Here is a 57,671-nt window from a genome sequence, read left to right on the forward strand (position 1 = left end):
ACGGCACGTCCAAAGATGTTCAAATTCAATAGTAATCAGGTGAATGAAAATGACAGTAAAATGACACATGTGCAAAAGGGCTCTAACACTCGTGGCTAGTGAGCATGTGCAGGAGAGGGCCTGCACTTGGCCTGGAGAAGAAGGAAGCTTTTGGAGGGAAGCATTCTAGAAATATCTATTAACACTTGATTTTTTTTTTTTAAAGATTTTATTTGAGATAGAGTGAGTGCGAACTGGGGGAGGGGCAGAGGGTAGATTTAAGACGTGAATTAGCAAAGACTTCTTCTTCAATGAAAATATGTAAAAACTCTTTAGTTGATATTGCTTTAAAAGAGTTAGGCAGAGAAGTAAAAGATGAGATGTTCATTAATCCTACAGCTGTAGTATTTGCTAAGGAAGATGTACCTAGTGCAGCTAAAATAATAAGCGAAGCAGCTAAGAAAAATGACAAAATCAAAATCAAAGGCGGTTATATGGGTGAGGATTTACTTAACCCAGCAGATGTTCAGGTAGTAGCAAATATTCCGCCAAGAGAAGTTCTTCTTTCTCATCTTGTTACAGCACTCGAGTCCCCTATATCAAGTTTGGCAAACAGTTTGCAAAGTGTTATATCAGAACTTGCTTATGTGCTTGATAGTGTTGAAGAAGAAAAGAAAAAATCAGCTTAATATGCTGGTAAATTATTAAATTAAAGAAAATTATTAAACAAATTTTTAAGGAGATAAAAAATGGCTTTAAGTAAAGAAGAAATATTACAAGCAATAGAAGAAATGAAAGTTATAGAGCTTCATGAATTAGTAGAAGCTATTAAAGAAAGATTCAATGTAACAGCAGCTATGCCAATTGCAGCAGTAGCAGCAGCTCCAGCAGCAGGCGGTGCAGCTCCAGCTGAAGAAGAGAAAAATGAATTTGATATCATTCTTACAGGTTTTGATGCAGCTCAGAAAATTGCTCTTATTAAAGAAGTTAGAGCAGTTAGTGGTTTAGGCTTAAAAGAAGCTAAAGACGCTGTTGAAAAAGGTGGAGAAACTATCAAATCAGGTGTTTCTAAAGAAGAAGCTGCAGCTATTAAGAAACAATTAGAAGCAGCAGGCGGTAAAGTTGAAGTTAAATAATTATTTTTGTAAATATATCATTAATTTATAATGATTCATATATTAAGGAGGGTATAAATATTTTGTACCCTTCTTATTAGTGTATTTAATCAAGTCAAAAAATAAAAGCGTAAATGCGGAGATCTTTTAATATGGTCAATAATATTCAGATAGATAATAAAGTATATCCTGAACGAGGGGTAGAGTTCGCTAAAAAATATAGGATAGAAAATGGACGCGTGAATTTTTCGCGTGCTGTTTCTGTAATAGAACCTCCTGATCTCCTCGCTATACAGAAAGAATCTTATGAAAGTTTTCTTCAGAAGGATATACCTGAAAATAAAAGAAAAAATGAAGGATTACAGGAAGTATTAACTTCTATATTTCCTATAGTAGCATCTAATGAAAAAATGCAAATAGAGTTTATATCCTATTCTATAGGAGAGCCTAAAATTACAGAGAAAGAGGCTAGAAGAAGAGATAAAACTTATGCTTATCCTTTCAAAATAAAGGTACAATTAACAGTAAGAGATCCTGAAAGAATCATAGAACAAGAAATATTCGTAGGTGATATACCAGCTATGACAGATAGAGGTACATTTATTGTTAATGGTGCTGAAAGAGTTATAGTTTCACAGATTCATAGATCTCCTGGTGTTGTTTTCAATCGCAGCGACAGAGATGCCATGTTCGTAGCTAAAATAATCCCAGACAGAGGTACTTGGCTGGAATTTGAGCTTGATACTAAAAAAGATATAATGTATGTTAGAATAGATAGAAAGAAAAAACTTCCTGTTACTGTATTTTTAAGAGCTATAGGCATCACTACTAATGAAGAAATTTTAAAATTATTTTATGAAGTAGATAATATTTCATTAGAGAAACTTTCAGATGAAGAGAAGAAAGATGCTTTAATAGGAAGACGTTCTTACTCTACTGTATTTGATACAGAAAACCCTGATGAAATTATATTAAATCCTGGGGAACTTATCAATACAAACCTTGCTGAAAGACTTTTAATGAGCGGAATTAAAGAAATATCCGTATTAAATATGGAAGCTATAAAAGATAATGTTACCATAATTAATACTTTAGATAAAGATAGTACTAAAAATCAAGAAGAAGCATGTACAAAAATTTACAATGTTATAAGACCAGGAGAACCTGCTTTAATAGAAAATGTTGTGAGAACTTGTAATGATTTAGTATTTGATCCTAAATCTTATGCTTTGGGTGATGTAGGACGTTATAAATTAAATAAGAGATTGAATTTCCCTGAAAGTGAACAGGATAAAGTTTTAAGACATAAAGATATAATCGAAACTATTCGTTTTTTAATAAAAGTATTCATTAATGAAGAGCAATTAGATGATATTGACCATTTAGGAAACAGACGCGTAAGAAGTGTAGGTGAATTATTATCTATACAAATAAAAACTGGTTTCACTAGAATGGAGCGTATAGCAAAAGAAAGAATGCAGATGCAGGATATGGAGGCTGTAACTCCTCAATCACTTGTAAGCATTAAACTTATACAGGCGGTAATAAAAGAATTCTTCGGTACAAATCAATTATCTCAGTTTATGGATCAGAATAATCCATTATCAGAGATTACACATAAAAGAAGGTTGAATGCTTTAGGTCAGGGTGGTCTTACAAGAGATAGAGCAGGTTTTGAGGTTCGTGATGTACACCATACCCACTATGGTAAGATTTGTCCTATTGAAACTCCTGAAGGTCCAAATATAGGACTTATAGTTTCTCTTGCTACTTATGCTAAAATAAATAAACATGGTTTCTTAGAAACTCCATATAGAAAAGTTGTTGATGGAAAGGTAACAGGTGAAATAGAATATCTAACAGCTCATGATGAGGAGAAATATCATATAGCAGATGCTAATGCTCCTTTAAATGAAGATGGTACTTTCAAAGATAATCTCATATCAACAAGATTCAGAAGTGAATTCCCATATTCTTCACCAGATCAAGTGCAGTATATGGATGTTTCACCTCAGCAGATAGTATCACTTTCAAGTTCATTGATACCATTCTTAGAGCATGACGATGCTAACAGAGCTTTAATGGGTTCAAACATGCAACGCCAAAGTGTACCTCTTTTATATCCAGAAGCTCCTATAGTAGGTACTGGAGTAGAGGCTAAAATTTGTCAGCCAGGTACAGGTATTGCTGTTCATGCTAAAAGAGCTGGTAAAGTTATTAAAGTTGTTCATAATGAAATAATTGTAAAACCTACTAAACAAAATAGTGATGATGATTTAGATGTTTATGAATTAGTAAAATATCAGAGAACTAACCAAGATACCAATTATCATCAAAGACCTGTTGTTAATGTTGGAGATGTTGTTAAGGCTGGAGGGCTTTTAGCTGATGGACCTGCTACAGATCATGGTGAGTTAGCTTTGGGAAGAAATGTACTAGCAGCATTCATGATTTTTGAAGGGTACAACTTCGAGGACGCTATACTTTTAAGCAGAAGATTAGTACAAGAAGATGTATTTACTTCTATTCATATAGAAGAGTTTTCAACAGAAGCTAGGGAAACTAAACTAGATAGAGAAAATATTACTAGAGATATACCTAATGTATCAGATGCTGCATTCAAAAATTTAGATGAAAGAGGTATTGTAAGAATAGGTGCTAAGGTAAAGGCTGGAGATATATTAGTAGGTAAAGTAACCCCTAAAGGTGAAACAGAAATTACTCCAGAATATAGACTTCTTCATTCTATATTCGGTGAAAAGGCTAGAGATGTAAAAGATTCTTCTTTAAGAGTACCACATGGTAAAGACGGTACTGTTATAGATGTAAGAGTTTACAGCAGAGAAAATGGTGATGAATTAAAGCCTGGTGTAGAGGAAGTTGTAAAAGTTTTTGTTGCTAAAAAGCGTATTATACAGGAAGGCGATAAAATGGCAGGAAGACATGGTAACAAAGGGGTAGTTGCTAGAATTATGCCTATAGAGGACATGCCTTTCTTGGAAGACGGTACTCCTGTAGATATATGTCTTAACCCATTAGGTGTACCTTCTCGTATGAATATTGGTCAGGTAATTGAGATGCTTTTAGGCTGGTCTGGTCATAAAATGGGACTTAAATATGCATGTCCTGTATTTGAAGGTCCTAAAGAGGAGGCTTTAAGAGAAGCTTTTGTTGCAAGCGGTATGAATGCTAATGGTAAAGTTAGACTTTATGATGGAAGAACAGGCGAGCCTTTCAAAAATGATGTAGCTGTGGGATATATGTATATGCTTAAGCTTAATCACTTAGTTGAAGATAAGGTGCATGCAAGAAGTACAGGTCCTTACTCTCTTGTTACTCAGCAGCCTCTTGGAGGTAAATCTCAATTCGGAGGTCAGAGATTAGGAGAGATGGAAGTATGGGCATTAGAGGCTTATGGAGCTGCTAATATGCTTCAGGAATTCTTAACTGTTAAATCAGATGATATGACAGGACGTGCTAGAATATATGAATCTATAGTTAAAGGCGATGTTATATCCTCTCCTGGTATACCAGAGAGCTTTAATGTATTAGTTCAGGAACTTAGAGGTTTAGGTCTTAATATTACTATTCATGATGAAGATGGCAATCAGCTTCCTTCTACTGAAAAAGAGCTTAGACAAAAAACTAAGAAACAAACCAAGATTTTTAAATAATTAGGAGAAGTTTAAGTATATGCAATTTTCAAACTTTGACCAAATAAAAATTAGTATAGCAAGTCCTCAGGTTATGAGAGAATGGAGTTATGGTGAAGTAAAAAAACCAGAAACTATTAACTATAGAACTCTAAGACCTGAAAGAGATGGACTTTTTTGTGAGAAGATATTCGGAACTACAAAAGAATATGAATGTTACTGCGGTAAGTTTAAAAGCATTCGTTATAAAGGTGTAGTTTGTGATAAATGTGGAGTTGAAGTTACTCATTTCAAAGTTAGAAGAGAGAGAATGGGGCATATAGAATTGGCTGCTCCTGTTGCTCATATTTGGTATTATAGAAACACTCCTTCAAGAATAGGACTTCTTTTAAATATGAATATTGCTCATTTAAGAAGTGTACTTTATTTTGAAAGATATGTTGTTATTGATGCTGGAGATAGTACATATTCTAAAGGAGATCTTTTAACTGAAGAAGAGTATAATGAGGCTTTAGATAGATATGGTGATAATATTCGTATAGGTATAGGTGCTGAGGGCATAAGAGATATGCTTAAAGACCTTGATATGGATGAAGAAATCAGAAAACTTAGAGAGGAAATGATTAAAAAAGGTGAAAAGAGTGATAGGCGTCTTAGAAAGCGTCTTGAAATATTTGAAGACTTCAAAGCAAGCGGAAATGATCCTACTTGGATGATACTTGATGTAGTTCCAGTAATTCCTCCTGATTTAAGACCTATGGTTCAGCTTGATGGTGGAAGATTTGCTACTTCAGACTTGAATGACCTATACAGAAGAGTAATAAATAGAAATATTCGTTTAAGAAGATTATTGGTATTAAGAGCACCTGATATTATCATAAGAAATGAAAAAAGAATGCTTCAGGAGGCTGTTGATGCTTTATTTGATAATAGCAGAAGAAAGAAAGTTGTTAAAGGACCTGGAAACAGACCTTTAAAATCTCTTTCCGATATGCTTAAAGGTAAACAGGGACGTTTCAGACAGAATCTTTTAGGTAAACGTGTTGACTACTCAGGACGTTCGGTTATTGTTGCAGGTCCTAGATTAAAAATGCATCAATGCGGACTTCCTAAAAAAATGGCTGTTGAATTATTCAAGCCTTTCATTATGAAAAAATTAGTTGAAATTAATTCAGCTCATAATATAAAATCTGCTAAGAGATTCGTAGAAGAGGGCAGAGAAGAAGTTTGGGGTGTATTAGAGGATATTGCTAAAGAACATCCTGTACTTTTAAATAGAGCCCCTACACTTCACAGATTGGGTATTCAGGCATTTGAACCTGTACTCGTTGAAGGAAAGGCTATTCAACTTCACCCATTAGTTTGTCATGCTTATAATGCTGACTTTGACGGAGACCAGATGGCTGTTCATACTCCTCTTTCTGCTGAAGCTCAGATTGAGGCTTGGACTTTGATGCTTGCTCCTCATAATATATTAAACCCTGCTAATGGTGAGCCTATTGTAAACCCTACTCAGGATATAGTTTTGGGTATAAGTTATTTAACTAAATTGAGAACTGGTATTAAAGGTGAGGGAAAAATATTCTCATCTCCTAAAGATGCTTTGCTTGCTTATGATAATAATTTGGTTGAGCTTGAATCAAGAATTAAAGTTTTAATGAAAAATAAGGACGGAGAGGAAGAATTCATTGAAACTTCTGTTGGAAGAATAAAATTCAATGAAGTTATTCCTGAAGATTTCAGATATCAGAATAGAGATTTTAACAGTAAAGATTTAGCTAAATTTATTCATGAAGTATATTTGAAACATGGCACAGCGGTAACAGTTAATATGCTTGATGATATTAAAGAATTAGGATACCAAAGTGCTACAGTATTCGGTTCTACTATTTCTATTGCTGATATTCTTATACCTCCAATGAAGAAACAGGAGATAGAAGAGGCTACTAAACAGGTAGAGTTCATAGAAAATCAGTATATGAACGGTATTATCACTACAGATGAGAAAAAGCAGAAGGTTATGGACCTTTGGACAACTGTTGAAGGTAAAATAACTGAAGCTATGATGGATAATTTAAGACAAGATCAAGATGGATTTAATCCTGTATATATAATGGCAGATTCAGGAGCTAGAGGTTCTAAACAGCAGATAAGACAGCTTGCTAGTATGAGAGGACTTATGGCTAAACCTTCTGGAGAGATTATTGAACTTCCTATTATTTCAAACTTTAAAGAAGGTCTTACCGTACAGGAATACTTTATTTCTACTCACGGTGCTAGAAAAGGTCTTGCCGATACTGCATTAAAAACTTCAAGTGCTGGTTATCTTACTAGAAAATTGGTAGATGTTGCTATAGGAGTTGTTGTTTCAGAGCATGACTGTGGTACTGTTAAAGGTATTTCTATAGAAGCTATTAAAAATGGAGATGAAATCAAAAAATCTCTTAAAGAACGTGTTGTAGGATTCTTCACAAGCGAACATATATATAATCCTGTTACGAAAGAACTTATATGTTCTGCAAATACAGAAATTACAGAAGAAATAGGCGATTTAATTGAAAAAGCTGGTATAGAAAAAATATATATAAGACATCCTCTTACTTGTGAAAGCAGAATGGGTGTATGTCAGAAATGTTATGGAAGAAGTTTATCTACTAATAATCTTGCTTCTATTGGTGAAGCTGTAGGAGTAGTTGCTGCTCAAAGTATAGGTCAGCCCGGTACGCAGCTTACAATGAGAACTTTCCACATCGGAGGAGTTGCTACTCAGATGGTAGAGGAAAATGAGATAAAAGTTACATATCCTATATATATAGAACAGTTATCTAATTATGTTATTCAGCCTAATGGTATTAAGATAACAGCTAGAAAGGGTGATTTAATTATTAGAAGAGTTTTAGATAAATGGGAAAAATCTTCATTAAAAGATATTTCTGCTGAAAATAATTCTAAAGTACTTATTGGTGATGTTATAGCTGTTCTTAAAGATGGTACAGAAATTAAAGCTACTCATAATGGTACTTTCAAAATCACTGATGATGAGAAATATATAATGATTACAGGTAATAAGCATACAATCGTTATTAAAGTAGGTAGTGAATATAAAGTAGATGAACATGTATTTATAGAAGCTAATACTGTTATAGCTAGTTTTGATACTTATAATGAACCTATCATTTCAGAAAAAGCTGGTATTGTGAGATATCAGGATATAATACCTGGAAGAACATTAATTGAAGAGATAGACGATCAAACAGGTAATAAAACTAATATTATTCAAGAGTTTAAAGATGCAAGTATGCAGCCTAAAATATTAATTGTAGGCGATGATGATACTTTTGAAACTGATATACCTAATGGTGCTCAACTTATGGTTGAAAACAATCAAAAAGTTGAAATCGGAGAGGTTATCGCTAAAACTACTCGTATACAGCAGAAGAGTAGAGATATTACTGGAGGTCTTCCAAGAGTACAGGAATTGCTTGAAGCCCAGAAGCCTAAAGATACTGCTATTATTGCTGGTATTGATGGAGAGGTTGAAATAGGTGGTTCTCATAAGGGTAAAAAAATAGTTAAAATCAGAAATGAATTTGATGAAACTAAACATTTAGTCCCTAATGCTAAAATGCTTCTTGTAAGAAATGGGGACCAAGTAAAAACAGGTACTCAATTATGTGCTGGTAAAATTAACCCTCATGATATATTGGAAACTCAGGGAGATTTGGCTTTACAGACTTATTTACTTGAGGAGATTCAGACTGTATATAATCAGCAGGGTGTAGGGATTAATGATAAGCACTTCGCTCTTATAATTAGACAGATGCTTAGAAGACTTGAAATAACTGATCCTGGCGATACTAAATATATTGTTGGACAGTATGTTGACAAATATGAATTTGAAGAGGAAAATAAACGTTATGAAGAAGCAGGTGGTTCTCCTGCAAGTGGTAAGCCAGTGCTTTTAGGATTAACTAAAGCTGCTCTTAATACAGAAAGCTTTATATCTTCTGCTTCATTCCAAGAAACTACTAAAGTTCTAACTAATGCAGCTATTAAGGGTAAAGTTGATAAATTACTTGGACTTAAAGAAAATGTTATCATAGGTCATTTGATTCCTGCTGGTACTGGTGTGAAACTTTATAATAAACTTCATGTTTATAATAAAGAAAGCGGGGACTTGGATAAAAAAGATAGCATAGATAATAGTTCTAAAGAAGAAGAAGTTATACAAATGACTGTATAAATAAATTTTAATGGTAAAAGAGGTTTTCATTTATATGAGAGCGTCTTTTATTATGTATGATAAAAAATAATAGAACAAAATAAATATAAAAAGTATTATAAAATGATAAGAAAAATTAATAAAATGCCTTTGGCTCTTACAGGTTTAGCACTTGGTGTAGGTGGTATATTTAATGCTTGGACTATATTTACAGGTATTAAATATTTTGCATATACTGGTGCTGTGATTTCATCTATTTTAATATTAACAATTATAACTAAAATATTTTCTTCATTCGGAGATTTTATTAATGATTTAAAGCATCCTGTGGCAGGAAGTACTATTCCTACACTTGATATGGCTTTTATGGTAATATCATCTTCTGTGGTGCAGTTTATAAGACCTTTGGGTGTTGCTATGTGGTTTACCGCTATAGCTATACATGTAATATTTTCTTTTACATTTTTAGCTCATAGGATAAATTTAAAAGATTTGCATCATATGGTACCAAGCTGGTTTGTTCCGCCTGTGGGTATAGTGGTGGCTGCTGTTACGGGTTCTAATATGGGTTTTCCTCAGGTTTCTCAGGCTATAGTTTATATAGGAACTGCGATTTATATTATAATATTTCCATTTATATTTTATAGAATTATTTTTCATGAACCTTTGCCTGATGACAAATTTCCCGCATTTGCTGTAATGGGAGCTCCTGCTAATCTTTGTTTATGCGGATATTTAACGGCCTTTCCAACTTATAATACTGCTGTACTTAATTTCCTTTTGGGATTGGGGTTATTTACTACATTTAAAGTTTATTTATCTCTTATAAGGGCTTTCAGAATAAAATTCATTCCCTTATTTGCAGCATATACTTTCCCTTTGGCTATTGGTGCTCAGGCCTTACTTAAATATGCTAATTATTCACAAAGTATTGGAGGAGAGTATTTTTATATATGGAATACTATTGCTATACTTGAGCTTATAATTGCAAGTATGATGATAGCTTATGTTTTCATTAATATGATATTCTTTGTTCATAATAATGTGATAAAAGATAGTAAGTGATATTAATATTATGAGGTTGATATATCTAAACAAAAACAAGTTATAGAAAAATTATATAAATATTGTGTTAATAACAATCAATTTGTATTTGATAATGAATTAATTAAAAAATTTTCTAATGTATTTAGTGAAGCTTTTTATAGAATCATCTACTAAAAAAATGATACTATTTTTTATTTTGTTTGGAGGAAGCGGATCTGAAATATCTCTTTGTAAAAAGTTAGAGAGAACTTTTATATCATGTGAATTAAATAAACAATACTATGATATGATAATAGATAGAATAAATAATAACGGCAAAATAAAAGATTGTTATGCTGTCTATGATGCAAAATAAATTATTCCAAAAACAATTGTTTTAATTAAATTATTTTTTATAAATACAAATTAAAATCTTACCTTTACAGAATTAGCATGTGCTTCTAAACTTTCATTTTCAGCAAAATTGATTACATTATTTTTCACTTTGCTTAATGCATCTTTAGTGTAGTATGTGATGTATGATTTTTTTATAAAGTCATCTACAGATAAAGGAGAAGCGAATTTAGCAGTTCCGCTTGTAGGTATAACATGATTAGCACCAGATAAATAATCTCCTAATGCTTCAGGTGTATAATCTCCCAAAAATATTGAACCTGCATTTTTTATTTTGCTTAAAACAGAGAAAGGATCTTTTATACTTATCTCCAAATGTTCTGGAGCTATTTCATTGCTTATATATATTGCTTCGTCTATAGTTTCTGTTATTATTATTCTTCCGTTATTTTCTATAGATTCTATAGCTATATCTTTGCGGCTTAATTTCTCTAATTGTTTATATAATTCATCTTTAGTTTTTTCTGCTATAGATTTTGAAGTTGTTATTAATATACTTGAAGCTAATTTATCATGTTCAGCCTGTGCGAGCATATCTGAAGCTATATGTATATGATTTGCTGTTTCATCTGCTATTATCAATACTTCGCTTGGTCCTGCCACCATATCAATAGATACTTCTCCGTACACTAATCTTTTAGCCATAGCAACATATATATTTCCTGGTCCAACTATTTTATATACTTTAGGTATAGATTCAGTACCATAACTTAAAGCTGCTATTACCTGAGCACCGCCTATTTTAAATATTTTATTTACTCCAGCTATCTTTGCTGCTGCTAATATATTATCATTTATTTTACCTTCTTTGTTTGGAGGAGATACTAATATTATTTCACTTACTCCTGCCACTTTAGCAGGTATAACATTCATAAGCACGGTTGAAGGGTAAACAGCTGTGCCTCCGGGTATATATACTCCTACTTTCTCTATTGGATTTATTATCTGACCCATTACAATGCCGTCTTCTTCATTCGTTATGAAACTGTTTCTTAATTGTTTTTTATGGAATTTTTCTATATTGTTATAAGCTAATTTTAATGTTTCTTTAAACTTATCATCAATTTTATTGTATGCTTCCTTTATTTCTTTTTCGCTTACTTCTAAATTATCTATTTCAGCATTATCAAACATCTTTGAATATTTTTTTAAAGCACTATCACCATTTTTTTTCACTTCTTCAAGTATAGTCTTTACTTTTTCATTAACATCATCATGGCTGAATTGACTTCTCAATAATATATAATCTAATGATTTGCATTCTTTATAATTAATTATTTTTATCACAATATTTTCCTTATAAAACTTCTTCTATACTTTTTACTATGGTTTTTATCAATTCATTTTTAAATTTATAACTTACTTTATTTACTATTAGTCTTGCACTTATATAATCAATAATCTCTTTTATAATAGTTAAATTATTTTCTTTTAAAGTGCTTCCTGTTTCTACTATATCAACTATAATATCTGATAAATTTAGTATAGGAGCTAATTCTATAGATCCGTTTAACTTTATTATTTCAACATCACAGTTTATTGAATTAAAATAATTCTTTGATATATTAACATATTTTGTAGCAACTCTTAATCTTCTCTCAATATCCTCTTTATATCCCTGAACAGAAGCCATACAAACTCGGCATTTACCAAATTTCAAATCAAGAAGTTCATAAATATCATGATTATTTTCAAGCAGTATATCCTTTCCAACAATTCCTATATCAGCAACACCTTTTTCAACATATATACCAACATCTGAAGGCTTTACTATCAAATATCTTACATTTTTTTCTTTATTTTCAAATACTAATTTTCTATTATCTTCTAATAATTCTTTATTTTCATAACCTATTTTTTCAAAGAGAGTATAAACTTTATTTACTAATCTTCCTTTAGGCAATGCTATATTAATCATATTCTTAATCTTTTTATTAAATTTTTTAAATTATTATAATATAATAAAATATTTTTTCAAATAGTAATGTAGTAAAAAATATATTACTTTATTTGTATTTATTGTAATTTAATTTGATTAAGAATGATATTTTATTTAAAATACATAATATGAAATATATTGTAAAAAATGTATGATATTTCAAGTGATAATGTGAAAATATTATAGTTAAATAATATTTTTGTATCTTTTCTTGACAATTGGAACATGATTTATATACTGTTTAAATGTAAGGGGTACTTATATGTCAGCTAAAAAAACTAAAAAATTACAAAATTCGGCTATTATGTCAACAGAACATAAACTTGATGACGGTACAGTTGTAAAAATTAATCCTACAGTTACGAGAATAGTATTATTTGATAATAAATAATTATATTCAATTATTATTGTCAGCGTAAATTCAATTATTATTCTTTGTCTGTTTGTTTTAGTATAAAAATTGTATGCTGATTATTAAATATATTTTTAGTATATTAATAAAGCATGTCAATTTTTACCATAAAACAGATTTTAGAGTTTATTGATTTTTAATATTTAAGTTTTTAAATTATCATTTTCAAATATATACTTTTCTTTATAATTATAATCTGTATTATAATTATCACTATATATTTCTGTTCTTACTTTCTTTCCTTTTTTTATAAAGCTTTGTACTTGATTTAATAAAATTTTTTCATCTCCGCTTTTGTATAGTATAAGTATATCGAAGTCATAATCATTTTTAGAAATGTTTCCTGTATATAATTTATCCATATAAACTGCAAATCCTATAGCATTTTTTTTATTTTCTTCATTTGCAGTATGTGCATTGAATTTTGCAAGAAGTTTATCATATCTTCCGCCTGATATAACGGCATCATTATTTCCTTTTATATATCCTTTGAAAATTATTCCATTATAATAACCAAGTTTACTTTCTATTGAGAAGTCTAGAAATATTTTATCGAAGTTATCATAATTCTCAAATACTGCTGACAGACTTTTTAATTCATTAAAAGCCTTTTGCATTTTTTCATTAATGATTATATTTTCTATTTTTTTTAATACATTTATATAATTTCCGCATAAGTCTATCAATGATATAATATTGTCAGTATATTTTTCATTTATATTATTTGATATTAATGCTTTTTGTAAATCATGTTTATTTTTGCTGTATATAAAATTGAGTATTTCAAGTTTTTTATCTTCATCTAAATTAAGCTCGTCTATCAAAGCGAACATAAAATCTATACTTGATATTTCTAATATATATTCATCGTTTATAGATTTTAAACTATCTATTGCCATGCTAATAATTTCTAAATTTGAATAAGTACTTAAAGTTCCAATTATCTCAACGCCTATTTGCTGTATTTCTTCATATTCATTTGATACATTATTTATTTTGTAAATATCTTCTATATAATAAATTTTTTTAGTATATTTATCATTATCTTTCAAAACTTTTTTTACTATTGATAATGTAACATCTGGTCTTAATGATTGTAAATTTCCATTTAAATTCATAAAAGTTAATATATGTTCAGTTTGAAGAAAATCTTTATAATTATTGTATAAATTATAATCTTCAAATTTACTTAATTTAATTTTTTTATATCCGTATTGTTCGTATATATTTGCTAATTCAGATGCTGTCATAATTGATTCTTCTTTATTGTTTTAATTTAAAAAAATAGTTTAAACATGTCTATTATAATATAAAAAATAAAAATCACCATATACAAAATTAAAAATCATATTTTAGTTTGAAATAAGTATAAAAAAAGTATATTATAATAAAAATTTATTTTTTAGGAATGTTTATGAAAACATCGGAAGAGCTGATAAAAAAATTGATGAAAAATCAAATGGATTATAACATATTCATAAAGTTTAATTCAAAAACTGCTATAGAAAAAACTTCTCTTACAAATTTGATAAGAAAAGCAATAAGCAGTGGATATATAGAAAAAACAGATGGAAATTTACTCAGGGTTACTAAAGAAGGCAGACAATATATAAATAAATTGGAGGGAAAAGATGAAGCTCCTAAAACTGTCAAATCTGTGAGAATAAATGTTAATCCGAAAGATGCTAAATTAGATTCTCAAATTATAGCCAAAGCATATAATATAAAATTGGATTTTAATGAAGATATTTTAAAATCAGCCTGCGATATAAATAATAATGCGGATTTTAGTAATATAGAAGAAGATAGAATAGATTTAAGAGATATAAAAACTATCACTATAGACAGTGAAAGTTCAAAAGATTTAGATGATGCTTTCAGTATAGAAAAATTAGATAATTGTATTTATAAAGTATATGTTCATATTTCTGATGTAAGTCATTTTATAGAACTTGATTCTCCTTTGGATTTGGAGGCTAGAAAGAGAGGAAATTCAACCTATTTAATTGATGCAGTTTATAATATGTTTCCAGAAATTTTATCTAATAATATAATTTCTTTGAATGAGAATGCTGATAGATTTGCTTTAACTTTAATTTGCGAAATAAATAATGATGGGGAAATATTATCTTCATCTGTATATAAGAGTATTATCAAATCGTATAGGAAACTGTCGTATGATTATGCAGAAAAGCTTATAAAGAAAGAAGAGAGTGATGATAATTGGCTTTTAGAATTAATTGATAATGCGTTGAATATAAAAAATATTTTGTATAAGAAGAGAAAAGAGGGAAGGGGAGTAGAATTTGATAATCAGGACATAAAAATACTTCTTAATGATGACGGTATGCCTACGGAGTTTTATGCAGAAGAGAAGAAAGAATCTATGTCTATAATAGAGGAATTAATGCTTCTTGCTAACAGTCAAATAGCTGAAAAATTATCTGTTTATGACGGAGTTATATATCGTTATCATGGACTTCCAGATGAGTATAGATTCAATAATTTTAATATTTTAGCTCATAATAAAGGTTATGATTTGAAGAAAAATACTGACGGCTCTTATGATATAAAAGGGTTTATTGATAATATAAAAGGAAAACAAGAGGAGAATTTGCTTATACCAGTTCTTCTTCGTTCTATGACTCCTTCATCTTACAGTATAGTAAATAAAAGTCATTTCGGTTTGGGGCTTGATTACTATACTTATTTCACTTCTCCTATAAGAAGATATTCGGATTTACTTATACATAGAATAGTTAAAGATACTATTTTATCAGGTAAAAATTCAAATTCTATAGATGAAAAATTAAAAAACATATGTAAGGATTCTATTGAAAGTTTATCATTACTTGATAAAACATCAAAGAAGGCTGAAAAATATATTATACAAATAAAAGCAGCCAGATACATGAAAGATAGGCTTGGAGATGAGTATTATGGTATTATAAGCTCTATAAATCAAAAGGGTATATATGTTGAGATAGAAGGTTTAGAAATAGAAGGTTTTATAGAGGCAACTTATGTGGGGTCAAACTACAGATTCTATCAGGATATGCAAAGTGTATATGTGGATAAGATAAAAGCTTATGAATTAGGAGATAGGGTGAAGGTATTAGTTGCCAGTGCTAATGTAGAGAATGGTAAAATATTCTTTTCTTTATGAAATTTTCAAATTGTAAAATAAAAATTTAAACGCACGGTTGATAGATTTTGTTATATAAAAAATTAAATTATATATAAAGTGATATATAGCATTTAGTGATGCGTGTGGGAATAACCGCAACAAATTTAAAAAAATCTAGGGTGGGTATTAGAATTTCTGTTTTAAGTAAAAAAGAAACGTATATTTAAATTGCATATAAGTATAAAAAGTATTGAGGGCGGGGTATTAATATATACTCCGTTTATAACAAAATATATTTTTCTTTACTAAATTAAGAAATATATAGTTTTAATATAAAATATATAATTAGGATATACTATGAAAAAAATATTCAAGCTTTGTTATTTATTTATGTTTTTATTTATTATTTCATGTTCGAGTAATTTTAATCCAAATGAGAATATAAATAACTTATTCAATATGGTAAATGCTGAAAGAAGAAAAGCTGGTAAATCTGATTTAATTTATGACAGTAAAATAAGCGAAGCAGCATATATTAGAGCTAAAGAAATATCAGGACCTGATAGTTTTTCTCATCACAGACCTAATGGTACTCTTTATGTAACAGTTTTTGATGAACTTCATATAAGTTATAGTTTGACTGTGGAAAATATAGCTGGAGGTCATCGTAATGCAAATGAAGTAATGAAAGACTGGATGAATTCTAAAGGTCATAAATCAAATATACTTAGTAATAAGTATAAAAAAATAGGAATCGCAGTATACAATAAAAATGGTACTTTATATTGGGTTCAGTTATTTTCAAATTAAAACTTATTATTTTATACCGTTAAATTTGATTCTATATTGTATAAATACTCTTCTAATTTTTTATCATCTATAAATTTACTGGTAGTTTTTATATCTTCTTCTTTTATGATAAAATACTTCATACCAGATTTATTTATTAACTTCTCTTTTATAAGATCATTATTTTTTATTTTTTCTTTCATATCTGCAGTATTTCCGAAATGTCCTGCTCCGTTATATTCTATCACTGCTATAGGTTCATTTATTTTATCACCTCTTTTATGGGTTATTAAAAAATCGCAGTAGAAATCTCTGAAAGTTTTCCATACTTCAGTATTTTCTTCAGCATCTAAAAATGCTTTGAATGATACTTGCTTATAAATATTATAATCTTTAAATACTTTTAGTATAGAATAAAATATTTTTGTTTCTTCTATATTCATAATCTTTTTTATGGATATTTCTCCATTATTCATATTTTCAAGTCTTTGTTCTGTTATATCTTTTTTTATTTCCTTATTATATTTTTTATATTTATTGTAATTCTTATAATAATATTTTCTTTTTTTATATCTTTTATATCCTCTATATCCTTTGTAATTTCCTGTATAATTTACTGATTTAGATAATATAACAATAATTGAAACTAATATTATTGCTATGAGTAATAAAGCCATAAATTATTATCTCCTTAATTTTGTTTAGTTAATATATCATTAATATTTTTGAGGCAGGCATTTAATTGTCTTTCATCTATTAAACCTGATTTCATTTTTATATCTAAATCTTTGAGTATAAAATATTTAAGTCCTATTTTATTAAAAAGTTTTTCTCTAATCATATCATTATCAGATACCCTTTTTCTTTTTTTATCAGTATCGCCAAAATGTCCTCCACCATGATATTCTATAACTGCGGCAGGCTCGTTCATTCTGCTTCCGTTTTTGTATGTTATTAAAAAATCGCAGTAAAAATCTCTAAAAGTTTTCCAAGAAGCTGTATTCTCTTCTCCCTTTAAAAAAGCTCTGAAAGAAACTTGAGGATTTATATTATAATTATCAAATACTTTTACCATAGAATAAAATATTTTCATTTCTTCTATATTCATAATTTTTTTTGTTTTTATGCTTCCGCTTTCCATATATTTTAATCTTTGCTCGGTTATTGCATTTAGTTTATATTCATCTTCATTTTCATCGCTGATGTTATTGTTATAATCATGTATTTCATTATTATATTCTTCTTTTGAAGATTCAGGTGTTTTTTTTATTTTATAGAAAAGTATTAAATATAATATTATAGCAGATACAATTGCCATAGCTATTATAATTTCAGTCATAATAAATCCTTTTAATTTAATATTTACTAGTATATAAAAAATAATATGCTATTCAATATAATTTTATTTTGAAAAGCAGTAAAAACTCTATGAATATGAACTATAGTGGTATTTTAAAAATTTTTTTGATATTTTTATATAAAAAAACATGAGTATTGTATTATATGTTTGATTATGTTTTATTATTTATCTATTTAAAATTGATTTTATTTCATTTTCAGACAAATGTATAAACTCTTTTTCTTTTAAGTCATTCAGTAAAATATTAGCTATTCTAAGTCTTTTTAGTATTATAACTTCAAAACCTACTTTTTGGCACATTCTTCTTATTTGTCTATTTTTGCCCTCTGTAAGTATTATATTAAACGAATTTTTATTTATTCTCTTTATTTTTGCAGGCTTTAATTTTTGTCCGTCCAAAGAAATTCCATATTCAAGTTTTTTTAATGCTCCGTCAGGTATATTATCATTAACTTTTACATAGTATTCTTTTTCGCAATTAGTATTTTCTCCTATAATTTTTTTAGCAAATACTCCATCATTAGTAAGAATTATAAGCCCCTTACTGTCTTTGTCTAATCTTCCCACAGGATATATATCATTGAAATCATTTTTTACCAAATCATATATAGGTTTTCCCTCTTTTTTATTTGATGATACAACATAACCTACAGGCTTATTTAATTTTATATATATTTTATTTTCTTTATCTATATTGCATTCAACTTTATCATTTTCATCCACTTGAGTTGCTGGATTATTTATTATTTCTCCATTAACCTTAACATATCCATTTTGAATAAGCCTATCTGCTTCTCTTCTGCTTGCTATATTTAATGAAGCTATATATTTATTTAATCTCATTTTTATTCTTTAATGTATAAATTTGTTTATATATAGTAACATAATATAATTTTTAATCAAATTTTCCTAATAATTACTAAAATTATTGTTTTATGATATCGATATAATATATGAGAATTTTATATTTTATAGTTGACAATTTTTGTTGATTATAATATAATTGTGCTAAGTTATTGGATATAATTGCTTAGCTATAAATATTAAGGAGAGTGCGCTATGAAATTCTATAGAAGTACGAGAGATTTTTCTCGCTACCTCATAATCATTTGTCTATTCATTAGCATATGTACAGCTGCTGTCTATGGACAAACTTCTAGTGTTTATATGGAAACTAGACTACTTTACAACTTTGAAACATTAGATGAATGGCAGCCTATATCAAATGCTAGTCGCTTTATGTTCAGAGGTGATAGAACAAATGAAAATGGAGTTGTAATGAAATATCCTAATATGAGATTATTCGCTACAAAGCCATATGGTATGGGTAACCAAAGTTATAATTCAACTAATTCATTATCAGTAAGTGTTTCTTTTTTTAGAAAATCTTATAACTTTTTTGATTTAGTCCCAACAGTACAGAAAATCATACCAGGTAAAGCTCAGACTTTTGACATTTGGGTATGGGGTGGTAATTATGACTATACTATGGAAATGATATTTGAAGATTATCTTGGTTATACTTATACATTGCCTTTAGGATCAATAAGATATATAGGTTGGAGAAATATGAGTACAGCAGTACCATCATTTATTCCTCAAGAAGAGCCTTATGTTCCTAGAGCTAAAGGTTTAAGATTTATGAATTTCCGTTTCTGGTCATCACCAGAGGAAAGAGCTGATAACTTTGTAGTTTTATTGGACTATTTCCAGACAGTTACAGATACATTTAGAGAAGCTTATGACGGTTCTGATATAGAAACTACATTAGGTCAGGAAGTAGGTGGAAGATCTTCTGAACAATATACAGAAGGTGGAGCTAAAGTAGTAGGTGAAGGCGACGGAGCAGAAACTACTACAGAACAGTCTCAAGAAGCGCAACAATAAGGTATAAGTAAGGAGAAGAATGAATATGAAAAGATTAAGTATCTTGATAACAATGTTAATTCTAACTGTTGCATTCTTGTTGTTTGCCCAAGATGCGGCTCAGACAGGCGAGCAAACTACTCAAAATCAGGGTCAGACTGAAGGTGGTAATAATTTTATAACAGAAGCTATTACTAATTACTTGATAGATGATTTTGAATTTGCTAATACTTGGCAAGCTTCTATGCCTAGAGATTATGGTGTAGTTAGTATCATTCGTCGTGAAGGCGGTCCAGCTGATATTGTAGCTGAAGGTGCAGAAAATAATAAATATATTTTAGGTGCTAAAGTAGAGTATTTCAGAACTGGTTATCCTTGGTTCTCTGTTACTCCTCCTAGACCAGTTAAAATCCCTGGTTATACTAAAGAACTTAGTGTTTGGGTAGCAGGACGTAACCATAATAACAAAATGAGTTTCTATATTTATGATATAAACGGTAAACCTCAGTCAGTTGGTAATGAAGCTCTTAACTTTATGGGTTGGAAAAATATTACTGTTCAGATTCCAGCTAATATAAAACAAGAAGATTTTAGAGGTCAAGTTGAGCAAGGTATTAGCTTTATGGGTGTACATGTAAAAGTTGATCCTAAAGATTCTTATGGTAAGTATTATATCTACTTCGACCAGTTAATGGCTAAGACTGATATGTATTTAGAAACTTATAGAGAAGAAGATGACCCATTAGATACTTGGTAATTATAAATTAAGTATTTGAAATATTAAAAGGTAAGGTGTTTTATGCCTTACCTTTTTTATTATATAAATAGCTTGAAATTAATATCATTATATATTAAACTACTAAAATATATCATTTGAAAAGAGAGTTTTATGTCTACAATAAATTTATTGCTTCTTATAGGATTTATATTGCTTGCTATATATTCTATAACTACTAGAATAGTAAATAATAGAGTACCTAAAGATAAGAAAGAAAATGATGATAATTATGAAGATCATAATTCAAAAGAGTAAATATTTAGAGGATATTAAATTATGGAATTATTTATATATATTGGAATAGCTATTATATGGGGTATAGTTAGCTTGATACAGAAAGCAGCTAAAGAAAATAAAAAAACTAAAAGAAAGTCTAAAATAAATAAAAAAATTAAAAGAAAACCTAAAATAAATAAAAACTATACACAAAATACTAAAAAATCTAATAAGAATGAAGAAGAAATATTTAGAGAATTACAGAAAAATATTAAGAATTTAAAAAATTATAATGAAGATGTTTTAAGAGAAAATACACAAAAAGAGGAAGTTTATAGCAGTAATTATGAAACTTCAAATTATAATAGAGAAATGTTAGAATTTCAGGAAAAATATAATTCTAAAATTATACAAGTAAATAATATAAAAAATGAACAAGATAATATCAATTTTAATAGTGTAGAAAATAAAATACATATCAATTCTATGTTATCTTCTTTGGATATAAAAAAAGCTATTATTTATAATGCCATACTTGAACCAAAAAGAATCAATTATGTAAGAGTAAAAAATAAAAGCTGATAATAAGAGTAATTTATATATTTATGAAATAGAGAGTTTTAATAATGAAATCATTTGAAGAGCTTATATCTGTGATACAAACTTTAAGGGGAGAAAATGGCTGTGCTTGGGATAGAGTGCAGACTTTTGATAGTCTTATTCCATGTTTTTTAGAAGAGGCTTATGAACTCGTTGAGGCTATAAGTAATAAAGATTATGAGAATTTGAAAGAGGAACTTGGAGATGTGCTTTTGCATGTGGTATTTTTTTCTGAACTTGCAAAAGATAAAAATAAATTCAATATCGATGATGTATGTAAAAATATCAATGAAAAACTTATAAGAAGACATCCTCATGTATTTGGAGATAGTGAAGTTAAAGATGTTCAGGGTATATTGAAACAATGGGATCAAATAAAAAAAGAAGAGAAGGGTAATGATAGTAATGAATTTAAAAGTGTTCTTGAAGGAATTCCTAAATCTCTGCCTATAATGGAAAGATCATATAAATTGATGAAAAAAGCTGCAAGTGTTGGTTTTGAATATGAAAATGTTTATGATTCTCTTGCTAAGATAGATGAAGAACTTTTAGAAGTTAAAGAAGCTTATAATGAAAAGGATAAGGAACATTTAGAAGAAGAAATTGGAGATTTGATTATGACAGTTCTCGATTTCGCTCGTATGAATAAAATTAATCCAGTGAATTCTCTTATAAAAGTTAATGAGAAATTTAGAAAAAGATTTAATTATGTAGAAGAAACTGCTTATAAAATGAATAAAAAATTAGAAGACATGTCTTTGGAAGAGATGGATAATCTTTGGAATGAGTATAAAAAGAAAGAAAGAGAAGTTCAATGAATATTTATGATTATAATGTAAAGGATATTAAAGGCAATGATATTTCTTTATCTAAATATAAAGGTAAACTTCTTTTAATAGTAAATACTGCAACAAGATGCGGTTTTACAAATCAGTATAAAGATTTGGAATATATTTATAAAAAATATAAAGATCAAGGTTTTGAAATATTAGATTTTCCATGCAATCAATTTTTGAATCAAGCTCCTGAAACTAATGAAGAAATAGATAGTTTTTGTAAACTCAAATACAATACAACATTTGATAGATTTCAAAAAATATATGTGAAAGGTAAAGGTATAGAAGCTTTATATTCATATCTCATTAATAATAGTAATTATTTTCTCAATAAAAATATAAAATGGAATTTTACTAAATTTTTGATAAATAGAGAAGGGGATATAATATATAGATTTTCTGCTATTGACCGTATAAATAAAATAATAAAGTATATAGATGAAATTATATAATTAATAGTAATATAAAATATACTTTTACTCCTTTTATATAATTATTTTATTGATTTTTTATATAGATATAATAATATTTTATTGCAAGAATTTTAAGTTTGTATTATAATATCCAAACTTATAATTTAGAGGTATTTTTGATGTCTATTAATAGTAGTTTATACAAAAGATCAAAATTATATGATTTAATTTCTAAAATTATAAAAAAGAAAGATGATGAAAATTTTCAGTTAAAAGAGCATATAGATAGATTATTTGAACTTATAGATAAGAGTACTCAAGAAGAAGTGAATTATGCAGATAATAAGATAAGTTGTCTTCATTTAGCAGTTCAAATAGATAATGCTGATGTAGTTGCTGCTTTAATCTCTAAAGGTGCTAATGTGAATGCTATTAATGATAGGGGAGTTAGCCCATTGCATACAGCTATTATAAAAAATCAGTCTGAAGATATTATTAAAGTGCTATTGGATAATGGTGCTGATTATAATATTGAAGAAGCTAATTTTTCAGCTCTTGCTCTAGCAGAAATTATGAATGTTCCATATATGCATTTATTTAAAAAATAATTTATATATTTCTGTTTTATGATCTATTATATTATAGAAATTATAATCATAAATATGTATCAATTATAAAGTATTTTATCTCAAATATGTACTGTCTTTCTATAAAAATAACTTATGATTATCTTTATTTACAATTAAAGTATATATCTCATTAACATCTATTTGATTTACAGCATTAAATTTATATTTTCTGTATATTCAATTCTATCTATCTCATATTTGAATATAGGATAATTAGAACTTTTAAATCTTCTTCTATCTAGGAGCTATATAGATAAAATCAACTAATTTAGCTTTTACTTTTACACCATTTTGTATATTTTTTATATTAATAAATATTTATAAACCCTATTACAAACATTAAAACAGCAAATGAATAAAACATACTAAAATCTTTATAAATTCTATTCATACAGTTCTCTAAAATTATAATATATAAAAATCAAAATTGTTATAAAAAATAATTGAAATTGATTATATATTTTATTAAAATAAAATCATTAACATTGAATAAATTATTTTTATACTTTAAAGTGCATTGCAAATAAATTATGTCTAGTATCTTTATAAAAATGTTTCTTCTATAGAAACTTGTGATAGTAATGATACAGTTTTAAACTCATCTAATCTATTAATAGAAAATGTTATATTGGAAAAGAATAAAAAAAGCTGATGATATAATATATGCTTTTGGATATTTTTATATATGGGACTTATAAATACAGTCATCATTTATTTCAAATATTTACTAGAAATTTACCTCAAGTTCATAATATGGAATTATCTGAATTGCTTACGAGTCTTTATGAGATTTGGAAAAATTTAAATAATGAAGTTGTATATTATAGTTCTATGACAGCAATGTGAGAATTATTCAAAATAGGTTGTACAACTTGTTTTGATCATCATTATTTATTTCCAAAAACAGATAGTATATTAGATTCTCAATTTGTAGCAGCAAAAGATTTAGGCATTAGAATGTATGCTTCAAAAGGAAGCAGGAGCTTAGTAAAAAAGACAGTTGACTTTCGCCAGATTCTGTAGTTTACTTATTAGATGATATATTAAAGGATTTTCAAAGAGCGGTAGAAAATACTGTAGATTATACTTAGTTAATGGAAAAAATATTGTAAAAGATAGTACAATACAAATATAGATGAGAATAAAATATATAATATCTCTAATGAAACCGAAAATAAATATCTTTTAAATAAATAATTTTTCATTTTTTATATTGACAAATTAAATTATTAGTTTATAATGAACAATGTTCAATATAAAGGTGTGTATGAATTCCTTAATTATTGGATTTTTATTTTAAATTAAAATGAACAATGTTCAGTTATGTTTGTTAAATGAAAGGAATAATTTTATGAATAATATTGTAACTTCAAAAGAAGAAATTCTTAGGGTGAGTAGGGAGTTTATTAAGAAAAATGGATTTAATGCCATTAATATGCGTTCTTTGGCTGAAGCAACTAATATTGCAGTAGGTTCTCTTTATAATTATTTTAAATCAAAAGAGGAACTTACTATTTCTGTTATTGTAAGTGTATGGTTTGATATACTTCATCCTTCAAATGTATGTTTAGAATCAGATAATTTCATTAATATAATAGATACAATTTTTACTTGTTTAGATAAGGGAAATAAAAAATATCCCAACTTCTTTTCTATGCATTCTACAATGATGTTTGGAAAAAATAAGAATAAGGGTATAGAGATGATGAATCATATAAAAAAGCATATTAAAGATGGTTTATATAAAACTTTAATGAATGACAAGAAAGTAAGAGAAGATGCATTTAATGATCATTTTACGACTGATAAATTTATAGACATTATATTTGCCATTATTGTTACTTATATGATGAATGGAAATTATGATAGCTCTTCTATAAAAGAAATAATTAGAAGAACTATTTATTAATATATAAATAAAAATAAAGGATATTATATGATAAATAAAAGGCTTATATCTTTAATGGGAAATGCCAAAAAATATATAGCTTGGCATGTTATAATACAGCTTGCAAATTTGGCTCTTAATATAACCGCTGTATTTTTTATGGCTGATATTATACAAAAGGCAGCTCAAGGAAACATTATAAAAAGTGATATAATAAAAGTTTCAATTGCTATTTTGATTATAGTAATATTGAGATTTAGATTCAATATTTTAATGGCTAATATGTCGTACAATGCTTCTGGAAGAGTTAAGCAAACTTTAAGAGAAAAAATATATTCAAAACTTCTAACATTAGGAAGCAGGTATAAAGAAAAATTTTCAACAAGCGAGATAGTACAAATATCTATGGAAGGTGTTGATCAATTAGAAATATATTTTGGACGCTATTTACCTCAATTCTTTTATAGTATGATAGCTCCTATAGTTCTTTTTGCTGTACTTTCTACTATCAGTATAAAATCAGCAGCTTTACTTTTAATATGTTTTCCTCTTATACCTATATCAATAGTTGCTATAGTTAAAATTGCCAAAAAGATATTAAAAAAATATTGGGGAAGTTATAGTGATTTGGGAGAGATATTTTTAGAAGATGTTCAGGGACTTACAACTTTAAAAATATATAAGGCAGATGAAAAGAAAAATGAAGAGATGAATATAGAAGCTGAAAAATTTAGAATCGCTACTATGAATCTTTTATTTATGCAACTTAATTCTATAACTATAATGGATATAATAGCGTACGGTGGAGCAGCTTTAGGGGTAATAATTTCTGTACTTGAATATATGAAAGGAAATATTAATTTAGCTGGTACATTTTCTATAATAATGCTTTCTGCTGAATTTTTTATTCCTTTAAGACTTTTAGGTTCATTCTTCCATATAGCTATGAATGGAATATCAGCAAGCGATAAAATGTTTGAAATACTTGATATGAAAAAAGATGATAAAAGAATAAATAATATAAACAGAGATAATGAAAAAATTACTTTTAAAGATGTTAGTTTTGCATACAATGAAGATAAAACTATACTAAAAAATATCAATATGACAATAAAAGAAAAATCATTTGTATCTATAGTAGGAGTATCTGGTTCTGGTAAAAGTACAATTGCTGGATTAATAACTTTGAGAAATGAAGATTATAACGGCTCTATAAAGATTGGAGATATAGAACTTTCTACAATCAATAAAGATGATTTATATAAAAAAATAGTTTCAGTTGATCATAATAGTTATTTATTTGAAGGTAGTGTATATGATAATTTGAAAATGGCTGGAGATAATATAACAGAAAATCAAATGAATGAAGTTTTAAAGCAGGTTGAACTTTATGATTTTTTACAGTCTGAAAACGGACTTGATACAAAGATAATGGAAAAAGCTGCCAATTTATCAGGAGGACAAAAGCAGAGATTAGCTTTGGCTAGAGCAATACTTTTTGATGCGGATATATATATATTTGATGAGGCTACTTCAAATGTTGATGTTGAAAGTGAGGAGAGTATTATGAGGATAATAAGAAATATAGCTAAAGAAAAAACAGTTATACTTATATCTCATAGACTTTATAATTGTATTCTTTCGGATCATATATATTTCTTGAAAGACGGTATTGTAATGGAAGAGGGTACTCATAATCAATTAATGAATTTAGACGGAGAGTATGCTAAAATTTTTAATGAACAGACTAATTTAGAAAGCATAACTAAAGGTGAAAATTTTAGTATTGCTATTTAAAAATTTAAAATATTATACAATAGGAGTTTATAATGAGAAGAAGCGGTATAAGAATTATGGCGGAACTTATCGGTTTAATTGCTCCGCTTATGCATGTTATGATACTTGCAATAACTACAGGGGTATTAGGTTTTTTATGTGCTATATTCATAACTATATTGGGTGGATACGCTATATTAACATATTTAGGATTAAGTTCTGTATTTACTATAAAAACAATATTCATAGCTGTTTTAATACTTGCGGTGTCAAGGGGAATACTCCATTATATAGAACAGCTTAGCAATCATTTTATAGCATTCAAATTATTAGCATTAATGAGAGATAAAGTTTTCAAGGCTTTAAGAAAATTATCTCCAGCAAAACTTGAGGGCAGGGATAAAGGAAATTTAATAGCATTAATTACAAGCGATATAGAATTATTAGAAGTATTTTATGCTCATACTATTTCTCCTATAGCTATTGGAGTGTTAACATCTATTATAATGACAATCTTTATAGGAAGTTTTAATATTATATTAGGTGCTATAGCTCTTTTGGCTTATTTTACAATAGGTTTTATCATTCCTTATTTTTCATCAAAGTTTGGTAAGAATGACGGTATGATTTATAGAGATGATTTTGGAAAATTAAATAGTTATTTTCTAGATAGTTTATGGGGAATAAAAGAGATACTTCAATTCGGATATGGTGAAAAAAGAAGTAAAAATATAGAAACTAAAACTGATGATTTAATGTATTTAAATAAAAAGTTAAAAAAATACGAAGGCGTTATATCTGGTTTAACAACTTCTTCAGTGTCAATATTTACTTTGGCTGTGCTTATTGCAAGTATTATGATATCAAAAGATACTAATTTAAATTTCGTAAATATTATAATTCCAACTATGGCAATGGCTAGTTCATTCGGACCTGTTATAGCATTGAGTAATTTATCTAATAATCTATTTATGACTTTGGCTAGCGGAGAGAGAGTATTAAATTTACTTGCAGAAAAACCTATTGTAGAAGAAGTTTATAATGGTAAAAAAGATTTAACTTTTAATGGTGTTGAATGTGAAGATGTGTATTTTGATTATGAAGGAGATAATATATTAAGTGATTATAATTTGGATATAGAGTCTAATAAAATAATAGGCATAAGTGGAAAAAGTGGAAGCGGTAAATCTACTCTTCTAAAATTGTTTATGCGTTTTTGGGATACAAGAGAAGGTAATATAAAAATATCCGATACAAATATAAAAGATATTAATACCGACACTTTAAGAGATATGGAAAGTTATGTAACTCAGGAAACTTCTATCTTTAAAGATACTATAGAAAATAATATAAAAATAGCAAACAATAACGCCACTCATGAAGAAGTTGTAGAAGCTTGTAAAAAAGCATCTTTACATGATTTTATAATGACTTTACCTAATGGATACCAAACAAATGTGGGAGAACTTGGAGATACATTATCTGGAGGTGAAAAACAGAGAATAGGTATAGCTAGAAGTTTTTTACACAAAGCTCCTTTTATACTACTTGATGAACCTACAAGTAATTTGGATAGTTTGAATGAAGCTGTTATATTAAAATCAATAAAAGATAATAGCAAAGATAGAACTGTTGTACTTGTTTCTCATAGGCTTTCAACTCTAAATATAGCAGATAAAGTTTATAAGATGAAAACTGATAGAGTAAGTTAATTTAAAAATAAAAAATCCAAGTATATTTTTGTATACTTGGATTTTAGTATTAATTATCTTTATTAATTATCTCTCTTTTTCATTTTACGAAGTACTATAATAACAACACAAAGTAATATTATAATTCCTAAAGAAACAGGTATTGTCCAGCCTTTATATGTAGAATCATTAGAAAGTATTTCATTCCATAAATCTTCCATAAGAATATTAGTTTTATCAGGTAAAGTGATATAAACTTCGCAATTATCTAAAGTTTCTTGGTCTGGATATATTATTTTATTATTTTTAGTTTCACTATCCATTATAGCAATAGCTCCGTCATTAGGAGAAGCATAATTAATATACTTTATATTAGCCAAAGCTATTTCAGGCTCGGATAGGAAATTAATATACATTTCTGCCAATTCTAAAGCACTTGAAGAAGTAGGTATACATAGAGAATCTACAAATAAATTAGCACCTTTTTTAGGTATAACAAAATTCAAATTAGGATTGCTATCAATCATAGATAAAGAATCTCCAGCATAATAAACTCCAAGAGCAGCCTCTCCCGATTCCATTTTATCATAAATTTCATCCATTACATAAGATTGTACCAAAGGTTTTTGCTGTTTTAAAATTCTAGCACATTCTCTTAATTCTGTTTCATCAGTTGTGTTTAGAGAATATCCTAAATATGCCTGAGCTATTCCAAAAGCATCTCTAGGATTATAATACATAAGTATTTGTCCTTTATATTTGTTATCAAAAAGTAATTTCCAATCTATATTTTTTTCATCTTCCTCTACTAATTTGTTATTATAAATTATACCAGTTACTCCCCAAGTATAAGCTAAAGAATATTCACCTTTAGTGTCAAAAGCAAGACTTTTAAATCTTTTTCCTATATTAGTATGGGCAGGTATATTATTAAAATTAAGTTTTCTTATTAAATTTTCTCTTATAAGTTTTTCTATCATATAATCAGAAGGTATTATAACATCGTATTGAATTCCTCCCACTTTAAGTTTAACATAAAGCTCCTCATTAGAAGCAAAAGTAGAGTAATTAACTTTTATTCCAGTAAGTTCTTCAAATGCTTTATTAACATCCAATGATCCGTCTGAACCATCTGATATATATTCTCCCCAGTTATAAACATTAACAGATAAATTTTTATCCTTATACTTATGATAATAATTAGTGTCAAACTTGCTAAGATCAATGGTTTGTCCATTTGCTGCTATAACTATTAGCATTAAAAATCCCAAAATTTTTTTTAACATTTTTATTCTCCTTTAATCTAAATACTTTACTGATTTTTATTTATTTTTCTTTTTAACTGCATTAAATATTTTTCTTTTTTAATCTCTTTTAAATTCATAATAACTAAACTTACAAGTACAACTATAAATATAACAGTAGATATAGCATTAATTTCAGGACTTACTCTCTTTCTAGTCATAGAGTAAATAGTAATAGGTAAAGTTTGAGAAGTTATTCCAGAAGTAAAATAACTCACCACAAAATCATCTAATGAATAAGTTAATGCCATCAAGAAACCAGCAAGTATACCTGGAAGTATATCAGGTATAACAACTTTCCAAAAAGCCATAGAAGGAGTACATCCTAAATCTAAGGCAGCTTCATATAAACTATTATCCTGCTGTCTTAATTTGGGAAGCACATTAAGTATTACATAAGGAACATTGAAAGTTATATGAGCTAAAATCAAAGTAGTAAAACCAAATTTTAATTTCATTATAACAAATAAAAGCATTAAAGATATTCCAGTTACGATTTCAGGATTTATTATAGATATATATGTAATACCCATAACAGCATTTTTTATTTTTTTATTGAAACTATTTATACCAATAGCAGCCATAGTTCCCAATATAGTAGCAAGTATAGAAGAAACAGCAGCAACTATGATGGTATTAAAAAATGAATTGAGTATTAAATCATTAGAAAATAATTCTTTATACCAATTTAGAGTAAAACCTGTAAATACTCCGCGTCCTCTGGCTTTATTAAAAGAGAAAAAAATCAGTATTGCTATGGGAGCATATAAAAATAAGAATATAAAAGCAATATAACTTCTGGATAATATTTTTTTTAACATAATGGCATATCCTTTATTAATTATAACAATTATAAAAACATACCCTTAACATCTTCATCTATTTGCTGCATAAGCATAATAGCACATAAAGATATTACAATTAAAACCAAACTTATAGCCGAACCCAAATTAGGATTATAAGACATACCTAAAAACTGCATCTCTATCAAATCTCCTATAAGAATATTAGATCCTCCGCCAAGCATCCGCGAAATTACAAATGTGCTCACAGCAGCTACAAATACCATAGTAACTCCAGCCGCCATACCCGGAAGACTTAAAGGAAATATTATTTTACTGAATACATTAAAAGAATTAGCACCTAAATCCTGAGAGGCTTCTATCAAACTATGATGTATTTTAGTCATTACCGAGTAAAGAGGAAGTATCATAAAAGGAAGATAATTATAAACCATTCCTATTAATACAGCAGCTTGAGTATTTATAAGTTTTATAGGCGAAAGTCCCATAAATATAAGTATCCTATTAATAATCCCATTATTTTCTAATATAGTCATCCAAGCATAAGTTCTAAGTAGAAAATTCATCCACATAGGAAGCATTACAAGCATTATCAAGGCATGCTGAACTGTTTTCTCCTGTCTTGATATATAAAAAGAAAGAGGATAAGCCAAAACCAAACATATCATAGTTGAAGCACTAGCTAGTATTACAGAGCGTATTATAACTGGTGTAAATGCTGTAACATTAGAAAAATTATTCAAAGTAAACTTTCCGCTTTGATTAGTAAATGCAAAATATATAACTAAAACAAGAGGTACTAATACAAAAACTAATGTCCAAATCAAATAAGGTATAGCAGGTATTTTTGTCTTCATATCATTACCTCCTCTACAGTTTTTTTCATAATATGTATATTCTCTTTAGAAACAGCTATTCCTATTTCAGTACCAGCTTCCCATTTTTCTGTAGAATGTATTATCCATTTATATCCATGTGCATCTAATATCATTTCAAAATGTACACCTTTGAATATAGCTGATTCTACTAATCCTGATATATTAGCATTATCAGGATGCACAACTATAATATCTTCGGGACGAATAACAACATCAACTTTTTCTAACTTATCAAATCCTTTATCAACACAGTCAAATACATATCCTGCAAACTCTACAACATAATCATTATGCATTATTCCGTCTATGATATTACTTTCTCCGATGAAGTCAGCTATAAATGCATTTTTTGGTTCATTATATATATCTTCAGGAGTACCAATTTGAAGTATTTTTCCTGCTTTCATAACAGCCACAGTATCGCTCATAGTTAATGCTTCTTCCTGATCATGAGTAACATATACAAAAGTGATTTCTAATGACTGCTGAATTTTCTTTAATTCTATTTGCATTTCTTTTCTGAGTTTTAAATCCAATGCCCCCAAAGGTTCATCAAGAAGTAAAATTCTAGGTTTATTAATTAATGCTCTGGCAATAGCAACTCTCTGTTGCTGTCCGCCTGAAAGTCTATTTATATTTCTTCTTCCATAATTTTCCAAATTCACCATTTTAAGCATTTGATGAACTCTATCTTTAATCTCTGATTTAGGAACCTTTTTCAAATTAAGTCCGAATGCAATATTTTCAAAAACATTAAGATGAGGAAATAATGCATATCTTTGGAAAACAGTATTAACTTCTCTTTTGTATGGAGGAGTATCATTTATAACTTTACCGTCAAAAAGTACTTCACCTGAATTAGGCTTTATAAAACCTGCTATAGTTCTTAGTATAGTAGTTTTACCGCAACCTGAAGGACCTAAAAGAGTTAAAAATTCCTTATCTTTAATATCGAGATTAAGATTTTCTAGTATTGTATTTTCATCGTAGGAAACATTAATGTTTTTTAAAGACACGATAATATTATCGCTCATAAACGACCCCCTATGCGTATATTTGCAATAGCCTCCGTAAAATTACGTATATACATCTTATAACGTATAAAACGCAGTTTACTCGTCGCTTACCCGCATAGGGTTTTTTTCGTTCTAGCTGATTATATAGATTAAACTATTAATAAGCCTTTCTTAGTCAACAGATACACCTGCAAAGAATATCCATTACTTGAGCTATTGCATAATTAATTTTTATTAAAAATCAATATAATATAAATACAAATAATGTCAATAGTATATAAAATATTTTTATGATTTTTTTCTTTTTTTGTTCAGGTATAAATATCAATCAGAAAATTCTGCTATCACTTTGCATCTTAAGCCAGTCATCTCATCATCATCAAACCAATTTGTATATATGATAAAATCTTTATTATTATTTAATTTATTTAAATTGCATAGATTTTCTATAACATAAATTCCATTTTTCTCACATAGCCTATCAGCTTGTTCATGCTCATTATGATTTTTTATTCCAGCATTATCAATACCTATAAATCTTATTTTTTTGATATTAAATTATTTATTAATTCATTGGAAATCTCTGTAGTATAATCATTAAAATATTCTTGACTTCCATAAGTATATTTTTCAATTTGAGCCGTATAAATAAAACAAAGTCATTTTCTTTTATTAAAGACAAATTAAAGACAAATCAATATTATTTATATTAACTTCTTTTATATTTCTTACATCAAATACTATTCCTTTGCTTTTAAAATATTCTAATGGTATAGAAATTTTTTCATAAGTATACAAATGAGTACCTACATGACCCATTGCAATATGTTTATTATTTTGATATTCTACCCATTTCATCACTTCGCTATTTCCAGATATATAATAAGTTAAATCTAAAAGCATATAAACTCCAAATTTTTTATAAATGTTTATATATTTTTATAATTTAAATAAAAGTCATTAATAATTATATTCCAAACCAATTTCAAATACATTTTCTAAAATCTCATCATTATTGAAAGGAGTATAATAATTAAAAGTAAAACTAAAATTATTATAATTGATGAGGAGTTTAGTATTTAAATCCATTTTATAATTAGGCGAATGAGAAAAATAAGTTATTATATTAAATAAATTGTTGAGGAAAGATAAATAAAGTCCTATAGAATAAAATGAATGGCTATCCTCATAAAAATATTCTACATAAGGACTTAATATAAAATCATAATTATAAATAAAAGTATAATTAATTCCCAAAAGGCTTTTTATATCATTAAGGCTTTTTCCTAAATTATTGCTACTTACAATATTATAAGTAACATTTCCATAAAGTTTAAAGCCTATATCAAATATATAAGAAGTTTCAAAACCAAGCATTAAATTATTTTTCTTTTTCAAATCATAAGTATACTTGGCAATTCCCATTAAGCCCAAATGTGATGAAGAATATTTAAGATAATACCAAGAACTATAATACTCAGGTTCTTTTAATAAATCTATTGATTTTGTGTCCATAATAAAACCTATAGAATGAGTAATATTTCTCTGATAAAAATTAAGCTCTGTATTGTATAATGCCTCATAATCATTATAAAGTACACTTTCGCCTACAAACATATACTGCCTGTTAAAACCTTCTCCGAAATGGAATTTTCTCTTCCCTATATAAAAACCTAAAATTTCATTTATATAATTAAATTGTATTTCATCAAATGTAAAAGAAAAATAAGCTTTATTATCATTTTGTTTTATTAGACTGCCGTTATCATAAATAAGATCTCTATTATCTTTGGTGTATATTCTAATTGCAGGCTTGAATGAAAAATAATAATTCGGATTAATATATTCAAAGCCCAAATAAAAATAGGCATCATTACTTAATATTGAATTTGCTATATATTGTGTTTCTTTTAAATCTACATAACTAAAATTATTTTTTATACCAAACTTAGGGTTTATATCTGCAAATGCCATAGATGATACAGCAAACATTAGAAAAGTTAAATATATTTTTAATCTGTTACACACGATATATCACTAATCTTTAAATAAACTGAAAAGAGTTTTCATATTTTCGCTTCTGAAATATGAGCTTGATGAACTTGAAGGCTCTGCTTTTTCTATACGACATATTGTACTTGTATTGGTATTTATTATCAAATTATAAAATTCCATATTATCAAAATAATCTGCATTATTATTTTTTTTATACACTGCTTTTTTTAATGCCTTTCCTCTATTATCAAAAAAATCTATAGTGTAGCCTTCATTATTTTTCTTAAGTGATGCTTTTGCATATGGTACGCTTCTATTTTTTTTAGTTAAATTAATTTCTTCATTGCTGATTTCTTTTTCTATTTTATAATCATCAATAAAATTTATAGACATCAAATCATTCATATTGGCGGCACCTGTTACAACATAATTACCCGCTATTTTTAAAGGCGAAACCTGATTTCTTGACAGTATAAAAAAACCTTGTTTATTAGCTAGAAAAAGAGTATTATTGTTTTTTAAATACATTAATTTATAATCTTTTCCTATTATCATATCAAATTTATTAACAGTTTTTTTACCTTCTTTTATATCAGTAAATGTACCTGAAAGTTTATAATTTTTTCCGTTAATATTATATATTTTAATAAAATCATCAAATATATTTTGAGCATGCAAATTAAAAGTAAAAATACTTATTATGAATAAAATCTTTATTAATCTTTTATACATATTTAATCACCTCTATTATAGGCATCTTTATAACTTTTATTATAGGATAAATACCAGCAAGTATAGATACTGATAATACCCATATAAATATTAAAACAGTATCTTTTAATGTTAGTAATAAACTTAAAGGATATCCATCTGTAGCACCGGGGAATTTAATTGTAAAACCTATAGTATTAAGTACAGAAGAAGCCCCATAAGAAATAATTATTGAAATAATAGAACTCAGTACTGCCATTATAATTATTTCCAAAAATAAGAGTAAAGTAACATTTTTTATATTTATACCCAAAGCTCTCATAGTACCAAATTCATTCAAACGCTCTAAAAAGTTTGTAGTAAGCATTTGCATAACTGAAACAAATACTAATATACTTAATATAAATAATGCTATCAAATAATTATTGGTATTCATATCAATTACAGATAATAAAAATTCATTTAAATCCTTCCAGTCTTTAGCTTCATAAGGCAATTTTTCCGAATTAAAATATTCATTAAGAGAATTTTTTATCTCCGATGCTTTTTGATAATCTTTTAAATATACAAGCAAATTATGAGCATTGCCATACTCAAATGAAAATACCTCATAAACAGAATTAAGAGGACAGTAAATAGTAATAGCATCAGCAGAACTATTATTTAAAGACATTGAACCTACCGCCATTAAAGAACCCAAACTTATTCCCTCTCCGAAATCTGTCATCAAATTCAAATAAGGCGTATCATCATAATTAATATTAAAAAACTCTCCCAAATCCTTTCCTAAAATCATAGTATCAATATCATCATCAAATATAGGAGTACCTGCCTTTAAAGAAACTGATGACATTATTTTTGAAGGTTTCTCATAGGCATATCCCGAAAAGAATTTACTTTTATTTTCATTTCCAACAAGTCCGTTTATATCAAGTTTCTTCTGATAATCATTAACTTCATTTATGGTATCAAGTTGTTTATAAATTATTTCAAAATCATTGCTATTAAGCATATTGATTTTTTCGCTTTGTTTATCCCAATATGATTTATCGGCTATAACAATAGAGCCTCCGCTAGCATTAATACTTGTAATGATTCCTTCTCTAGAAAAATTATTATATCCGCTTATCATCATAAGAGATACAAAAGACACTATAATAAGTATCATATTTAAAATTGTTCTGGTTTTATTATACCAAAGATTATCCCAAGCTAATTTTATTATATTCATTTATCTATCCATTAATTAAAATTTTTAATTATTTATGCAATATATCTAATATCCTTACCTGTCATATCTTTAAATATATTTTTATTAAAAGTCTGTCTATAATTATAAAAGTCTATATCTATATGCCTTTAGTTATTTATATAAAAATATTTTTTCTTTTTATAAAAGTTATATGAGAAAATTTTTCTTCTCTGATATAGTTGGCATTAAAATTTATCAAGTTATCATGAAAAATATTATTAATATATTTAAATACTTCTTCTGTTGTATGGAATTTAGCAAGATAACGACATTCAAGTAATGAAGAAGCAGCTATTATTGAAAATATAGAAATAACGATTTTCATATTAAACCTTATTATAGTTTCCCTTCTTTCATGATATATTTTGTATCAGCATAATCTTTTATCAAATCATCATGCGAAATAAAAAATCCTATACCGTTTCTTTTTTTTATAGTGTTTCTTATATACTCATAAATAAATTTACTAGTGTCAGTATCCAAATTTGAATTAATCTCATCGCCGAATATATAAGGAGACTCGTTTACCAATGCTCTAGCTATAGCAACTCTCTGTTTCTGTCCTCCTGAAAGCTGTTCTGGTTTTTTATTTTTTAAATTATCTATTTTTAAATTTTCTAATATTTCATTAACCTTTTTATTTATACAAGAAGTACCTTCATTCAAAAATTTAAGAGGCAAGGCAACATTATCAAATACGCTTTGAGTTTTTAAAAGTTCAAGCGACTGTAAAATAAGTCCTATTTTTGACAGTCTGAAATTACTTCTATCTTTATCATTTAATTTTGAAACCTCATTATCATTCCAATAAACAGAACCTGAAGTTGGAATATCTATACTAGATAAAATATGAAGTAATGTACTTTTTCCAGCCCCTGAAACTCCAGCCACCCAAACAATTTCGCCGTCTTTTATTTCTAAACTTATATTCTTATTTGCTTCTATAATATAATCTTTAGTTTTATATATTTTTGATATGTTTTTACATTTTATCATAATTAAAAATCAGCACCCTCCGCACTTAAAAATCCGTCCTTACCCTTATCATAAGAACTCTTTAATAAATATCCATAAAAACCTTTAGGATACATTTTAAAAGCTTCGTCTAATTCTCTAAAAGCCTTATCCGTTTCATTTACTTTCATATATGCCATAGACCTATAAATATATGCTCTGTAAATCATATAATCAGGCAAATTGCTTGTATCTTTCAATGATGTTATTATAGAATAAAATGCCCTGCTATTATAAAATCCTAAAGTAGCTATCTGCCACATTCCATATACCTGTTTTGCTTTTATATTATTTTTATCTTTTAATAATGACAAACGCGAATAATTGTACATATCAACTATTATACTGTAAGGGTATTTGCCGTTAAAAAAAGCAAGAGAAGTAATGGAGTTTGCAAAATTAGCATAAGCGGCATAAATATCTGAAGAGCCTTTTTTAAAAACTTTATCTTTCTTGATACTATTATATATATCTATTAAAGTTATATAATCTTCTTCAAAACTTCCGCTTGCAATAGAGATATTAGCCCAAAGAGTATAGCATTCTATACTCAAATACATTTTCTCTTCTTCGTTTAAATTGCTGTTTTTTACTCTATTTAAAATATCTTTAGCTTCGCTCACTCTTACAAGTCTTGAGCCTGAATGATATTCATTATTTTTATTATCTATCTCTTTTAATATAGCAGCAGCATCACTTGGAATCTCTCCGTATAATCTGCATAAAAAGAAAACGTTAATAAAAATCAAAACAATCATTCTAAACATTTTAATTTCCTTATATTTATTCAACTTTTTCCACAATACTTTCAATGACTTAATACTATAGTACAACAACTTGCTAAAAAAGTATTTTTTACTTTATAATTTTTTATTGTTCTTTTTCCCGATAACTTCGTCAAAGAGCCATACGAAGTACTTATACGGAGAAAGTGCAAATATTACAACTTTATATAATCACAATATATCAGTATATTTAATAATTCTTAAATATATTAATTAAACATTCCTTTTCCTTTAGAATTCATATCAATAATATTCTTTATAAAAGCTCCTTCTGGAAATATATCTTTAGCCATTTTCATATACTTATCATAATTAGCTTTATCATTATTTTTGAAATAAGTCTGAGAAGTCCATAAATAAACTATATGCTTTTGCCATTTCTCTTTAGCATTGCTTTCAGCCTTTTTTAATATTGGAATTGCTTTATCAATACCGCCTCCCACAAATTCAGGACTGTATGCTGTAAGTATAGCTTTACCCAATAGCGAAGGAAAATGATTAGCATTAATTTTCAAAGCATTATCATATATTTCTCCTGCCTTCCCTGAAAATTTTACAACATCATTAAATGAAGAATAATTAATAACTCCGCTCATAACATCAGCAACAGAAGCCATATAATCAGCATCTTTATCTGATAATAAAGGAGTATTCTTTTTGATATTATCATTTAATAATTTATAAGCCTCTCTTTTACTTCTAGGATTCATATATATATCCATAAGTAAAATAATATTCTCATAAGTCTGCTTTTCTATCTTTCCATAATTGCTATTTTTTACTTTTTCTATAGCAGCATTTAAATCACCTTCTTTATTGCTATTAGCCATATAATACAAGTTATAAAGTTCATTAAAATCTCTACTATATGAAAAAGCTGAAAAAGTCAAAACAAAAGATAAAAATAAAACTGTAAAAATCTTTTTCATCATATTAAATCCTCCTTAAAGCAAAGTACAATAAAAACTACCTATTAACATTGATAACATTATTAACTTTATTCAAATTATTTATATCAGAAAAAAACGGTTTATCTTTTATCTTAATATAAATAAAATAAGAAACAATCACAGATATGAAAGTAAATATTATAGAAATAGTATAATGAATAAGCCTATAAATTATAATATCATAATTAATGGATATATTATTTACCATCAAGCTAAAAAAGAATAATGAAAAATTGAATGCATTTACAATAAATTTAATAAATACAATTATATAAGCAGTTATTAAAGCCATATTTATATTAAAATTAATGCCTTTGTTTTTTATATATTTTTTCACAAAATAAATAGTTAAGCAAGTTAATATAATACCAACTATATTGATAATAGTAACAAAAGCATTTTGAATTATCATATAGAGCAAATTTCCTTGCATATGATTCAAAATATAAAATATTCTTATAAAATCAATAAATGTAAGAAATATATGATATAAAACACAAATAGCTATAGAATAAATAGGAGAATATAAAAATGCAGGAATTATAAAAAACACATTAAATATAGCAGTACAAGCTGATGCAATTATATTTAATACTTTAAAATCAAAAGGTATTAAATAAAATGGCAAACTCAATGCCGTATAGAATACTAGGCATAAAAAAGAAAATATAATTCTATTTTGAATATTTCCCATAAATAATATACTCCCAAACATTAAAATACTATAGTGCTTATTATCAAGTTCATAATCAAACTTTTATTATTATCAACACCGAAAGTTAATTGTAAAGGTGTTGTACCGTAAAGATTGTATCCTATTCCGCCTCCTACTACATACAATAAATTACCCTTATCAATACTACTTTCAAAATATTTACCATATCCTACATTTCCAAAAGCGACTAAGTATATATCATTAAAACCAGAAGGAAGGAATCTCATAAAAAATTTATATTCAAGATGAATAAATGTTAGAAAGTCCATATTTTTAAGATGAGCCTCCAAATTTGATAAAGGCATCATCATAAGAGAGTATAAATATTTAAACCCAATAGAATATTTCTTCTTACTTTTATCAAAATAGGCACTGTATCCTATATAAGGCATTATTCCTAATTCTCCCCAATGATGAAAGAATGAATAAGGTATACTAGCCGATATATTATAAGAATACTGCTTTTCATTAGGTATAATACTAACACCTACACCAGTATTGAATTTTAATTTATTAATTCCGTCATCAACAAATGTAGAATTTAAACCAATACTTTGATTAATCTTGAATATAGAATTTAATCTAAAAACTTCTCTCTCAGAAGAAAGTATTTTACCTATATTCATACCATAAGAAATAGATACATTATCAAAAGAATAGCCCAATTTTATTTGACCGTAATATTCTAAATCTTTATAATTAAATGTAGAAAATGGAGGGGTTATTCCCTGCTTATAATTTAAATCCAAAAAAAATCTTCTATATCTGTACTCCATTCCAATATTAGCAAACATTCCAAATGATGATTCAGAACCATAATCAAAACTTATTCCAATGCGAGGTGCATATATAAAATGCAAATTCTTCTTATAAGCATGTCCCAAATCAATGGAAAAAGGAAATCCAAAATAATTATAACTATAATGAAAACCAGATTGTACAAAATCATTCTGGGCAAAAAGGAAACTTGATAATATGAAAAAAATTAATAATATTTTATTTACATATGAATAATTTTTTATATTTTTAACTTTCTCTTTAATTTGTTCTCTAATTTTTTGAGTCTTAGGGTATTTATTTTTTAATTCATTGAAAAAATCATCTATCATAATATTTTTCTATAAACGGTTTCTATTTAATATTAATGAGTTTATATATTTTTTTATTTTTCCTGCAAAAAATTCTACTGTATTAATATCTATTCTAATTTTTATTACCACAATAATTTTATAATTAAAAGTAAAGTAAATGTGTAAATTTGTCAATACATATTTTAATATTTTAATTTCTAATATTTTCTATATCAAAAACTTCTCCGCTTTCAAAGTTTCTTACTTTTTCTTTTTCTGTAACAGTAATAAAAACCTGTCCCAAAGTTTTAATATATTCAAGTATATTATCTCTTCTACTATTATCAAGTTCAAGCATAGCATCATCAATAAGAAGAATAGGGGATTTTTTTCTATATTCTGATAGTATTTTCTCACTTGCAAGCTTCATTATTAGAGTGAACATTCTTTTCTCTCCTTGAGATGAAAATTTACGGGATAATGAATCTTTATAAAAAAACTGATATTCGGCTCTATGTATTCCAAAATAAGTTGTACGCATTTTCATCTGTTCTTGTAAAGTGTTTTCTAATTTTTTTATATATTCATTTTCATTTGCGATGTCTTCTATTGTAGATTGATAATTTATAGAGTATGGATTTTCATTATTGAAGATGCTCTTATATATTTCATTCATTTTTTCTTCTAAAATTTTTGAATACTTTTTATTTTCTGATGCTATATATAGAGATAATTTTGCTATATCATTATTATAAATATATGCTTCATTTGGTTTTGTATTTATGCAAATATTTCTCATTTTCAATAGCTTATTATATTTTATTAATACTGATAAATATTCTGCTGATATTGTTGATATTAGCATATTAAAATAATCGCGTCTTAATTTTGGTTCTGCTATTACTAAATCAGTATCATTTGGAAGAAATATAACATAAAGTATTCTTCCTATTAAATCTTTTCTTGATGAAATTTCTTTTTTATCTATTAATACTTTTTTTATTTTTTTTTGATATGCTATTTCTATATTGGTATCATAGTTCATACCATCTTCTCTGAAAACTCCTCTTAAAAAATAATTATCATTTCCATTTTGTACAAGTTCTCTGTCCAATCTTGTTCTAAAAGAGATTCCATTTCCAAGCATATATATGGCTTCAAGTATATTAGTTTTTCCGCTGCCATTATGTCCGTAAAGTACATTAATTTTATCCGAAAAATTGAATATATTTTCATTGTAGTTTCTAAAAGAACGTATTGTAAGTTCTCTGAGTATCATTTATGTATGACCTTTTTCATTTTATTAGTGAAAAATATTATATATTAAAATAATAAAAATAGTACTACTTTTTGGGTATATATTATTTTATCATTTAATTATTAAATTTTTATTAAATTGATTATGTTTTCATTTTAAACTATTGCTATTTAATAAAATAATATTTATTATATATAAAAATTTTCTATACCGCATATAAATGGTAAAAGCAATATGTATAATAATGAATTGATATATAATGAATTAATTGACAGATTTATAAAAAGCGAAGAATATTCAAATTTTGATATAAAAAATACAAAGAGCATAACAGGACTTAAAGGTGGAAGTGATGCATTATTTTTTGCATCTGTATTTAAAGAGAATAGTATATTAATAGTTAAAGAGAATGAAAGTGATGCTATGCTTCTTAGTCAGTCTTTAAATTTTTATAATATACCAAATTATTATTTCCCAGATTATGATACAGTACCATTTACAAAAATGTCTCCTATTACTGATATAGCACAGGATAGGATCAATATTCTTTATAAATTAATCAATAAAGAAAAATGTATAATAATAACAACTATTAATGCCATCACTAGAAAAATAGTATGTAGAAACGATTTAGATAAACTACTAGTACATTTGAATGTAGGCGATAAATTGGAGTTAGATAATTTTAGACTTACATTATACGATTTGGGATATGTTATAGAGAGGGAAGTTGCTGAGAAAGGCACTGCTTCTGTAAGAGGAAGTATCATAGATGTATTTTCTGTAGAATATGATAATCCTATTAGAATAGAGATGTTTGATGATGAGATTGAGAGTATAAGACTTTTCAATATAGAAGATGGAAGATCTTTTAAGAATGTAAATGATATTATTATTTATCCAGTGAGGGAAGTTGTTTATAGTGATAATCAAGTTGAAGATTTTATAAACAATAATTTAAATATAAATGATGAGTTAAGAGATAATATAATTAAAAGAAAATATTTTGCTGGAAGTGAAAATTTACTTCCTATGTTTTATTCTAATTTAGAAACTATATTTGATTATTTTGATTATGGTTATATATTTATAGATGATGCTTTGAAATTAAAAAGTAAATTGATAAATATTTTAGACATTATAAGAGAAAATTTTAATGATATAGATAATATATTTGATATGATAGGCGATATTGATAGTCTTTATATTGATAATAATTATTTTGCTGAAATTATAAAAAAATCTATTAATATATCTCCTTTTATAACTGATACCGATATACATAAATTCAATTTTTCAGAAGGCTTATCTTTTAAATCAAGATTAACCGATTTTTTAGATTATGTAAAAGAATATAGAGAAAAAGATTATTTAATTATTCTCTCTACAGGTCATTATGATCAGGCTAATAGATTCTATGAGATAATGAAGGATTTATCTCCTATAATAATAGCACCAGAATCGGAAAATAAAAAAAATGAAGAATATAAAAAAGATAATTTACAAAATGATACAAATAATTTAAATGATTCAAAAGAAGTTGTTAAAGAATTTATTATCAAAGATATTGATGCAGAGCCTGAAATAAAAAAAGACTATTCAAAGAATGAAAATAATTTTTATATAATTACAACACAGGCTTCTTCAGGTTTCATAAAGGATAATATCAAAACAATATTTTTGGCAGATTGGGAAGTATTTGGAAGAAAGAGAAAAAAGGTTCGTAAAATACCTAAAGTTAATAAGAATTTGATAGAAACATTTGTAGATTTGAATGTAGGAGATTATGCTGTTCATGTTAATTATGGTATAGGAAGATATTTGGGGCTTACTAGAAAACTTTCTAATGGTAAAGAAAAAGATTATATAACATTAGAATATGCCAAAGGGGATAAACTTTATATACCTGTAGAGCAGATGAATTTTGTACAGAAGTATATATCAGGGCATGGCGAAGCTCCTAAATTAACATTACTTGGTGGAAGTGCTTGGGATAAAATAAAGAGCAAGGCTAGAGAAGATGCATTGGCTACTGCCAGAGAATTAATAAAACTTTATGCTATAAGATCTAATATAAGAGGAAATGTTTATGGAGCGGATACTCAATGGCAAGATGACTTTGAGGCTTCTTTTAATTATGAAGAAACAGTTGATCAATTAAGGGCTATCAATGATATAAAAGAGGATATGGAAAGTGGTAAAATGATGGATAGGCTTATATGCGGTGATGTCGGTTTCGGTAAAACTGAAGTGGCATTCAGAGCTGTATTTAAAGCTATAATGGCTGGCAAGCAATGTGCTATACTATGTCCTACAACTATATTATCTCAGCAGCATTATAATAATGCCAAAAAGAGATTCGAAGATTTTCCTATAAGAATAGAAGTTTTGAATAGATTTGTAACTAGCAAGCAGGCTAAAAGAAATAAAGAATTATTAAAAATGGGTTCATGCGATTTGATAGTAGGTACTCATATGCTTTTATCTAAAGATATAGAGTTTAAAAATTTAGGTCTTATAGTTATAGATGAGGAACAGAGATTCGGAGTAAAACATAAAGAGGCTTTGAAAAAATTAAGATTGGAAACAGATGTATTAACTCTTTCAGCTACTCCTATTCCTAGAACTTTGAATATGGCTTTAACAGGAATAAGAGATATAAGTATAATAGAAACTCCTCCATTAAATAGAATACCAGTAAAAACTTTTGTTGCAGAGTTCAGTGAAGATACTGTTGTTAATGCCATAGATAGAGAATTAAAGAGGGAAGGACAAGTATTTTATTTATATAATAGAATAGATACAATAGAATCATTCGCCCTTATGATAAAAAAACTTTGTCCTAAAGCTCGTATATGCGTAGCACATGGAAGAATGACAGGCAATCAATTAGAAAAGATAATGGCTGATTTTATTAATCATAAATATGATATTTTAGTTTCAACTACTATAATAGAAAATGGAATAGATATACCTAATGCTAATACTATATTAATAGATAATGCAAATAAATTAGGTTTATCAGAACTTTATCAGCTTAGAGGTAGGGTAGGAAGAAGCGACAGAGAAGCCTATGCCTATATGTTTTATCCTAGCGATTTGGCACTTACAGAGGTGGCTTATAAAAGGCTTGAAGCTATTTCAGAACATACCGATTTGGGAGCAGGTTTTAAAATAGCTATGCGTGATTTGGAGATAAGAGGAGCTGGAAATATTTTGGGTAAAGAGCAGTCTGGAATGATATATCAGGTTGGTTATGAATTATATACTCAAATGCTTGAAGAGGCTACCAATGAATATAAGGGTGAAATAAAAGAAGTTACATTCGATACTGTTATAGATTTGAAGCATAATTTATTTATTCCAGATTCTTATATAACGGATTCAAAAGAAAAAATATCAGCTTATAAACTTATAATGCGTTCTCAAAGCGATGAAGATATTGATTATGCAAGAGATTTTATGATAGATAAATATGGAAAGCTACCTAAAGAATTAGAAGATATTTTTGATGTAGCAAGACTTAAAGTAATATTAAAAAGGGTAAGAATATTATCCGTAATAGAAGGACAGTATAATATATATGTTAAGCTTGATAAATATTCTAAAATAGATACTGATAAGGTTATCAATTTAATAAATACTTCTAACTCTGGAGTGTACTTCGATAAAGATAATCTTAATCAATTAATAATTCCTGTTGTATATGAAAAAGAAAATTGTTTGGATTGGAAGCTTGATAAAATAAAAAATATTATATTAGAAATAGAAGGAGAAGGTACTGCATATTTTAATTCAAAAGATAATCAGCAAGAGGATAAAAAAGATAAAGAAAATAATAAAATGAGTATAGCCGAAGCTAATTTAAAAAATAATAAAAATACTAGAAAAAGAACATTCTCAAAAAAAGTGCCTAAATTAATAAAGTTAAATAAAAATAAATAATTATTAATAATTTAATTATTGTATCTATATTATGTTGTTATACAAATAGTACATAATATAGATTTTTTTGTATTTTTTGATTAAAAATAATTATTTTTGATTGATTTTGATTGATTTTGATTGATTTATAATATGTTTTTTATATAATTATTAATATAGAGAACATATTAAAAATAAAGGAATTATAAAAGTGCTGAAAATAAGCAGATATGAATTAATTCTTGAAGTTATAAAAGAGAAGAAAAATATCAAAATAGAAGAGTTAATAGAAAGATTAAATGTATCAGAGGCTACAATCAGAAGAGATTTAACATTTCTTGAGAAAGCAGGAAAGATAAGAAGAGTTCATGGTGGTGCTATACTTATAGATAATCAGGAAGAGAGCTTAATTTATAAAAAAGAAATATATTCAGAAGAAAAGGAAAAAATAGGAAAATTTGCAGCTTCTCTAGTTGATAGCGGTAGTATCATATATTTAGATGCAGGAACAAGCGTATTTGCTATGATTAAATATTTATCTGGTATAGAAAATATAAAAGCAGTAACCAACGGATTAAGTCATATAGAAGAACTTTATAATAAAAAAATAGAAACCTACTTAATAGGCGGAAAAATGAAAATGCTTACAGGAGCTTTAGTAGGAGCGAATGCTGTTTTATCTATAAAAAATTTCAATTTTGATTTCGCCTTTATGGGAGCAAATGGTATAGATATTGATGGATATTCTACGCCAGACAGTGAAGAAGCTTTAATAAAAAATGCTGCTGCTTCTAAAGCTGATAAAACTTATTTTTTATGCGATGAATCTAAATTGCAGAAAAAGAGTTTGATTAATTTTTATAATTTAGATGAGTCATATTTAATAACAAATGCAAAGGAAATAGATATAAATATAAAAAATAAATTGAAAGGTTTATATATTGTTAATCAATAAAGTGAGGAATGACTTATGGTATATACTTTAACATTAAATCCAGCTATAGATTACTATATAGATATGAATAATTTTGAAGAGGGAGAATTGAATAAAGTTAATAATGCTTATACATTGGCGGGAGGCAAGGGAATAAATGTTTCTAAAGTTTTAAAAAAATTTCATATTGAATCTTTGGCATTAGGCTTTTGCGGAGGTTTTACAGGAGATTATATAAAAAAGCATCTTAAAGAATATTCAATTAAAGAAAATTTCATTTATTTAAAAGATGATACTAGAATAAATATAAAATTAAAAACTTCTAAAACAGAAAGTGAAATAGCAGGAAAATCTCCGAATATTTCAAAAGAAAATATAGATGAATTATTAAGTTTTATAAAAAATAATGTTAAAGAAAATGATATATTGGTATTATCAGGAAGTGTTCCCAATTCTGTTGAAAGTACAATATATAGGGATATCATATTAACAGCTAATAAAAATATAAGAGTAATTTTAGATTCAAGAGATAAAGCATTCAAGATAGGTTTAAGAGAAGGAGTATTTCTAACAAAGCCTAATAAAAAAGAATTAGGAGAATATTTTAATATTAAAATAGAAACAGAGAAAGATATTATAAAGTATGCATGCGAATTAATAAAAGAGGGCAGTGAAAATGTGATAGTATCTTTAGGTAAGGAAGGCTCTATACTTGTAACAAAAGATGAAATTTATAAAGGCAATGCTCCAGAGGGAAAATTGATAAGTTCTGTAGGGGCAGGTGATTCTATGATTGCTGGTATGGTTTATGGTATTAGTAAAAATCTTAGTATTACTGAATCATATAAATATGCTATAGCAAGCGGAAGTTCTACTGCATGTTCTGAAGGTTTAACTGACTTTGAAAATATGAATAAATTTTTATTAAAAACTGAAATAACAAAAATTAATTAATCTTATTAGTTGGAGGTACAAAATGCTGAAAGATGTTATAGCTTTAGATTGCATCAATATAGATCTAAAGGGAAAAACAAAGTCTGAAATTATAGATGAAATGATTGATATTCTCTATAATAACGGTAAATTAAATGACAAAGAAGAGTTTAAAAAGGAGATATTGAAAAGAGAATCTCAAAGTTCAACAGGTATGGAAGATGGTATAGCAATACCTCATGGTAAAACTAATGCCGTAAAAATTCCTACTATTGCAATAGGTATTTCAAAGAAAGGTGTAGATTATGAATCATTAGATGGTAAGCCTTCTCATTTATTTTTTATGATAGCAGCTCCTGAAAATTCTAATGATGCTCATATAGAATTATTATCGAAAATAACAACATTACTTCTTGAAGATGATATTAGAGAGTCAGTTTTAAGTGCAAAAACTAAAGAAGAAGTATTTAATATATTGATAAAAAATGCTGAAAAAGATAATGAAAATTCATCATTAAATCAGCAAAGAAGTATAAATAATAATTCATATCAAGTACTAGCAGTAACAGCATGTCCTACAGGAATAGCTCATACTTATATGGCAGCAGATGCTTTAATTAAAAAAGCTAAAGAATTAAATATAACTATAAAAGTAGAAACTAATGGTTCAAGTGGAGTAAAAAATGAACTTACAAAAGATGAGATAAAAAATGCAAAAGCTATAATAGTAGCAGCAGATAAAAATGTAGCTATGGAAAGATTTGCAGGAAAGAATGTTGATATAGTAGGAGTAAAAGAAGCTATAAAAGATCCAGAAAGATTGATAAATAATGCTGTAAATCAAACGGCTCCTATATATCATAGCAATTATGATGATAATCAAACTTCAAATAAATTGGCAAGAAAATCAAAAACAGGAATATATAAACATTTGATGTCTGGTGTATCTAATATGCTTCCTTTTGTTGTAGGTGGAGGTATATTGATAGCATTTTCATTTATGTTTGGTATTAAGGCAAGTAATCCAGATGATCCTTCATACAACTTTTTTGCTAAACTTTTAAGCGATATAGGAGGAGCTAATGCCTTCTTTTTGATGGTCCCTGTAATGGCAGCATTTATTGGTATGAGTATCGCTGACAGACCTGGATTTGCTCCTTCTATGGTTGGAGGATTAATATCATTGAATAGTGGTGGCGGATTTTTGGGCGGATTAATAGGAGGATTTTTAGGAGGGTATATAGTTCTTTTATTAAAAAAGATATTTAGTAAATTACCTGAAAGTTTGGAGGGAATTAAACCTGTTTTATTATATCCTTTATTTGGTATATTCATTACTGGTGCTATTATGTATTTGTTTATAGTTGAGCCTATAGCCGCTATAAATGCAGGACTTTCAAATTTTCTAAAAAATTTAGGTACAGGAAATTTAATACTTCTAGGTGCTTTACTTGGTGCTATGATGTCTACAGATATGGGAGGACCTATTAATAAAGCTGCTTTCACATTTGGAATAGCAATGATATCATCAGGACAATATGCTCCTCATGCTGCCGTTATGGCTGGAGGTATGGTTCCACCTTTGGGTATAGCATTAGCTACTACAATATTTAAAAATAAATTTACTTCAGATGAAAAAGATGCTGGAAAAACTTGCTATATTATGGGACTTTCATTCATTACAGAAGGTGCAATACCATTTGCTGCATCCGATCCCATAAGAGTCATTCCTTCATGTATAATAGGAGCTGCAGTTTCAGGTGCTTTATCTATGGCTTTTCATATAGAACTTAGAGCCCCTCATGGTGGTATATTCGTTCTTCCTATAGTTAATAATCCTATAATGTATTTACTTGCTATAGTAATAGGTTCTTTGATTACAGCTTTTATCCTTGGATTTATTAAAAAACCTTTAAATGATTAAGCATATATCTTATAAAAAAGGCTGGTAAAATAACCAGCCTATCTTTTTATTAAAAATTTAACTATTCTAAATAACAGTGATGAAATTTGTGAAATCCTAAAGAATCATAGTAAACATCTTTAAGTTTTGGAGATACAAGCAAAGGTTCTGTATAATAGTATATAGGTATTATAGCCTCTTCTTTCATAAGTAATTCTTCTGCTTTATGCATAGTCTCCATTCTAAATTTTTGATCTCCTGAAAGCATAACCTCATTAATCATATCATCATAAGCTTTATTACTGTAAACACTATAATTATTAGGAGAATAACTTATACATAAAGTCATAAAGTTTATAGGATCATCGAAATCTCCGTTCCATCCTCCTCTAGCCATAGTGATATTTCTGTCATATCTTGTCTGTAAAAATACAGCCCATTCCTCTTGAGTTAAAGTTACATCAATACCAAGATTTTCTTTCCACATCTGCTGAATAGCTTCAAATATTTTTACATGTATTCCTGGATCAGCTTTGAATTCCATAACAGGGAAACCTTCACCATTAGGGTATCCAGCTTCAGCCATTAATCTTTTAGCTTCTTCAACATTTTTATTATATCCCTCTTTGCTTATATCTATATATTCTCCGCCATTTTCTCTGAAATCACCTTCATAATCTGATATACCATAAGGTACTAATGCACCTGCAGGTTTTTCTCCTCCCATTGTTACTTGTTCTACTATATAATTTCTATCTATAGCAAGGGATAATGCTCTTCTTACTCTTATATCTTTTAATATATTATTAGTTAAATTCAAACAATAATAATATGATGATATTCTAGGCTTAATTACTATAAGTCCTTCATTTTGTAATGTTTTTATATCCTGTCTTGGGAAAGATCTTGCAAAATGTAAAGACCCAGCTTTAACACCAGCTACAGAAGCAGTTTCATTTTCCATAAGAACGAATGTAATTTTATCAGGTACTATTGTATCTACATTCCAATAATTAGTATTTTTTACCATTACTAAGCTTTGATCTCTATTTCTTTCTATAAGTTTGAAAGCTCCGTTTCCTATATAACTATCAGCATTCAAAGTCCATTTATTTCCATACTGTTCTATAATATCCTTTCTTAAAGGGTAAAAAGTAGGAAAACTTAAAAGCTCTAAAAAATATGCAGTAGGTGCTTCCAATTGCACTTCCAAAGTATAATCATCTATCGCTTTTATTCCTAAACTTTCTTTAGGCATACTTCCTGCAGTTATTGCTTTAGCATTTTTGACAGGTTCATGCTGATATCCGTACTGACTTCCAGTATTAGGATCTACAACTCTCTGCCAAGAGTATACAAAGTCATTAGCTGTAACAGGCATTCCGTCTGTCCATTTAGCATTCGTTCTAAGCTTAAAAGTATATGTAAGTCCGTCATCACTTATTTCCCAACTTTCAGCTACTCCTGCTGTTAATTTACCATTCATATCCTTTTCTACTAAACCTTCAAATGCATGTGTCAAATAAAATACTGCATCTGAAGTAACATTGATACTAGGATCTATAGTATTTGGTTCTGGTCCTGTATTGATAAATATAGATATTCCATCTTCTGATGATTTTTTATTGGAGCAGGATATCATAAATAATACAGATATTATAAATAGAGTAAATATTTTTTTTATCATTTTTGTACTCCTAATTTATTAATAATATATTGTATATCAGTCTTCTAAATAAGCTTTATAGAAATTATGCTGTCCCATAGAATCATACTGAACTCCTTTTAATTTCGGAGATATCAATATAGGTTCGCTTGCAAAGTATATTGGTATTATTGGCATATCAGTCATCAATAATTCTTCAGCTTTATGCATAGTCATCATTCTATGAGATGTATCTGTAATTAATGTTGCCGTTTTTATAAGGTCATCATATCTTTTATTACTGTATAAACTATTATTATTTGGAGATGAACTCAAAAATACAGAAAGGAAATTTATAGGATCATTAAAATCTCCATTCCAGTTGTCGCTTGCAATATCAAAATTTTTAGCGAATCTTTCAGAAGATAGATCTGCAGATTCTAATTCTTCTATTTCAACGTTAATTCCCAAATTTTCTTTCCACATTTTTCTAATGGCTTCAAATATATTTCTGTTTCTTCCATGAGTAGTTTTGAAAGTTATAACAGGAAAACCATTACCGTTTGGATATCCTGCAAGCATCATAAGTCTTTGTGCCTTTTTAACATCATTCTTATAATTTCCCTCACTTATATCTATATAGTTGCCTCCGTTCTCCCTAAAACCTCCAAAGAAACCATATATCCCATACGGAACAAATGCAGCTGCAGGTTTTTCTCCAGCTCTTGTGATGTTTTCAACTATATAATTTCTATCTATTGAAAGTGATAAGGCTCTTCTTACATTTATATCAGATAATGCTTTGTTTGTTGTATTAATAAAATAAAAATATGTTGATATTACAGGAACATCATGTATATATCCCAAATCTTTTAATTCTTTTATATCTTCTATTGGAAAATGTCTGGAAAAATGTAAAACACCTTTTTTTACAGCATTCAAAGAATATAGAGAATCATTTTTTAATATGAATTCTAATCTGCTTGGTATAATTTCATTACTATTCCAATAATATGTATTTTTTTCCATAATAATAAAATTATCCAATTTCCTATCAACAATTTTAAATGGACCATTTCCAATAAAAGTTTCAGGTTTTTCAGTCCAATTATTTTCATTTAATTTTATTATATCATTTCTCAAAGGATAAAAAGTAGGAGAAGTTAAAATCTCCAAGAAATATGTTGAAGGCACATCTAAAACAATTTCTAAAGTATAATCATCTATAGCTTCAATTCCCAAATATTTTGATTCTATCTCTCCTTTGTTAATTTCTTTAGAATTTTTTATTATACTGTATTGATAAGCGAATTTACTTTTGGTTTTAGGATCAAATAATCTTCTAAAAGAATAAACAAAATCTTTAGCCAATACAGGATTTCCATCAGACCAATATGCATTATCTCTAAGATTAAATGTATATACAAGACCGTCGCTGCTTACATTCCAACTTTTTGCAACAGCAGGTATTATTTTTCCGTCTTTATCTTTACTTACTAATCCTTCAAATATATGATTTAAATATATTAATGTATCTGAAGTAACATTTATACTAGGATCCATAATATGAGGCTCTTCTCCTATATTAATTTGCAATGAATAATATTTGTTTGAATGATTATAATTGCTTATACTATTTTCCATCTTTGAACAGGATATTATTGCATATATTAATATAATTAACAGTATAAAATATTTTTTGAGCATTCTATTTATCCATAAATGATATTTTATTATATTGTGAGTATATAGTTTATAACATATAATGTCAAATGCTATTTTTATGTTATTATTTTATAAGTTTGAAATACCTTATTATTTTTTTATTTATAAATAAAAAATTTTAATTGACACTTAATTTCGTTAATTTTTTGAAATATATTGTGAATAATGTTATTGTAGTACATACGGCAAAAAAATCTGCTATAGGCTCTGCTAATAATACAGCCATAACTTTATTTTTCATAAATAAAGGAAGTATGAATATAAGAGGTATTAGTAGTATTATTTTTCTTAATATAGCTAAAAATGCAGATATTTTAGCATTTCCCAAAGCTACAAATGTTTGCTGACATGCGGTCTGTGCCCCAAATATTAATGAACTTGCCATATATATTTTTAAAGCCCAAATAGAATAATATATAAGTTCTTCATTGCTTGTGAATATTCTTACAAAAAGATATGGAAAAAATTCTGATATTATCCACATTAAAGTAGAAAAAGATAAACTGCTTATCAAAAGTATTTTAAATGCATATTTTACTCTATCAATATTATTAGCTCCGTAATTATAGCTTATTATAGGTTGAGCTCCCTGAGTAAGTCCAATTATAGGAAGAAAAGAAAATTGCATAATACTGCTTAATATAGTCATAGCACCCACAGCCAAATCTCCGCCGTATTTTAATAGAGATTTATTAAATGATATGAATAAAATACTTTCTGTAAATTGCATTATAAATGGTGAAAAACCTAAAGCTAAACATGGAATTATTATTTTAGGGGATATTTTTAAATACTTTAATTTTAATTTTAAAATACTCCTTTTTGAAGTCATAAAGTATAATATCCATATACAAGATACAGCCTGTGATATAATAGTAGCAAGTGCAGCACCTCTTACATCCATATTGAATACAAATATAAATATAGGATCCAATATTATATTAATAACTGCTCCTATCAAAACAGTAAGCATACTTGTTGTCGCTTTTCCCTGTGCCGTTATAAAAGCATTAAGCCCCAAAGCTAATTGAACAAATATCGTGCCTATTGAATATATTCTTAAATATCTCATTGCATATGTAATGGTATTTTCACTTGCACCAAAAAACATAAGAAAGGGTTTGGCAAATAAAATCAGTATTACTGTTAATACCAAAGAAATAATTATTAATGTCATGGTACAGTTTCCAACTATTTCTTCTGCCTTATTATAATCCTGCTTTCCCATCATAATAGAAGCACGAGGAGAGCCTCCCATACTTATAAGATAGGCAAATGCTGATACCGCCATTATAACAGGCATAGTTACACCTACACCTGTTAAAGCAGTAGCACCTATATCTTGAATATGTCCTATATACATTCTATCAACTACATTATATAGAACATTTATTATTTGTGCAGCTATAGCAGGAAGTGCTAATTGAAATAGTAATTTTCCCACAGGCTTATTTGCAAGCTCATTTGATTTTAACACTGATTGATCATTCATATTTCACTGCTTATAATTTTTAATGCCTTTATTATAAAAAATAAATATTATTATATCAATAAGAAAATAAATTTTTTGAAAAAATGTTATGGATTTTTTAAAAACAATATTTATTATTTTTATCTATTTTATAATTTTTTATCATCATCAAATAAATCTTATATAGTAATAAAATTAGAATTTATATCTTTAAGCTATATTATTTTCAAATTAGTATTTTTAGTAAGTTCTTTGAATTTATCTCCGTCAATCAATATACTATGATTTTTGAGAAACTGCATAAAGATGTTATTATTTTATTTTCGCGTATAGCATCATTTTCTCTACTAACTGCATCTTTATTAGTTAATATGGGATTAATATTTCTAAAATTTTTTATTGTTAAAATACCTTTGAAAATCTTCTGATTTCCAAAAAATGAGTATCTGATAAGTTCATTGTGATAGTGTCTATTTTCATTCCTTATTCAAGAATGACAATACCTTTTTTCCAAGCCTCTCTGAAACTTTCTTTGAGATTTTGTTTCGCTTCTTTACTTAATTTCTGCGGATGTGAAATTATTGGTACTTTTTTAACCACATTAGAAAAAAGTCTAAAGCAAAATTGTCTTGATAAAGTCCTGTAGTTATTTGCTTATGCATCATAGATATTGGACTGTATCCTATTTTTATTATTTTTATGCTCGCCTACGCTAAATAATATGCAGTAAATAAATTTAGAACCTGCTTCGACTCGCTTTGTTTATTATCTTAGTGCTGTCAAAATCATTAAAAAAATATGAAGCTATTTTATTTTTTAATCCTCTTCTCTTAAACTGCCTGAATATATCATTTATCAATTCCTATAGATTTTAATACTACTTTTTTAGAAAATAATCCTACGCTTAAATTATTATCTTCAGCATATTTCTTTAATAAATTGTTTTCATCTTCATTTATTCTGAAAAATATAACATAGGTTTTATCTTTTCCTTCTTTCTTTTTTCTTCCTACTCCTGCTCTAGCACAGCCCCATTTTTTTCTTCAGACATTTTTAACCTCGTTTTTTTAGAATATTCAAAATGATTACTGTTATTAAAAGCATGCAGGTAATAATATTTAGTATAAATGTTAATGTCTGTATATTCATATTATTTGCTCTCCTTTTTATTTTTGCCGAACATCTGAATTACAACTATTAAAAAAAGCACGCTTCTTAAAAGTTCAAGCCAAGTATTTAAATTTTCTATATTCATCTTGACAGCTCCTTTATTTTTGATTATTATATTACCTATAGAAGCCATGGCTGGAGTTTAGCCGACTTAACAGCTAATAATCTTATTTCTGATTATTAATTAATGTTATAATATTGCCAACTAATTATAAATTGCTGTTAGAAACTCTAAGGCTTCCGTAAGCAACTCCTTTAATTAGGATAACTTTATTATATCATAATTTGTTTTTATGTTAATAGTTTTCAAGTATGTTCTGTAAAAAGTTATAAACATTTATATTTTTTATATATTATATGTATACCTATGAAGAATATATAAATAAAGAACTGCCTGTTTGTCAAGTTGCTTTTTTATCTGTAAAAATACATTTGGACGATATAGAAAAATCTAACGCCAAAGGTGGACTTCATCAAAATAATGATTATCCTTTTATTTTAATGAAGATGAAGATAAATGCCCTATAATGTTTATACAATCTTTAGTACATACAAAAGGAGAATTGACAAATCATAATATCATACTAGAGCCTTGGGAACAGTTTATAATAGCAAGCATATTCGGATGGAGGAGAAAGGACAATAATTTAAGAAGATTTAAAAAGGCTTATGTTCAGGTAAGCAGGAAAAATGGAAAAACTACTTTTTCATCTGGAATTGGTAATTATTGTTTTTTCTGCATATAAATATTCTTTTTTATTTATATAATTCTGATTTTGGTTTAAAAATGTCTTGTCTTATGCATAAGATAAGACTATTCAAATTAAATACATAATAATAAAGTTTTAAACAAATTGCAACTACATATTAAATATATTGTTTTTTTATTATTTAAGATTTTTTGAATAATCTTGTGAATGGAAGTTCAAAATCTTTATTATTTAATATTTCTTCAATTGTTAATATTTGTACTTTAGGATATTCTGTATTAAATATATTATACTGCAGTTTAAAATATCCTGCTCTTCTTGCTTCATTGAACATATCTTGTGTAGGTTTAGCATAACAAATAAAGCCTGCCATATCAGCTTTGTTATTTTCCATAGTACCTATTAAATCTCTAATCATACTTACTGTTACAGTTTTACTGCTTTTGACAGAAATAATCATTTTTCCTAATGTTTTTTTATCATCTTTATAGAAATATATAGAGCCGTCTATTCCTCCATCTCCGCTTTTTTTAGAAGATGCAAATCCTTTTACTCTTTCTATAGCCCAATACTGAAACTGATAGCGTCCTTCATTTTTGCTTGTATCTTCTTTATGTATCAATTCTTTAACCTGCTCCATAGTAACAGGTATTCCGTCTATAGTGTAGTCTTTGCCTTTCATTATTACAAGCGGATAATTATCTTTTAATCTTTGTTCTATTAAAGAACCTGAAAGCATGCATATATCAATACCTATCCATTTGCGGTTAAGTTGC

The 57,671-nt window shown here is 27.3% G+C and carries 48 protein-coding genes and 3 pseudogenes (1 of these 51 running past the window's edge); 25 read left to right on the top strand and 26 right to left on the bottom strand.

What is annotated here, in order from left to right:
- Positions 1-233 precede the first annotated feature (233 nt).
- The 6 genes from rplJ to Q1J76_RS01140 all read left to right on the top strand — a co-directional run bounded on the left by rplJ (position 234) and on the right by Q1J76_RS01140 (position 10,371).
- Complete coding sequence (gene rplJ, locus Q1J76_RS01115; RefSeq protein ID WP_300365648.1) at positions 234-668, top strand: 50S ribosomal protein L10; 435 nt, start codon at positions 234-236, stop codon at positions 666-668.
- A gap of 60 nt (positions 669-728) precedes the next feature.
- Complete coding sequence (gene rplL / locus Q1J76_RS01120; RefSeq protein WP_300365507.1) at positions 729-1,115, top strand: 50S ribosomal protein L7/L12; 387 nt, start codon at positions 729-731, stop codon at positions 1,113-1,115.
- A gap of 131 nt (positions 1,116-1,246) precedes the next feature.
- A complete protein-coding gene (gene rpoB, locus Q1J76_RS01125) occupies positions 1,247-4,768 on the top strand; it encodes a DNA-directed RNA polymerase subunit beta (RefSeq protein ID WP_300365510.1) in 3,522 nt (1,173 codons plus the stop codon).
- 19 nt (positions 4,769-4,787) lie between these two features.
- The gene (gene rpoC, locus Q1J76_RS01130; RefSeq protein WP_300365513.1) at positions 4,788-8,990 is read left to right on the top strand and encodes a DNA-directed RNA polymerase subunit beta'; all 4,203 of its coding nucleotides are present in this window, start codon (positions 4,788-4,790) and stop codon (positions 8,988-8,990) included.
- Between the two features lie 102 nt (positions 8,991-9,092).
- Complete coding sequence (locus tag Q1J76_RS01135) at positions 9,093-10,034, top strand: TDT family transporter (RefSeq protein WP_300365516.1); 942 nt, start codon at positions 9,093-9,095, stop codon at positions 10,032-10,034.
- Positions 10,035-10,152: 118 nt separating this feature from the next.
- Positions 10,153-10,371 carry a DNA methyltransferase gene (locus Q1J76_RS01140; RefSeq protein WP_300365519.1) on the top strand — a complete coding sequence of 73 codons (219 nt, stop codon included), beginning with the start codon at positions 10,153-10,155 and terminating at the stop codon, positions 10,369-10,371.
- Between the two features lie 50 nt (positions 10,372-10,421).
- Here the strand turns inward: Q1J76_RS01140 and hisD are convergent, their stop codons facing one another.
- Together hisD and hisG are read right to left on the bottom strand one after the other, a co-directional pair.
- Positions 10,422-11,696 carry a histidinol dehydrogenase gene (gene hisD, locus Q1J76_RS01145; protein ID WP_300365522.1) on the bottom strand — a complete coding sequence of 425 codons (1,275 nt, stop codon included), beginning with the start codon at positions 11,694-11,696 and terminating at the stop codon, positions 10,422-10,424.
- A gap of 10 nt (positions 11,697-11,706) precedes the next feature.
- A complete protein-coding gene (gene hisG / locus Q1J76_RS01150) occupies positions 11,707-12,327 on the bottom strand; it encodes an ATP phosphoribosyltransferase (RefSeq protein WP_300365525.1) in 621 nt (206 codons plus the stop codon).
- A 283-nt stretch (positions 12,328-12,610) separates the two neighbouring features.
- Here hisG and Q1J76_RS01155 point away from each other — a divergent pair, with 283 nt between their 5' ends.
- The gene (locus tag Q1J76_RS01155; RefSeq protein WP_300365528.1) at positions 12,611-12,739 is read left to right on the top strand and encodes a hypothetical protein; all 129 of its coding nucleotides are present in this window, start codon (positions 12,611-12,613) and stop codon (positions 12,737-12,739) included.
- A gap of 164 nt (positions 12,740-12,903) precedes the next feature.
- Here Q1J76_RS01155 and Q1J76_RS01160 read toward each other — a convergent pair whose 3' ends face one another.
- Entirely contained in the window at positions 12,904-14,010 is a 1,107-nt protein-coding gene (locus Q1J76_RS01160) for an ATP phosphoribosyltransferase regulatory subunit (protein WP_300365531.1), read from the bottom strand.
- Between the two features lie 164 nt (positions 14,011-14,174).
- Between Q1J76_RS01160 and Q1J76_RS01165 the strand changes: the two genes are divergently transcribed.
- Positions 14,175-15,926, top strand: a complete 1,752-nt coding sequence (locus Q1J76_RS01165; protein ID WP_300365534.1) for an RNB domain-containing ribonuclease — start codon at positions 14,175-14,177, stop codon at positions 15,924-15,926.
- Between the two features lie 318 nt (positions 15,927-16,244).
- The gene (locus tag Q1J76_RS01170; RefSeq protein ID WP_300365537.1) at positions 16,245-16,697 is read left to right on the top strand and encodes a CAP domain-containing protein; all 453 of its coding nucleotides are present in this window, start codon (positions 16,245-16,247) and stop codon (positions 16,695-16,697) included.
- Positions 16,698-16,708: 11 nt separating this feature from the next.
- Here Q1J76_RS01170 and Q1J76_RS01175 read toward each other — a convergent pair whose 3' ends face one another.
- From Q1J76_RS01175 to Q1J76_RS01185, 3 genes are all read right to left on the bottom strand, one after another.
- A complete protein-coding gene (locus tag Q1J76_RS01175; protein WP_300365540.1) occupies positions 16,709-17,353 on the bottom strand; it encodes a DUF2726 domain-containing protein in 645 nt (214 codons plus the stop codon).
- A 14-nt stretch (positions 17,354-17,367) separates the two neighbouring features.
- Entirely contained in the window at positions 17,368-18,015 is a 648-nt protein-coding gene (locus Q1J76_RS01180; protein ID WP_300365543.1) for a DUF2726 domain-containing protein, read from the bottom strand.
- A gap of 186 nt (positions 18,016-18,201) precedes the next feature.
- Complete coding sequence (locus tag Q1J76_RS01185) at positions 18,202-18,879, bottom strand: pseudouridine synthase (RefSeq protein WP_300365546.1); 678 nt, start codon at positions 18,877-18,879, stop codon at positions 18,202-18,204.
- A 324-nt stretch (positions 18,880-19,203) separates the two neighbouring features.
- Here Q1J76_RS01185 and Q1J76_RS01190 point away from each other — a divergent pair, with 324 nt between their 5' ends.
- From Q1J76_RS01190 to Q1J76_RS01240, 11 genes and pseudogenes are all read left to right on the top strand, one after another.
- Positions 19,204-19,923: a flagellar filament outer layer protein FlaA gene (locus Q1J76_RS01190; RefSeq protein WP_300365548.1), complete on the top strand. Its 720-nt coding sequence runs from the start codon at positions 19,204-19,206 to the stop codon at positions 19,921-19,923.
- Between the two features lie 25 nt (positions 19,924-19,948).
- Positions 19,949-20,659, top strand: a complete 711-nt coding sequence (locus tag Q1J76_RS01195; RefSeq protein ID WP_300365551.1) for a flagellar filament outer layer protein FlaA — start codon at positions 19,949-19,951, stop codon at positions 20,657-20,659.
- Between the two features lie 132 nt (positions 20,660-20,791).
- Positions 20,792-20,935, top strand: a complete 144-nt coding sequence (locus Q1J76_RS01200) for a hypothetical protein (protein ID WP_300365554.1) — start codon at positions 20,792-20,794, stop codon at positions 20,933-20,935.
- A gap of 18 nt (positions 20,936-20,953) precedes the next feature.
- Positions 20,954-21,478: a hypothetical protein gene (locus tag Q1J76_RS01205; RefSeq protein ID WP_300365651.1), complete on the top strand. Its 525-nt coding sequence runs from the start codon at positions 20,954-20,956 to the stop codon at positions 21,476-21,478.
- 44 nt (positions 21,479-21,522) lie between these two features.
- On the top strand, positions 21,523-22,314 hold the full coding sequence (gene mazG / locus Q1J76_RS01210; protein WP_300365557.1) for a nucleoside triphosphate pyrophosphohydrolase: 792 nt from the start codon (positions 21,523-21,525) through the stop codon (positions 22,312-22,314).
- Positions 22,311-22,784, top strand: a complete 474-nt coding sequence (locus Q1J76_RS01215) for a glutathione peroxidase (protein ID WP_300365560.1) — start codon at positions 22,311-22,313, stop codon at positions 22,782-22,784. Before mazG ends, Q1J76_RS01215 begins: the two co-directional genes overlap by 4 nt.
- A gap of 140 nt (positions 22,785-22,924) precedes the next feature.
- On the top strand, positions 22,925-23,353 hold the full coding sequence (locus Q1J76_RS01220; RefSeq protein WP_300365563.1) for an ankyrin repeat domain-containing protein: 429 nt from the start codon (positions 22,925-22,927) through the stop codon (positions 23,351-23,353).
- 551 nt (positions 23,354-23,904) lie between these two features.
- Positions 23,905-24,456: pseudogene (locus tag Q1J76_RS12590) on the top strand (amidohydrolase family protein); the annotation flags it as partial.
- Between the two features lie 269 nt (positions 24,457-24,725).
- A complete protein-coding gene (locus Q1J76_RS01230; protein ID WP_300365569.1) occupies positions 24,726-25,283 on the top strand; it encodes a TetR/AcrR family transcriptional regulator in 558 nt (185 codons plus the stop codon).
- 27 nt (positions 25,284-25,310) lie between these two features.
- Entirely contained in the window at positions 25,311-27,059 is a 1,749-nt protein-coding gene (locus Q1J76_RS01235) for an ABC transporter ATP-binding protein/permease (RefSeq protein ID WP_300365571.1), read from the top strand.
- A 32-nt stretch (positions 27,060-27,091) separates the two neighbouring features.
- The gene (locus Q1J76_RS01240; protein ID WP_300365573.1) at positions 27,092-28,750 is read left to right on the top strand and encodes an amino acid ABC transporter ATP-binding/permease protein; all 1,659 of its coding nucleotides are present in this window, start codon (positions 27,092-27,094) and stop codon (positions 28,748-28,750) included.
- Between the two features lie 62 nt (positions 28,751-28,812).
- On the opposite strand, the gene Q1J76_RS01245 is transcribed toward Q1J76_RS01240, so the two are convergent.
- The 15 genes from Q1J76_RS01245 to recF form a co-directional block, all read right to left on the bottom strand.
- Complete coding sequence (locus Q1J76_RS01245) at positions 28,813-30,015, bottom strand: ABC transporter substrate-binding protein (protein WP_300365576.1); 1,203 nt, start codon at positions 30,013-30,015, stop codon at positions 28,813-28,815.
- Positions 30,016-30,041: 26 nt separating this feature from the next.
- Positions 30,042-30,854: an ABC transporter permease gene (locus Q1J76_RS01250; RefSeq protein WP_300365579.1), complete on the bottom strand. Its 813-nt coding sequence runs from the start codon at positions 30,852-30,854 to the stop codon at positions 30,042-30,044.
- A gap of 29 nt (positions 30,855-30,883) precedes the next feature.
- Positions 30,884-31,693 (bottom strand): ABC transporter permease, encoded by an 810-nt coding sequence (locus Q1J76_RS01255; RefSeq protein WP_300365582.1) that lies wholly within the window; start codon positions 31,691-31,693, stop codon positions 30,884-30,886.
- A complete protein-coding gene (locus Q1J76_RS01260) occupies positions 31,690-32,748 on the bottom strand; it encodes an ABC transporter ATP-binding protein (protein WP_300365585.1) in 1,059 nt (352 codons plus the stop codon). Before Q1J76_RS01260 ends, Q1J76_RS01255 begins: the two co-directional genes overlap by 4 nt.
- A 654-nt stretch (positions 32,749-33,402) precedes the next feature.
- On the bottom strand, positions 33,403-33,633 hold the full coding sequence (locus Q1J76_RS01265) for a hypothetical protein (protein ID WP_300365587.1): 231 nt from the start codon (positions 33,631-33,633) through the stop codon (positions 33,403-33,405).
- Positions 33,634-33,690: 57 nt separating this feature from the next.
- Positions 33,691-34,722: a hypothetical protein gene (locus tag Q1J76_RS01270; protein WP_300365654.1), complete on the bottom strand. Its 1,032-nt coding sequence runs from the start codon at positions 34,720-34,722 to the stop codon at positions 33,691-33,693.
- A 45-nt stretch (positions 34,723-34,767) separates the two neighbouring features.
- A complete protein-coding gene (locus Q1J76_RS01275; RefSeq protein WP_300365590.1) occupies positions 34,768-35,457 on the bottom strand; it encodes a hypothetical protein in 690 nt (229 codons plus the stop codon).
- Positions 35,450-36,667: an ABC transporter permease gene (locus tag Q1J76_RS01280; RefSeq protein ID WP_300365593.1), complete on the bottom strand. Its 1,218-nt coding sequence runs from the start codon at positions 36,665-36,667 to the stop codon at positions 35,450-35,452. The genes Q1J76_RS01275 and Q1J76_RS01280 overlap by 8 nt, the downstream gene beginning before the upstream one ends.
- A gap of 136 nt (positions 36,668-36,803) precedes the next feature.
- Positions 36,804-37,013 carry a hypothetical protein gene (locus Q1J76_RS01285; protein WP_300365596.1) on the bottom strand — a complete coding sequence of 70 codons (210 nt, stop codon included), beginning with the start codon at positions 37,011-37,013 and terminating at the stop codon, positions 36,804-36,806.
- 11 nt (positions 37,014-37,024) lie between these two features.
- Positions 37,025-37,684: an ABC transporter ATP-binding protein gene (locus tag Q1J76_RS01290; protein ID WP_300365599.1), complete on the bottom strand. Its 660-nt coding sequence runs from the start codon at positions 37,682-37,684 to the stop codon at positions 37,025-37,027.
- A gap of 2 nt (positions 37,685-37,686) precedes the next feature.
- Positions 37,687-38,469: a hypothetical protein gene (locus tag Q1J76_RS01295; protein ID WP_300365602.1), complete on the bottom strand. Its 783-nt coding sequence runs from the start codon at positions 38,467-38,469 to the stop codon at positions 37,687-37,689.
- A gap of 227 nt (positions 38,470-38,696) precedes the next feature.
- A complete protein-coding gene (locus Q1J76_RS01300) occupies positions 38,697-39,419 on the bottom strand; it encodes a hypothetical protein (protein ID WP_300365605.1) in 723 nt (240 codons plus the stop codon).
- 34 nt (positions 39,420-39,453) lie between these two features.
- Positions 39,454-40,131 carry an NADH:ubiquinone oxidoreductase gene (locus tag Q1J76_RS01305; protein WP_300365607.1) on the bottom strand — a complete coding sequence of 226 codons (678 nt, stop codon included), beginning with the start codon at positions 40,129-40,131 and terminating at the stop codon, positions 39,454-39,456.
- Positions 40,132-40,151: 20 nt separating this feature from the next.
- Entirely contained in the window at positions 40,152-41,147 is a 996-nt protein-coding gene (locus tag Q1J76_RS01310) for a hypothetical protein (protein WP_367182048.1), read from the bottom strand.
- Between the two features lie 286 nt (positions 41,148-41,433).
- Positions 41,434-42,501 carry a DNA replication/repair protein RecF gene (gene recF / locus Q1J76_RS01315; protein WP_300365613.1) on the bottom strand — a complete coding sequence of 356 codons (1,068 nt, stop codon included), beginning with the start codon at positions 42,499-42,501 and terminating at the stop codon, positions 41,434-41,436.
- Between the two features lie 213 nt (positions 42,502-42,714).
- Here recF and mfd point away from each other — a divergent pair, with 213 nt between their 5' ends.
- From mfd to Q1J76_RS01335, 4 genes are all read left to right on the top strand, one after another.
- A complete protein-coding gene (mfd, locus tag Q1J76_RS01320; RefSeq protein ID WP_300365617.1) occupies positions 42,715-46,425 on the top strand; it encodes a transcription-repair coupling factor in 3,711 nt (1,236 codons plus the stop codon).
- 190 nt (positions 46,426-46,615) lie between these two features.
- Positions 46,616-47,359 carry a DeoR/GlpR family DNA-binding transcription regulator gene (locus Q1J76_RS01325; RefSeq protein WP_300365620.1) on the top strand — a complete coding sequence of 248 codons (744 nt, stop codon included), beginning with the start codon at positions 46,616-46,618 and terminating at the stop codon, positions 47,357-47,359.
- Positions 47,360-47,374: 15 nt separating this feature from the next.
- Complete coding sequence (gene pfkB, locus Q1J76_RS01330; protein ID WP_300365623.1) at positions 47,375-48,292, top strand: 1-phosphofructokinase; 918 nt, start codon at positions 47,375-47,377, stop codon at positions 48,290-48,292.
- A gap of 22 nt (positions 48,293-48,314) precedes the next feature.
- Positions 48,315-50,195 carry a PTS fructose transporter subunit IIABC gene (locus Q1J76_RS01335; RefSeq protein WP_300365626.1) on the top strand — a complete coding sequence of 627 codons (1,881 nt, stop codon included), beginning with the start codon at positions 48,315-48,317 and terminating at the stop codon, positions 50,193-50,195.
- A gap of 61 nt (positions 50,196-50,256) precedes the next feature.
- Here the strand turns inward: Q1J76_RS01335 and Q1J76_RS01340 are convergent, their stop codons facing one another.
- The 4 genes and pseudogenes from Q1J76_RS01340 to Q1J76_RS01355 form a co-directional block, all read right to left on the bottom strand.
- On the bottom strand, positions 50,257-51,861 hold the full coding sequence (locus Q1J76_RS01340) for a peptide ABC transporter substrate-binding protein (protein WP_300365629.1): 1,605 nt from the start codon (positions 51,859-51,861) through the stop codon (positions 50,257-50,259).
- A 36-nt stretch (positions 51,862-51,897) separates the two neighbouring features.
- On the bottom strand, positions 51,898-53,526 hold the full coding sequence (locus tag Q1J76_RS01345) for a peptide ABC transporter substrate-binding protein (protein ID WP_300365632.1): 1,629 nt from the start codon (positions 53,524-53,526) through the stop codon (positions 51,898-51,900).
- A 136-nt stretch (positions 53,527-53,662) separates the two neighbouring features.
- The gene (locus Q1J76_RS01350; RefSeq protein WP_300365635.1) at positions 53,663-55,036 is read right to left on the bottom strand and encodes an MATE family efflux transporter; all 1,374 of its coding nucleotides are present in this window, start codon (positions 55,034-55,036) and stop codon (positions 53,663-53,665) included.
- Between the two features lie 393 nt (positions 55,037-55,429).
- Positions 55,430-55,701: pseudogene (locus Q1J76_RS01355) on the bottom strand (phage portal protein); the annotation flags it as partial.
- An 841-nt stretch (positions 55,702-56,542) separates the two neighbouring features.
- Between Q1J76_RS01355 and Q1J76_RS12450 the strand changes: the two are divergent.
- Positions 56,543-56,925, top strand: a pseudogene (locus tag Q1J76_RS12450) (terminase large subunit domain-containing protein); the annotation flags it as partial.
- Positions 56,926-57,076: 151 nt separating this feature from the next.
- On the opposite strand, the gene Q1J76_RS01370 reads toward Q1J76_RS12450, so the two are convergent.
- Positions 57,077-57,671: part of a DNA methyltransferase coding region (locus Q1J76_RS01370; protein ID WP_300365644.1), annotated on the bottom strand (this coding region is incomplete at its 5' end). Its footprint extends 1,028 nt past the window's final position; the window shows 595 of its 1,623 annotated nt.

It is taken from the genome of Brachyspira sp., assembly GCF_029258575.1.
GTDB lineage: Bacteria > Spirochaetota > Brachyspiria > Brachyspirales > Brachyspiraceae > Brachyspira.

Coding starts and splice junctions, on each gene's coding strand:
- rplL (WP_300365507.1), top strand. CDS start 729: ATGGCTTTAAGTAAAGAAGAAATATTACAAGCAATAGAAGAAATGAAA.
- rpoB (WP_300365510.1), top strand. CDS start 1,247: ATGGTCAATAATATTCAGATAGATAATAAAGTATATCCTGAACGAGGG.
- rpoC (WP_300365513.1), top strand. CDS start 4,788: ATGCAATTTTCAAACTTTGACCAAATAAAAATTAGTATAGCAAGTCCT.
- Q1J76_RS01135 (WP_300365516.1), top strand. CDS start 9,093: ATGATAAGAAAAATTAATAAAATGCCTTTGGCTCTTACAGGTTTAGCA.
- Q1J76_RS01140 (WP_300365519.1), top strand. CDS start 10,153: ATGTATTTAGTGAAGCTTTTTATAGAATCATCTACTAAAAAAATGATA.
- hisG (WP_300365525.1), bottom strand. CDS start 12,327: ATGATTAATATAGCATTGCCTAAAGGAAGATTAGTAAATAAAGTTTAT.
- Q1J76_RS01155 (WP_300365528.1), top strand. CDS start 12,611: ATGTCAGCTAAAAAAACTAAAAAATTACAAAATTCGGCTATTATGTCA.
- Q1J76_RS01160 (WP_300365531.1), bottom strand. CDS start 14,010: ATGACAGCATCTGAATTAGCAAATATATACGAACAATACGGATATAAA.
- Q1J76_RS01165 (WP_300365534.1), top strand. CDS start 14,175: ATGAAAACATCGGAAGAGCTGATAAAAAAATTGATGAAAAATCAAATG.
- Q1J76_RS01170 (WP_300365537.1), top strand. CDS start 16,245: ATGAAAAAAATATTCAAGCTTTGTTATTTATTTATGTTTTTATTTATT.
- Q1J76_RS01175 (WP_300365540.1), bottom strand. CDS start 17,353: ATGGCTTTATTACTCATAGCAATAATATTAGTTTCAATTATTGTTATA.
- Q1J76_RS01180 (WP_300365543.1), bottom strand. CDS start 18,015: ATGACTGAAATTATAATAGCTATGGCAATTGTATCTGCTATAATATTA.
- Q1J76_RS01185 (WP_300365546.1), bottom strand. CDS start 18,879: ATGAGATTAAATAAATATATAGCTTCATTAAATATAGCAAGCAGAAGA.
- Q1J76_RS01190 (WP_300365548.1), top strand. CDS start 19,204: ATGGAAACTAGACTACTTTACAACTTTGAAACATTAGATGAATGGCAG.
- Q1J76_RS01195 (WP_300365551.1), top strand. CDS start 19,949: ATGAAAAGATTAAGTATCTTGATAACAATGTTAATTCTAACTGTTGCA.
- Q1J76_RS01200 (WP_300365554.1), top strand. CDS start 20,792: ATGTCTACAATAAATTTATTGCTTCTTATAGGATTTATATTGCTTGCT.
- mazG (WP_300365557.1), top strand. CDS start 21,523: ATGAAATCATTTGAAGAGCTTATATCTGTGATACAAACTTTAAGGGGA.
- Q1J76_RS01215 (WP_300365560.1), top strand. CDS start 22,311: ATGAATATTTATGATTATAATGTAAAGGATATTAAAGGCAATGATATT.
- Q1J76_RS01220 (WP_300365563.1), top strand. CDS start 22,925: ATGTCTATTAATAGTAGTTTATACAAAAGATCAAAATTATATGATTTA.
- Q1J76_RS01230 (WP_300365569.1), top strand. CDS start 24,726: ATGAATAATATTGTAACTTCAAAAGAAGAAATTCTTAGGGTGAGTAGG.
- Q1J76_RS01235 (WP_300365571.1), top strand. CDS start 25,311: ATGATAAATAAAAGGCTTATATCTTTAATGGGAAATGCCAAAAAATAT.
- Q1J76_RS01240 (WP_300365573.1), top strand. CDS start 27,092: ATGAGAAGAAGCGGTATAAGAATTATGGCGGAACTTATCGGTTTAATT.
- Q1J76_RS01245 (WP_300365576.1), bottom strand. CDS start 30,015: ATGTTAAAAAAAATTTTGGGATTTTTAATGCTAATAGTTATAGCAGCA.
- Q1J76_RS01250 (WP_300365579.1), bottom strand. CDS start 30,854: ATGTTAAAAAAAATATTATCCAGAAGTTATATTGCTTTTATATTCTTA.
- Q1J76_RS01255 (WP_300365582.1), bottom strand. CDS start 31,693: ATGAAGACAAAAATACCTGCTATACCTTATTTGATTTGGACATTAGTT.
- Q1J76_RS01260 (WP_300365585.1), bottom strand. CDS start 32,748: ATGAGCGATAATATTATCGTGTCTTTAAAAAACATTAATGTTTCCTAC.
- Q1J76_RS01265 (WP_300365587.1), bottom strand. CDS start 33,633: ATGCTTTTAGATTTAACTTATTATATATCTGGAAATAGCGAAGTGATG.
- Q1J76_RS01270 (WP_300365654.1), bottom strand. CDS start 34,722: ATGTTTGCTGTATCATCTATGGCATTTGCAGATATAAACCCTAAGTTT.
- Q1J76_RS01275 (WP_300365590.1), bottom strand. CDS start 35,457: ATGTATAAAAGATTAATAAAGATTTTATTCATAATAAGTATTTTTACT.
- Q1J76_RS01280 (WP_300365593.1), bottom strand. CDS start 36,667: ATGAATATAATAAAATTAGCTTGGGATAATCTTTGGTATAATAAAACC.
- Q1J76_RS01285 (WP_300365596.1), bottom strand. CDS start 37,013: ATGAAAATCGTTATTTCTATATTTTCAATAATAGCTGCTTCTTCATTA.
- Q1J76_RS01290 (WP_300365599.1), bottom strand. CDS start 37,684: ATGATAAAATGTAAAAACATATCAAAAATATATAAAACTAAAGATTAT.
- Q1J76_RS01295 (WP_300365602.1), bottom strand. CDS start 38,469: ATGTTTAGAATGATTGTTTTGATTTTTATTAACGTTTTCTTTTTATGC.
- Q1J76_RS01300 (WP_300365605.1), bottom strand. CDS start 39,419: ATGATGAAAAAGATTTTTACAGTTTTATTTTTATCTTTTGTTTTGACT.
- Q1J76_RS01305 (WP_300365607.1), bottom strand. CDS start 40,131: ATGGGAAATATTCAAAATAGAATTATATTTTCTTTTTTATGCCTAGTA.
- recF (WP_300365613.1), bottom strand. CDS start 42,501: ATGATACTCAGAGAACTTACAATACGTTCTTTTAGAAACTACAATGAA.
- mfd (WP_300365617.1), top strand. CDS start 42,715: ATGTATAATAATGAATTGATATATAATGAATTAATTGACAGATTTATA.
- pfkB (WP_300365623.1), top strand. CDS start 47,375: ATGGTATATACTTTAACATTAAATCCAGCTATAGATTACTATATAGAT.
- Q1J76_RS01335 (WP_300365626.1), top strand. CDS start 48,315: ATGCTGAAAGATGTTATAGCTTTAGATTGCATCAATATAGATCTAAAG.
- Q1J76_RS01340 (WP_300365629.1), bottom strand. CDS start 51,861: ATGATAAAAAAAATATTTACTCTATTTATAATATCTGTATTATTTATG.
- Q1J76_RS01345 (WP_300365632.1), bottom strand. CDS start 53,526: ATGCTCAAAAAATATTTTATACTGTTAATTATATTAATATATGCAATA.
- Q1J76_RS01350 (WP_300365635.1), bottom strand. CDS start 55,036: ATGAATGATCAATCAGTGTTAAAATCAAATGAGCTTGCAAATAAGCCT.